This is a genomic window from Nocardia pseudovaccinii, from assembly GCF_050942345.1.
In the GTDB taxonomy this organism is placed as follows: domain Bacteria; phylum Actinomycetota; class Actinomycetes; order Mycobacteriales; family Mycobacteriaceae; genus Nocardia; species Nocardia pseudovaccinii.
This window is the reverse complement of record NZ_CP192074.1, coordinates 8,701,127-8,756,012: the sequence shown is the minus strand read 5'-3', so window position 1 is coordinate 8,756,012 and position 54,886 is coordinate 8,701,127. Positions and strand designations below refer to the sequence as shown.

The 54,886-nt window shown below is 65.4% G+C and carries 57 protein-coding genes and 1 riboswitch (2 of these 58 cut by a window edge); of the genes, 28 read left to right on the top strand and 29 right to left on the bottom strand.

Going from position 1 to position 54,886, the window contains the following annotated elements; genetic code table 11:
• Positions 1-54, top strand: the 3' portion of a protein-coding gene (locus ACQPZ2_RS39580; RefSeq protein WP_433523067.1) for a hypothetical protein. The gene continues 144 nt to the left of window position 1, outside the view; only the last 54 of its 198 coding nucleotides appear in the window; its start codon lies beyond the left edge, outside the window; its stop codon occupies positions 52-54.
• Positions 51-962 (top strand): sucrase ferredoxin, encoded by a 912-nt coding sequence (locus tag ACQPZ2_RS39575; RefSeq protein ID WP_433523066.1) that lies wholly within the window; start codon positions 51-53, stop codon positions 960-962. The genes ACQPZ2_RS39580 and ACQPZ2_RS39575 overlap by 4 nt, the downstream gene beginning before the upstream one ends.
• A 115-nt stretch (positions 963-1,077) precedes the next feature.
• Here ACQPZ2_RS39575 and ACQPZ2_RS39570 read toward each other — a convergent pair whose 3' ends face one another.
• Positions 1,078-2,061: an SDR family NAD(P)-dependent oxidoreductase gene (locus ACQPZ2_RS39570; protein WP_433523065.1), complete on the bottom strand. Its 984-nt coding sequence runs from the start codon at positions 2,059-2,061 to the stop codon at positions 1,078-1,080.
• A 153-nt stretch (positions 2,062-2,214) separates the two neighbouring features.
• Here ACQPZ2_RS39570 and ACQPZ2_RS39565 point away from each other — a divergent pair, with 153 nt between their 5' ends.
• A complete protein-coding gene (locus tag ACQPZ2_RS39565) occupies positions 2,215-2,670 on the top strand; it encodes a hypothetical protein (RefSeq protein WP_433523064.1) in 456 nt (151 codons plus the stop codon).
• Positions 2,671-2,738: 68 nt separating this feature from the next.
• The gene (locus tag ACQPZ2_RS39560; RefSeq protein ID WP_433523063.1) at positions 2,739-6,137 is read left to right on the top strand and encodes an error-prone DNA polymerase; all 3,399 of its coding nucleotides are present in this window, start codon (positions 2,739-2,741) and stop codon (positions 6,135-6,137) included.
• Between the two features lie 3 nt (positions 6,138-6,140).
• Here the strand turns inward: ACQPZ2_RS39560 and ACQPZ2_RS39555 are convergent, their stop codons facing one another.
• Entirely contained in the window at positions 6,141-6,539 is a 399-nt protein-coding gene (locus ACQPZ2_RS39555) for a nuclear transport factor 2 family protein (protein WP_433523062.1), read from the bottom strand.
• A 107-nt stretch (positions 6,540-6,646) separates the two neighbouring features.
• Here ACQPZ2_RS39555 and ACQPZ2_RS39550 point away from each other — a divergent pair, with 107 nt between their 5' ends.
• The 3 genes from ACQPZ2_RS39550 to ACQPZ2_RS39540 all read left to right on the top strand — a co-directional run bounded on the left by ACQPZ2_RS39550 (position 6,647) and on the right by ACQPZ2_RS39540 (position 9,477).
• The gene (locus ACQPZ2_RS39550; RefSeq protein ID WP_433523061.1) at positions 6,647-7,285 is read left to right on the top strand and encodes a TetR/AcrR family transcriptional regulator; all 639 of its coding nucleotides are present in this window, start codon (positions 6,647-6,649) and stop codon (positions 7,283-7,285) included.
• Positions 7,286-7,316: 31 nt separating this feature from the next.
• Positions 7,317-8,348: a DUF4349 domain-containing protein gene (locus ACQPZ2_RS39545; RefSeq protein ID WP_433523060.1), complete on the top strand. Its 1,032-nt coding sequence runs from the start codon at positions 7,317-7,319 to the stop codon at positions 8,346-8,348.
• An 898-nt stretch (positions 8,349-9,246) separates the two neighbouring features.
• Positions 9,247-9,477: a DUF167 domain-containing protein gene (locus tag ACQPZ2_RS39540; RefSeq protein ID WP_433527643.1), complete on the top strand. Its 231-nt coding sequence runs from the start codon at positions 9,247-9,249 to the stop codon at positions 9,475-9,477.
• 38 nt (positions 9,478-9,515) lie between these two features.
• On the opposite strand, the gene ACQPZ2_RS39535 is transcribed toward ACQPZ2_RS39540, so the two are convergent.
• On the bottom strand, positions 9,516-9,980 hold the full coding sequence (locus ACQPZ2_RS39535; RefSeq protein WP_433527642.1) for a tRNA (cytidine(34)-2'-O)-methyltransferase: 465 nt from the start codon (positions 9,978-9,980) through the stop codon (positions 9,516-9,518).
• Positions 9,981-10,006: 26 nt separating this feature from the next.
• On the bottom strand, positions 10,007-10,594 hold the full coding sequence (locus tag ACQPZ2_RS39530) for a TetR/AcrR family transcriptional regulator (RefSeq protein WP_433523059.1): 588 nt from the start codon (positions 10,592-10,594) through the stop codon (positions 10,007-10,009).
• Between the two features lie 112 nt (positions 10,595-10,706).
• Here ACQPZ2_RS39530 and ACQPZ2_RS39525 point away from each other — a divergent pair, with 112 nt between their 5' ends.
• Positions 10,707-11,615, top strand: a complete 909-nt coding sequence (locus ACQPZ2_RS39525) for an SDR family oxidoreductase (protein ID WP_433523058.1) — start codon at positions 10,707-10,709, stop codon at positions 11,613-11,615.
• Here the strand turns inward: ACQPZ2_RS39525 and ACQPZ2_RS39520 are convergent.
• Positions 11,602-12,153, bottom strand: coding sequence for a carboxymuconolactone decarboxylase family protein (locus tag ACQPZ2_RS39520; protein ID WP_433523057.1), 552 nt, complete (start codon positions 12,151-12,153; stop codon positions 11,602-11,604). The genes ACQPZ2_RS39525 and ACQPZ2_RS39520 overlap by 14 nt on opposite strands.
• Before the next feature lie 284 nt (positions 12,154-12,437).
• On the opposite strand from ACQPZ2_RS39520, the gene ACQPZ2_RS39515 reads away from it, so the two are divergent.
• Positions 12,438-12,683: a DUF3017 domain-containing protein gene (locus ACQPZ2_RS39515; RefSeq protein ID WP_084508289.1), complete on the top strand. Its 246-nt coding sequence runs from the start codon at positions 12,438-12,440 to the stop codon at positions 12,681-12,683.
• A 12-nt stretch (positions 12,684-12,695) separates the two neighbouring features.
• On the opposite strand, the gene ACQPZ2_RS39510 is transcribed toward ACQPZ2_RS39515, so the two are convergent.
• Entirely contained in the window at positions 12,696-13,259 is a 564-nt protein-coding gene (locus tag ACQPZ2_RS39510; RefSeq protein WP_433523056.1) for a hypothetical protein, read from the bottom strand.
• 247 nt (positions 13,260-13,506) lie between these two features.
• A complete protein-coding gene (locus ACQPZ2_RS39505; protein WP_433523055.1) occupies positions 13,507-14,151 on the bottom strand; it encodes a nitroreductase family protein in 645 nt (214 codons plus the stop codon).
• 69 nt (positions 14,152-14,220) lie between these two features.
• On the opposite strand from ACQPZ2_RS39505, the gene ACQPZ2_RS39500 reads away from it, so the two are divergent.
• Entirely contained in the window at positions 14,221-14,595 is a 375-nt protein-coding gene (locus tag ACQPZ2_RS39500; protein ID WP_433523054.1) for a winged helix-turn-helix transcriptional regulator, read from the top strand.
• Here the strand turns inward: ACQPZ2_RS39500 and ACQPZ2_RS39495 are convergent.
• Positions 14,592-15,539 carry an oxygenase MpaB family protein gene (locus tag ACQPZ2_RS39495; protein ID WP_433523053.1) on the bottom strand — a complete coding sequence of 316 codons (948 nt, stop codon included), beginning with the start codon at positions 15,537-15,539 and terminating at the stop codon, positions 14,592-14,594. The two genes, ACQPZ2_RS39500 and ACQPZ2_RS39495, sit on opposite strands and share 4 nt — an antisense overlap.
• A gap of 136 nt (positions 15,540-15,675) precedes the next feature.
• On the opposite strand from ACQPZ2_RS39495, the gene ACQPZ2_RS39490 reads away from it, so the two are divergent.
• Positions 15,676-16,365 carry a TetR/AcrR family transcriptional regulator gene (locus tag ACQPZ2_RS39490; protein WP_433523052.1) on the top strand — a complete coding sequence of 230 codons (690 nt, stop codon included), beginning with the start codon at positions 15,676-15,678 and terminating at the stop codon, positions 16,363-16,365.
• Positions 16,366-16,380: 15 nt separating this feature from the next.
• Here the strand turns inward: ACQPZ2_RS39490 and metX are convergent, their stop codons facing one another.
• Together metX and ACQPZ2_RS39480 are read right to left on the bottom strand one after the other, a co-directional pair.
• On the bottom strand, positions 16,381-17,493 hold the full coding sequence (metX, locus tag ACQPZ2_RS39485) for a homoserine O-acetyltransferase MetX (RefSeq protein ID WP_433527641.1): 1,113 nt from the start codon (positions 17,491-17,493) through the stop codon (positions 16,381-16,383).
• A gap of 424 nt (positions 17,494-17,917) precedes the next feature.
• Positions 17,918-18,028, bottom strand: a riboswitch (SAM riboswitch).
• Positions 18,029-18,071: 43 nt separating this feature from the next.
• Complete coding sequence (locus tag ACQPZ2_RS39480; protein ID WP_433523051.1) at positions 18,072-18,815, bottom strand: TetR family transcriptional regulator; 744 nt, start codon at positions 18,813-18,815, stop codon at positions 18,072-18,074.
• 132 nt (positions 18,816-18,947) lie between these two features.
• Here ACQPZ2_RS39480 and ACQPZ2_RS39475 point away from each other — a divergent pair, with 132 nt between their 5' ends.
• The 3 genes from ACQPZ2_RS39475 (at position 18,948) to ACQPZ2_RS39465 (ending at position 23,488) form a co-directional block, all read left to right on the top strand.
• Complete coding sequence (locus ACQPZ2_RS39475) at positions 18,948-20,441, top strand: MFS transporter (RefSeq protein ID WP_433523050.1); 1,494 nt, start codon at positions 18,948-18,950, stop codon at positions 20,439-20,441.
• 279 nt (positions 20,442-20,720) lie between these two features.
• A complete protein-coding gene (locus ACQPZ2_RS39470; protein WP_433523049.1) occupies positions 20,721-21,938 on the top strand; it encodes an NADP-dependent isocitrate dehydrogenase in 1,218 nt (405 codons plus the stop codon).
• Between the two features lie 410 nt (positions 21,939-22,348).
• Positions 22,349-23,488 (top strand): MFS transporter, encoded by a 1,140-nt coding sequence (locus ACQPZ2_RS39465; protein WP_433527640.1) that lies wholly within the window; start codon positions 22,349-22,351, stop codon positions 23,486-23,488.
• Here the strand turns inward: ACQPZ2_RS39465 and ACQPZ2_RS39460 are convergent.
• The 3 genes from ACQPZ2_RS39460 to ACQPZ2_RS39450 are packed head-to-tail and all read right to left on the bottom strand — an operon-like array spanning position 23,485 to position 25,763.
• Positions 23,485-23,898, bottom strand: a complete 414-nt coding sequence (locus ACQPZ2_RS39460) for a nitroreductase family deazaflavin-dependent oxidoreductase (RefSeq protein ID WP_433523048.1) — start codon at positions 23,896-23,898, stop codon at positions 23,485-23,487. The two genes, ACQPZ2_RS39465 and ACQPZ2_RS39460, sit on opposite strands and share 4 nt — an antisense overlap.
• A gap of 58 nt (positions 23,899-23,956) precedes the next feature.
• Complete coding sequence (locus ACQPZ2_RS39455; protein WP_433523047.1) at positions 23,957-25,108, bottom strand: epoxide hydrolase family protein; 1,152 nt, start codon at positions 25,106-25,108, stop codon at positions 23,957-23,959.
• Positions 25,109-25,166: 58 nt separating this feature from the next.
• Complete coding sequence (locus ACQPZ2_RS39450) at positions 25,167-25,763, bottom strand: TetR/AcrR family transcriptional regulator (RefSeq protein WP_433523046.1); 597 nt, start codon at positions 25,761-25,763, stop codon at positions 25,167-25,169.
• Positions 25,764-25,857: 94 nt separating this feature from the next.
• Between ACQPZ2_RS39450 and ACQPZ2_RS39445 the strand changes: the two genes are divergently transcribed.
• A complete protein-coding gene (locus ACQPZ2_RS39445; protein WP_433523045.1) occupies positions 25,858-27,063 on the top strand; it encodes an alpha/beta hydrolase family protein in 1,206 nt (401 codons plus the stop codon).
• A gap of 34 nt (positions 27,064-27,097) precedes the next feature.
• The gene (locus ACQPZ2_RS39440; RefSeq protein WP_433523044.1) at positions 27,098-27,652 is read left to right on the top strand and encodes a TIGR03086 family metal-binding protein; all 555 of its coding nucleotides are present in this window, start codon (positions 27,098-27,100) and stop codon (positions 27,650-27,652) included.
• Positions 27,653-27,752: 100 nt separating this feature from the next.
• Here the strand turns inward: ACQPZ2_RS39440 and ACQPZ2_RS39435 are convergent, their stop codons facing one another.
• Entirely contained in the window at positions 27,753-28,649 is an 897-nt protein-coding gene (locus ACQPZ2_RS39435; protein WP_433523043.1) for a LysR substrate-binding domain-containing protein, read from the bottom strand.
• Positions 28,650-28,828: 179 nt separating this feature from the next.
• On the opposite strand from ACQPZ2_RS39435, the gene ACQPZ2_RS39430 reads away from it, so the two are divergent.
• The 6 genes from ACQPZ2_RS39430 (at position 28,829) to ACQPZ2_RS39405 (ending at position 34,875) form a co-directional block, all read left to right on the top strand.
• Positions 28,829-29,482, top strand: coding sequence for a TetR/AcrR family transcriptional regulator (locus ACQPZ2_RS39430; protein ID WP_433523042.1), 654 nt, complete (start codon positions 28,829-28,831; stop codon positions 29,480-29,482).
• Between the two features lie 612 nt (positions 29,483-30,094).
• Positions 30,095-31,300 (top strand): lipid-transfer protein, encoded by a 1,206-nt coding sequence (locus tag ACQPZ2_RS39425; RefSeq protein WP_433523041.1) that lies wholly within the window; start codon positions 30,095-30,097, stop codon positions 31,298-31,300.
• Positions 31,301-31,353: 53 nt separating this feature from the next.
• Complete coding sequence (locus ACQPZ2_RS39420) at positions 31,354-31,791, top strand: type II toxin-antitoxin system Rv0910 family toxin (protein WP_433523040.1); 438 nt, start codon at positions 31,354-31,356, stop codon at positions 31,789-31,791.
• 12 nt (positions 31,792-31,803) lie between these two features.
• Positions 31,804-32,694 (top strand): MaoC/PaaZ C-terminal domain-containing protein, encoded by an 891-nt coding sequence (locus ACQPZ2_RS39415; protein ID WP_433523039.1) that lies wholly within the window; start codon positions 31,804-31,806, stop codon positions 32,692-32,694.
• A 12-nt stretch (positions 32,695-32,706) separates the two neighbouring features.
• Positions 32,707-33,585 carry an SDR family oxidoreductase gene (locus tag ACQPZ2_RS39410; RefSeq protein WP_433523038.1) on the top strand — a complete coding sequence of 293 codons (879 nt, stop codon included), beginning with the start codon at positions 32,707-32,709 and terminating at the stop codon, positions 33,583-33,585.
• A 27-nt stretch (positions 33,586-33,612) separates the two neighbouring features.
• Positions 33,613-34,875 (top strand): acyl-CoA dehydrogenase family protein, encoded by a 1,263-nt coding sequence (locus tag ACQPZ2_RS39405; RefSeq protein WP_433523037.1) that lies wholly within the window; start codon positions 33,613-33,615, stop codon positions 34,873-34,875.
• Positions 34,876-34,943: 68 nt separating this feature from the next.
• Here the strand turns inward: ACQPZ2_RS39405 and ACQPZ2_RS39400 are convergent, their stop codons facing one another.
• Positions 34,944-35,789 (bottom strand): alpha/beta fold hydrolase, encoded by an 846-nt coding sequence (locus tag ACQPZ2_RS39400; RefSeq protein WP_063038926.1) that lies wholly within the window; start codon positions 35,787-35,789, stop codon positions 34,944-34,946.
• Positions 35,790-35,859: 70 nt separating this feature from the next.
• Between ACQPZ2_RS39400 and ACQPZ2_RS39395 the strand changes: the two genes are divergently transcribed.
• From ACQPZ2_RS39395 to ACQPZ2_RS39385, 3 genes are read left to right on the top strand one after another with little or no spacing between them, the layout of a single operon-like run.
• The gene (locus tag ACQPZ2_RS39395) at positions 35,860-36,675 is read left to right on the top strand and encodes an exodeoxyribonuclease III (RefSeq protein WP_433523036.1); all 816 of its coding nucleotides are present in this window, start codon (positions 35,860-35,862) and stop codon (positions 36,673-36,675) included.
• A 52-nt stretch (positions 36,676-36,727) separates the two neighbouring features.
• Positions 36,728-37,213: a ribonuclease domain-containing protein gene (locus tag ACQPZ2_RS39390; protein ID WP_433523035.1), complete on the top strand. Its 486-nt coding sequence runs from the start codon at positions 36,728-36,730 to the stop codon at positions 37,211-37,213.
• Positions 37,213-37,695, top strand: coding sequence for a barstar family protein (locus ACQPZ2_RS39385; protein ID WP_433523034.1), 483 nt, complete (start codon positions 37,213-37,215; stop codon positions 37,693-37,695). The genes ACQPZ2_RS39390 and ACQPZ2_RS39385 overlap by 1 nt, the downstream gene beginning before the upstream one ends.
• Before the next feature lie 69 nt (positions 37,696-37,764).
• Here the strand turns inward: ACQPZ2_RS39385 and ACQPZ2_RS39380 are convergent, their stop codons facing one another.
• Positions 37,765-38,523: a TetR/AcrR family transcriptional regulator gene (locus ACQPZ2_RS39380; RefSeq protein ID WP_433523033.1), complete on the bottom strand. Its 759-nt coding sequence runs from the start codon at positions 38,521-38,523 to the stop codon at positions 37,765-37,767.
• A gap of 225 nt (positions 38,524-38,748) precedes the next feature.
• Between ACQPZ2_RS39380 and ACQPZ2_RS39375 the strand changes: the two genes are divergently transcribed.
• From ACQPZ2_RS39375 to yhjD, 3 genes are all read left to right on the top strand, one after another.
• Positions 38,749-39,681, top strand: a complete 933-nt coding sequence (locus tag ACQPZ2_RS39375; protein WP_433523032.1) for an oxygenase MpaB family protein — start codon at positions 38,749-38,751, stop codon at positions 39,679-39,681.
• A gap of 98 nt (positions 39,682-39,779) precedes the next feature.
• Complete coding sequence (gene trpS, locus ACQPZ2_RS39370; RefSeq protein WP_063038920.1) at positions 39,780-40,814, top strand: tryptophan--tRNA ligase; 1,035 nt, start codon at positions 39,780-39,782, stop codon at positions 40,812-40,814.
• A gap of 68 nt (positions 40,815-40,882) precedes the next feature.
• A complete protein-coding gene (gene yhjD, locus ACQPZ2_RS39365) occupies positions 40,883-41,902 on the top strand; it encodes an inner membrane protein YhjD (RefSeq protein ID WP_433523031.1) in 1,020 nt (339 codons plus the stop codon).
• A gap of 129 nt (positions 41,903-42,031) precedes the next feature.
• Here yhjD and ACQPZ2_RS39360 read toward each other — a convergent pair whose 3' ends face one another.
• From ACQPZ2_RS39360 to ACQPZ2_RS39300, 13 genes are all read right to left on the bottom strand, one after another.
• Positions 42,032-43,507, bottom strand: coding sequence for a zeta toxin family protein (locus ACQPZ2_RS39360; protein ID WP_433523030.1), 1,476 nt, complete (start codon positions 43,505-43,507; stop codon positions 42,032-42,034).
• 16 nt (positions 43,508-43,523) lie between these two features.
• Positions 43,524-44,033 carry a hypothetical protein gene (locus ACQPZ2_RS39355; protein WP_433523029.1) on the bottom strand — a complete coding sequence of 170 codons (510 nt, stop codon included), beginning with the start codon at positions 44,031-44,033 and terminating at the stop codon, positions 43,524-43,526.
• Positions 44,034-44,036: 3 nt separating this feature from the next.
• Positions 44,037-48,950: a zeta toxin family protein gene (locus ACQPZ2_RS39350; RefSeq protein WP_433523028.1), complete on the bottom strand. Its 4,914-nt coding sequence runs from the start codon at positions 48,948-48,950 to the stop codon at positions 44,037-44,039.
• A gap of 27 nt (positions 48,951-48,977) precedes the next feature.
• Positions 48,978-49,511 (bottom strand): YbaB/EbfC family nucleoid-associated protein, encoded by a 534-nt coding sequence (locus ACQPZ2_RS39345; protein ID WP_433523027.1) that lies wholly within the window; start codon positions 49,509-49,511, stop codon positions 48,978-48,980.
• Positions 49,512-49,583: 72 nt separating this feature from the next.
• On the bottom strand, positions 49,584-49,901 hold the full coding sequence (locus ACQPZ2_RS39340; protein WP_433523026.1) for a hypothetical protein: 318 nt from the start codon (positions 49,899-49,901) through the stop codon (positions 49,584-49,586).
• 294 nt (positions 49,902-50,195) lie between these two features.
• On the bottom strand, positions 50,196-51,125 hold the full coding sequence (locus tag ACQPZ2_RS39335) for a hypothetical protein (RefSeq protein ID WP_433523025.1): 930 nt from the start codon (positions 51,123-51,125) through the stop codon (positions 50,196-50,198).
• A gap of 363 nt (positions 51,126-51,488) precedes the next feature.
• Positions 51,489-52,157: a pentapeptide repeat-containing protein gene (locus ACQPZ2_RS39330; RefSeq protein ID WP_433523024.1), complete on the bottom strand. Its 669-nt coding sequence runs from the start codon at positions 52,155-52,157 to the stop codon at positions 51,489-51,491.
• A gap of 3 nt (positions 52,158-52,160) precedes the next feature.
• The gene (locus ACQPZ2_RS39325) at positions 52,161-53,030 is read right to left on the bottom strand and encodes a hypothetical protein (RefSeq protein WP_433523023.1); all 870 of its coding nucleotides are present in this window, start codon (positions 53,028-53,030) and stop codon (positions 52,161-52,163) included.
• A gap of 47 nt (positions 53,031-53,077) precedes the next feature.
• Positions 53,078-53,671, bottom strand: a complete 594-nt coding sequence (locus tag ACQPZ2_RS39320) for a hypothetical protein (RefSeq protein WP_433523022.1) — start codon at positions 53,669-53,671, stop codon at positions 53,078-53,080.
• Between the two features lie 4 nt (positions 53,672-53,675).
• A complete protein-coding gene (locus tag ACQPZ2_RS39315) occupies positions 53,676-53,975 on the bottom strand; it encodes a WXG100 family type VII secretion target (protein ID WP_433523021.1) in 300 nt (99 codons plus the stop codon).
• The gene (locus tag ACQPZ2_RS39310) at positions 53,972-54,283 is read right to left on the bottom strand and encodes a WXG100 family type VII secretion target (protein ID WP_433523020.1); all 312 of its coding nucleotides are present in this window, start codon (positions 54,281-54,283) and stop codon (positions 53,972-53,974) included. Before ACQPZ2_RS39310 ends, ACQPZ2_RS39315 begins: the two co-directional genes overlap by 4 nt.
• Before the next feature lie 20 nt (positions 54,284-54,303).
• On the bottom strand, positions 54,304-54,672 hold the full coding sequence (locus ACQPZ2_RS39305) for a DUF397 domain-containing protein (protein ID WP_433523019.1): 369 nt from the start codon (positions 54,670-54,672) through the stop codon (positions 54,304-54,306).
• Between the two features lie 17 nt (positions 54,673-54,689).
• Positions 54,690-54,886, bottom strand: the 3' portion of a protein-coding gene (locus tag ACQPZ2_RS39300; RefSeq protein WP_433523018.1) for a DUF397 domain-containing protein. Its footprint extends 7 nt past the window's final position; the window shows 197 of its 204 coding nt (coding positions 8-204); its start codon lies off the right edge, out of view; it ends in the stop codon at positions 54,690-54,692.

Below are 54,886 nucleotides of genomic sequence, written 5' to 3'. Positions count from 1 at the left end.
GCCGATGGTCGCTGGGACGTGGCGTTTACCGACGGACAGATGTTGGGCGGATGACCGGATTCGAAGGGATGCTCTGCTCGGCGGCGGCCGCGGTCGATGTGCCCTTGCCCGGCACGGCAACCCGGGTGACAGGGTGGTTGTGCGTCGAGCAGCCGGGCGCGTGGGGTCGGGATGTGATCGGTGATGAGGTGCTCGGTCAGGAGATCACCGCCGAACTCGCCGCCCGCGCCGCCGCCGCGAAGGTTCGTCCGACGCTGATCCGGCGGCCGGGCCGCAACGAATTCACCGGTGTCCGAACGGTTTTGATCGCCAGCTCGCGTCCGCGGGACTCCTGGTGCGAACGCTTCGAGATCACCGACCTGAAACAGCTGCTCGACCTGGACCTGAACCTGCTGAACGGTCCACCGCCGGGAATCGGCGCGCCCGTGCGCGATCCGCTGATCCTGGTGTGCGCGCACGGGAAGCGCGATCAGTGCTGCGCCCTGTTCGGTCGTCCGATCGCCGCGAATATGGCCGCCGACTATCCGGACCGGGTCTGGGAGTGCTCGCACACCGGCGGTCATCGCTTCGCACCCGCCATGGTGCTGCTGCCCTCCGGACTGACCTATGGTCGCGTCGATACCGCGGCCGCCATCGCGGCGGTCGAAGCCGTGCGGCGCGGTACGGTTTCGTTGGACGGACTGCGTGGTCGCAGCGGTCATCATCCTGTTGAGCAGGTCGCGGAAATCGCAGTCCGCGAACAGGTTTCGGCAGGTCTCGACGATCTCGCCGCCCACATCGAAACCGATTCCACCGCAACCGATTCCGTACGCGCCGTGGTAACCCACCGCGACGGCCGCCGCTGGCGTGTGACGACTCGCACCGTCGGATTCCCACCGCGCCAAGCCAGTTGCGGTGCCGCCCCGAAACCGGTCACCGCGATTGTGGCCGACCGGATCCAGCCGTTGACCACAGGGGAGTAGCCCCGCCTCGTCCTCCACCGAAAACGACGAACGGGAATGGTTGCGGCAAATTCGCCACAGCCATATCCCGTTCGCGGCGACCTTTATCGCCCCCTGCGGGATGAAGGTCGCGGGCTTACCAGTGGGTGCCCGGTACCCAACGGGCGGCGCGGCGCAGGGCGGTGCCGGTGACCCGGCGGGCCGTCGACTGATGACGCGGTTCACGTTGCGGCACAGGGGATTCCGCCGGTTCCTCGGTATCCGCCTGCTCGCCCTTGGCGGCGGGGGAGTCGGGGATGGCTCGGTAGTAGCGGTGCAGGATGCGGTCGCGCAGCTTCGGGGTGAGCAGTGCGCCGTATTCGGCAAAGGTGCCGAGTGGGACATCGATGCGCTTGGGTCGCTCGCTCAGCGCGCGCACGATGGTGGCGGCCGCCCATTCAGGAGACTCCGACGGACCCTGATCGCCGCTCGGGGTGATCATCGGGGTGCGCACCAGCGGCATGTGGATGGTGGTGAAGGTGACGCCGTCGGCCATGGTTTCGACCGACGCGACCTCGGCGAACTTGTCCAGCGCCGCCTTGCTCGCGAGGTAGGCGGCGAAACGCGGCGTGGCCACCTGCACGCCCGCACTGCTGATATTGACGATGTGGCCGAACTTGCGCTCGCGCATCTGCGGCAGCAGCGCCAGCGTCAATCGCACGGCGCCGAAGTAGTTGACCGCCATGGTGCGTTCGAAATCGTGCAGCCGGTCGGTGGAGCGGTGGATGGCGCGACGGATCGAGCGGCCCGCATTGTTCACCAGCATGTCGACGTGGCCGTGCTCGTCCAGGATGGTCTTGACGGCGTGGTCGACGGAGTCGGAATCGGTTACGTCGCACTGATATCCGTAGGCGCTGCCGCCCTCGGCCCGGATCTCTTCGACCACCGCCGTGAGTTCGTCGGCGCGCCGGGCGAGCAGGAAGACGATGGCGCCCTTATCCGCGACGGCCAGCGCGGCGGCCCGGCCGATGCCGGAGGACGCGCCGGTAATGAGCACATGCCGCCCCGTCAGGTCGCGGTTGCGGCGATTGCGCCGGACCTGCCCGCGCAGGTCGGCGTCGTCAGCGGAAGCTCGGGTCATCGCTGCTCCTTTGCAGGTCGAGTTGGCATGAACTTACTCTGAAGTAAGTTTACCTGCCAAGTGCGCTTCGTCACGTCGAGCGTTCGAATCGAGCCACGCCGAGGTGTTCGAACCGGCCTCGAATCTATCGAACATATGTGCGATACTCTGCGCATGGCGGACGATCGGATGGCGGAAATCTTTGCCGCGGTGCGGCTCTCCGGCAGTGATCCGGAGGCGGCGCGGCGGATGCTGGCGGAACTGTGGGACGAGCTCGGCGACGGTGGAGATCCGTTGCAGCGCTGCGTGATTGCGCATCACCTCGCCGATCTGCAGGGCACGGCAGAAGGTGCGCTGCACTGGGATCAGCGCGCGCTGGCCGCGGTGTTCGGCCCGGGTGTGCCGCTCGATGAGGGGCTACGCGGATTCCTGCCCTCGCTCTACCTCAATCTCGCCGACAGTCACCGCCGCGTCGGCGACTTCGATGTGGCCTACATGCAGCTGACCATTGCTCGCGGCCACCTGGATGTCCTCGCCAACGACGCCTATGGCGCCGTGATCCGCTCCAGCCTGGACAAGGTCGAGGCCGCGCTGGGCGAGAAGTCGATGGATCCGCTCCCGGCGGCCTGATTCGGCGGGTGCCCACACCTTTTCCATGATTCGAATGTATGTTCGACTATGTGAGGAGGTGATGTGTCATGGGTTGGAGCAACGGCCCGCCTACCTGGGCGGAGTTGGAGCGGGTGCTATCCGGTCGGCCGGGGCCGACGAATCCGGACGCGATGTACCCGGGCGACGGCGGCGACAGTCCGGCGTGGTCGCGCAAGCGCGGGGATTACCGGCCCGAACCGGTCGAACCGCGCGGTGTTGTTTCGAGCGACCTGCAAGCAGTCGCTAGCGGTGGTCCGGTGGTGCCGTATGCGGAGTTGCACGCGCATTCGGCCTACAGCTTCCTCGACGGTGCGAGTCAGCCGGAGGAGTTGGTGGAGGAGGCGGTGCGGCTCGGGTTGGCGGCGATCGCGCTCACCGACCACGACGGCTTCTACGGAACCGTGCGCTTCTTCGAGGCGGCGAGGGAATGGGGTATCCCGACGGTCTACGGGGCCGAATTGTCGCTTGGCACCGCGGAAGACGCACCGCGCCTCGGGAATTCGCTCGGCCATGTCGGCGCACCCGATTCGGCGCCGCGCACCGGCTCGCCGGACCCGGCCGGTCCGCATCTGCTGGTGCTCGCCCGCGGTCAAGAGGGCTATCGCCGACTCTCCGGTGAGATCGCGGCCGCACACATGGCCGCGGGGGAGAAAGGCATCCTCCGCTACGACCTGGACGCGCTCACCGCGGCGGCGGCCGGGCACTGGCACATCCTGACCGGATGCCGCAAAGGTCATGTGCGCCAAGCTCTCGAGCGCGATCTGCAGGCGGGAGACGCCCGTCTCGGGCGAGCCGAGGCCGCCATGCGCGACCTGACGGAGCGCTTCGGCGCCGACCGGGTGAGCGTGGAACTCACCCATCACGGCATTCCGGAGGACGACGAACGCAACGCCCACCTCATCGCCCTGGCCGATCGTCTCGGTCTGCCGGTGGTGGCCACCACCGGAGCGCATTTCGCCGCACCCGCCCAGCGCCGTCGTGCCATGGCGCTCGCGGCGATCCGGGCGCGCCGGAGCCTGGACGATATCGCGGGCTGGTTGGCGCCGACCGGTGGTGCGCACCTGCGCTCCGGCGCGGAGATGGCGCAGTTGTTCGCCGCCTGTCCGGAGGCGGTGGCGAATGCGGTGACGCTCGCCCGCGAATGCGCCTTCGATCTGAAATTGATCGCGCCGAGCCTGCCGCCGTTCGACGTGCCCGACGGCCACGACGAGGCGTCCTGGCTGCGTGAACTCACCCTTGCGGGCGCGGCTCGGCGTTACGGTCCGCCGTCGGGAAATCCCGAGGCGTATCGGCAGATCGAGCACGAACTCGCGATCATCGACGAGATGAAGTTTCCCGGTTACTTCCTGGTGGTGCACGATATCGTCAGCTTCTGCAAGGAAAACGACATCCTCTGCCAGGGCCGGGGTTCGGCGGCCAATTCGGCCGTCTGCTACGCGATCGGCATCACCAATGTCGACCCGGTCGCCGCCGAGCTGCTGTTCGAACGCTTCCTCGCACCGGAGCGCGACGGCCCGCCCGATATCGACATCGATATCGAATCCGATCGCCGCGAGGAGGCGATCCAGCACGTCTACGCCAAATACGGTCGCGAATACGCCGCTCAGGTGGCGAATGTGATCACCTATCGCGGTAAGTCAGCGGTTCGCGATGCCGCACGCGCACTGGGCTTTTCACCTGGACAGCAGGATGCCTGGAGTAAACAGGTGAGTCGCTGGACGGGGGTCGGCGCCGAAACCGGCACCGATATTCCCGCGGAAGTGCTGGAGCTGGCCACCGAAATCGAGGGTCTGCCAAGACATCTCGGCATCCATTCCGGCGGCATGGTGATCTGTGATCGGCCCATCGCCGATGTCTGTCCGGTCGAATGGGCGCGCATGCCCGGCCGCAGCGTACTGCAGTGGGATAAAGACGATTGCGCCGCGATAGATCTGGTGAAGTTCGACCTGCTCGGTCTCGGCATGCTCTCCGCGCTGCACTACATGATCGATATGGTGCGCGAGCACAAGGGCGAAACCGTCGAACTGCACAAGCTGGACCTGAAGGAAACCGCTGTCTACGAAATGCTTTCGCGCGCCGACTCGGTGGGGGTGTTCCAGGTGGAGTCGCGGGCGCAGATGGCCACGCTGCCCCGGCTGAAGCCGCGGGAATTCTACGACCTGGTGGTGGAGGTGGCGCTGATCCGACCCGGTCCGATCCAGGGTGGTTCGGTGCATCCCTACATCCGTCGCCGCAACAAGGACGAGGAAGTGACCTATGACCATGACGCGCTGAAGAATTCGCTGAAACGCACCCTCGGCGTGCCACTGTTCCAGGAACAGCTCATGCAGATGGCCATCGACGTTGCCGGTTTCACCGCCGCCGAGGCCGATCAGTTGCGTCGCGCCATGGGTTCCAAACGCTCACCCGAACGCATGGAGCGCCTCAAGGACAGGCTGTATCAGGGCATGCGCGACCTGCACGGCATCACCGGCGAAGTCGCCGACCGCATCTACGAGAAGTTGTATGCGTTCGCGAATTTCGGCTTCCCGGAGAGTCATTCGCAGAGTTTCGCCTCGATCGTCTTCTACTCGGCCTGGTTCAAACTGCACTATCCGGCGGCCTTCTGCGCTGGATTGCTGCGTGCTCAGCCCATGGGGTTCTACTCACCGCAGTCGCTGGTCGCCGACGCCCGCAGGCACGGCGTCCTGGTGCGCGGACCCGATATCAATGCCAGCCGCGCCGAACCCACCGTCGAAAACCATGGCGACGAGGTGCGACTCGGCCTGGCGACCGTCCGGCACATCGGCACCGACCTCGCCGAACGCATTGTCGCCGCCCGATCGTCCGGCCCGTACACCTCCTTCCTCGACCTGACCGGTCGCGTGGAACTCACCGTCGCCCAAGCCGAATCCCTCGCCACCGCAGGCGCTTTGGGTTGTCTGGGCATCACTCGACGCGAGGCGCTGTGGGCGGCGGGCGCCGCAGCGAGTGAACGCCCAGACCGCCTCCCCGGCACCGGCGCCGCCACCACCGCCCCCGCCCTGCCTGGCATGAGCGAACTCGAACTGGCCGCCGCCGACGTCTGGGCCACCGGCATTTCCCCGGGCAGCTATCCCACCGAATTCCTACGTCCGCAACTGGATGCGCTCGGCGTCATCCCCGCCGCGGGCTTGCTCGACGTGCCCGACGGCTCCCGTGTTCTGGTCGGCGGCGCCGTCACGCATCGGCAACGCCCCGCCACCGCCGCCGGTGTCACCTTCCTCAACCTGGAAGACGAAACCGGCATGGTGAACGTCGTCTGCTCGGTGGGTCTGTGGACCCGCTATCGCCGCCTGGCCCAGAGCGCGCCCGCCCTGCTCATCCGCGGCCGGGTCCAGAATGCCGAGGGCGCGGTCAGTGTCGTCGCCGAATATCTGCAGCGAATGGACCTGCGCGTCGATTCCAGATCCCGCGACTTCCGTTGAGGCTCAAAACATTCCGTTCGCGTTGGCGGTCTGTTCCGGAACCGGCTGGATGACATCCCAGTGTTCGACCAGCTTTCCGTCGGCGAGGCGGAAGATATCCATGATCGCCAGCCCGCGGTCGCCGGGTTCGCGCACGCCGTGCACATGGGCGACCACGTAATCACCCTCTGCCACAACGCGTTTCACTTCGACGTGGAGTTTCGGAGCGCCCTCCTTCAGGCCGGTGAGGCGTGCGAGTAGTCCGTCGAAATCATCGGCGATCTCCGGATTGTGCTGGATGTAGCGCGCACCGAAGAACTCGGCGGTGGCTTCGAAGTCCTTGGCATTGAACGCGGCTTCGTAGAACGCGAGGACGGTCTGCTTATTCGATTCGAGCTTCGGATCGACGAAAGTGCTGGTCATGAGCACACTCCGATCTTTTCGAGCGACCGGCAAGCAGTCGCTAGCAGTAACTGAACAGCTGTAGCGCTACAACTGTAGCGCTACGTGTGTCCGGCTACAATCCTCTGATGCCCTCCGATGCGACGACCCGGCGCGGTCGCAATCCGCGCGGCCACGGCGGCCGACTGCGTACGGAGATCGTCGATGCCGCGATCCGGCTGCTGGATGAACTCGGCGATGATCAGGCCCTGTCCATGCGCGCGGTCGCGCGCGAAATCGGCAGTGCCGCAACGTCGGTCTATCTGCATTTCGCCGATCGAGACGCACTGGTGTCGGCCGCGCTGGAGCGCTATCACGGCGATCTGGTCCGCGCGATCGATGACGCGGAGGCCGCCGTCGACGATCCCGTCGACAAATTGCGCGCTCGCATCCGCGTCCTCGGTGACTGGGCCTATCGACATCCGGGCATGTACAAGGTGCTGCACGAGAGCACCCTCAACCAGCGCGTGGACATGCCGTTCAAACGGGAGCTGACCGAACGCACCGCCGCCGCGATCCGGCGCTGCATGGATGCCGGTCTGGTGCCCGTCGACGACCCGGTCTCGGTCATGCTCGACCTGCGCGCGGCGGTGCACGGCGCGGTGTCGATGCGACTCAACGAACCCGGGCAGACCTGGCCGCCGCTCGCCGATCAGATCGAACGATTTCTCGTGAAACTGGTCGGCGTCCCTTCGGCATTCGGAAATGGCCCGCATCGAGTTTCGTGACCGAATTCGCCGCAGCGGCTAACCTGCGTCCATGCGAAAGCTTGCTGTGCTGGTGATCGGCCTGCTGGGTTTGACGTTGCTGGTCGGCTGTGGTGATGACAACGACGACCATGCCGGTCCGGGCCGGTCCAGCATGGCGACCGTCGCGCCGATGGCGCCGCCGCCGAGTCTGCGCGAGGGCTCCCCTGCGAAGGGGGATACCGGCGGGACCACCGTCGAGGCGCGCAAGGAGGTCATCACCGGCAGCGTCGATATCACTGCGGATGATCCGATCAAGGCGGGCGGCAAAGTGACCGATCAGGTGCGCGAGGTCGGCGGCCGGGTCGACAGCCGCACCGAACAGCCGGGCACCGATGACACCGATCCGCAGGCCACGCTCACCGTGCGGGTGCCCGCGGACAAGACGGACAAATTCATCGACGGCCTCGGCGGGGTCGGCCGGGTCACCCGGATGAGTACCAACCGCGACGACGTCACCATGCAGTGGGAGGACCTCGACGCCAGGATCAAGGCGCTGCAGGCCTCGGTCGACCGGTTGCGCGCGCTCATCTCCGGTGCGACCAATACCGCGGATCTCATTGCCGCCGAACAGGCGCTGTCGAGTCGGCAGGGTGAGCTCGACAGCCTCACCGCGCAGAAGCGGCACCTCGACGATCAGGTCGCGCTGTCCACGCTCACCATCGACATCACCACCGAGGACAAGGATTCCGACGAGGGGCCGACCAATTTCTGGGACGGCATCGTCTCCGGCTGGCATTCACTGGTCGATTGGCTGAAGGACGCGGTGGTGTTCACCGGCAAGGCGATTCCATGGCTCGGATTCGTCGTGGTGATCGGCGCGGTGGTATGGGGTGTCGTGCGGGTGGTGCGGGGCCGGAAGCATTCGTCGGGATCGGGAGAATCCGAGCAGGGCAAGGCCGCTGCGGTCGGTACGGCCGCCGGGGCGAGCGAGACGGCAGCAGAAGGTGCCGGTGCTGACGCAGGTGCAGCGGCCGGTGCTGAGACTGGCACGAGTGCAGGAACCGGTGCAGGCACTGGAACTGGTGCAGACGCTGGGGATTAGCGCGGGCGCTGGGATTGGCGCGGGCGCGGGAACCCGTGCGTGTAGGGACCCGGGCCGATGCTGCTGGTGCTACAGGTGCTGAGACTGGCGCAGGCGCGGGAACTGGTGCAGGGACTGGGGGCTGGCGCGGGCGCGGGAACCGGTGCGTTAGGGATCCGGACTTGGAACCGGGCCGGTGCTGAGACTGTGCGGGTGCTGGAACTGGCGCGGGTCCAGGAACTGGTGCAGGGACTGGGGACTGGTGCGGGCGCGGGAACCGGTGCGTTAGGGATCCGGACTTGGAACCGGGCCGGTGCTGAGACTGTGCGGGTGCTGGAACTGGCGCGGGTCCAGGAACTGGTGCAGGGACTGGGGACTGGTGCGGGCGCGGGAACCGGTGCAAGTGGAGGGACCGGGCAGATTGCGGGTGCGGGACTGGCGTGGGCGCTGGGGGCTAGCGCGGGTGCTGGGACTGGTGCGGGCGCGGGAACCGGTGCAAGTGGAGGGACCGGGCAGATTGCGGGTGCGGGACTGGCGTGGGCGCTGGGGGCTAGCGCGGGTGCTGGGATTGGCGCGGGCGCGGGAACCGGTGCGTGTAGGGACCCGGGCCGATGCTGCTGGTGCTACAGGTGCTGAGACTGGCGCAGGCGCGGGAACCGGTGCGTTAGGGATCCGGACCTGGAACCGGGCCGGTGCTGAGACTGTGCGGGTGCTGGAACTGGCGCAGGCGCGGGAACTGGTGCAGGGACTGGGGACTGGCGCGGGCGCGGGAACCGGTGCAGGTAGAGGGACCGGGCAGACTGCAGGTGCTGGGACTGGCGCTGGTGCGGGACTGGCGCTGGTGCGGGAATTGGTTCAGGCATTGAGACCGGAAAAGGTGCTGGTACAGCGAAAGGCGCTGGGACGATGGGAGATACAGGTGCCGACGGTTGTAAGGGCGACGATCAAACCGAACAGCCGTAAGGGCCCACTCGTCGAAACCCTCGATGACGGCACCCTGCAGCTGTACGTCCGCGCCCCCGCCGTGGAGGGGAAGGCAAACAAGGCCGCCATCGAACTCCTCGCCGACTACTACGGCGTACCCAAATCCGCCGTCCGCCTCGCGGCAGGCGCAACCTCTCGCTTCAAACGCTTCGAGCTGGACCTCTGACCCCCGCCGTCATCGCCGAATCGGGTTGAGCGACAAGGTCACACGGCGCCGGGAAATCCGAACTGGCGCCAGGCCTCGTAGACGGTGACGGCGGCGGCATTGGAGAGGTTCATCGAGCGGCGGCCGGGCAGCATCGGGATGCGCAGTCGATCGGTAATGTGCGGATCGTCGAGCACCTCCGGCGGCAGTCCCGTCGGTTCGGTGCCGAATAGCAGAACATCACCCTCGCGGTAGGTCACATCGGTGTACCGCGTGCTCGCCTGGGTCGTGAATGCGAACACGCGCTCGGGCCGCATCGCTTCCCAAGCCGCCGTGAGGTTCTTGTGCACCGTCACCGAGGCCAGATCGTGGTAATCCAATCCGGCCCGCCGCAACTTCGCCTCCGAGAGCTCGAACCCCAATGGCTCGACCAGATGCAGCTCACACCCGGTCCCCGCGACAAGTCGAATCGCATTGCCGGTATTTCCGGGAATCGCGGGCTCGTGAAACATCAAACGGAACACCCGTGCAGTCAACCAGGTCGCTCCAGCTAGCCCGGAACGACATCGGGCAGGTCCTGCGCGCCGGTCACGAGTTTCAGTTCGTCGACGGATTCTCGGATGAGTTGCGACAGGGTGCGCTCGCCGTCGACCCAGCTCTCGAAGGCGATCTTGAATACGGCGATCCCAGCCTCGGCGGCCAGACTCGCGGCCGGATCGGTCACGCCGCGCCCGCGTAGCGCCTCGGCCAGCGCGGCGGCGAGCGTTGCGAACTTGATCAGCTCGCGCTCTCGAAGTTCGGCATTGGCCGCGATAACGGCTTGCCGTTGCCAGGCGAACTCGCGGCGCTGCTCGAATACGGTTTCGGCGACCTCGGTGAGCGCCGCGGCGATCGCCTCGATCGGCGGCATGGCAGCGGGCGCGTCGTGCACCCCGCGCACGAGCGCCTCTTGGAGCGCGCTCGCCCCCGCGAACAGGACCTCGCGCTTATCCGCGAAATGCCGGAAGAACGTTCGCTCGGTGAGCCCCGCACGCTTGGTGATCTCGGCGACGGTCGTGCTCTCGAATCCGTTCTCGCGGTACAGCTCCAGAGCCGATTTTTCGAGGCGACCGCGCGTATCAGGCTCCCATCGACCCATGTGCAGGATCTTATCTGATGACAGCGACTGTCATCGCGTGTACGTTTGATGACAGTCACTGACATCACTGTCTTCGCGCAGGCGAGGGCATCAAGAGACTTGGAGTACTTCCGTGCGGATTTTCATTACCGGAGCCTCGGGACATATCGGCTCCGCGGTCATCCCGGAACTTCTCGACGCCGGACACGAGGTCGTCGGCCTGGCTCGCTCGGATGAAGCTGCCGCCGTTGTGGCAAAAGCTGGTGCAGACGTGCACCGCGGAGATCTCGACGATCTCGACAACCTGCGCGCGGCCGCCGCAGCGGCCGACGGCGTCATCCACCTGGCCTTCAAACATGAAGCCATGCAGACCGGCGACTACGCCGGAGCGATCGCGGCCGATCTGCGCGCCATCGAGACGATCGGCGATGCGCTCGCGGGCACAGGCAAACCCTTCGTCGGCACATCGGGCACGCTCACGCTCGCGTCAGCCGGGCTGACCCGGGCGGGCATCGAAGCCGACGCACTCGATGCGGGGCCGCGGGTCGACGCTGAGAATGCGGTAGTCGCGCTCGCGGATCGCGGTGTTCGATCGGCTGTCGTCCGGCTGCCACCCACCGTGCACAGTTCGCTCGACCATTACGGCTTCGTCCCGATCTTGATCGCCACCGCCCGCGATAAGGGCGTCGCCGCCTACGTCGGTGACGGGAGCAACCGCTGGCCCGCCGGACACACACTCGATGCCGCGCACCTGTACCGCTTGGCGCTGGAAACCGCACCCGCTGGGTCGCGGTTACATGCCGTCGACGACGAAGGCGTGCCCTTCCGTGAGATCGCCGAAGCGATCGGTCGCCATCTGGATCTGCCGGTGATCAGCATCCTGCCGGAGCAGGCGGACGCTTACTTCGGTTTCCTCGGTCCCCTTGTCGCGCTGGACAATCCGACCTCGAGCGCGTGGACCCGGGAACTCCTCACCTGGAAGCCGACGCACCCCGGCCTCATCGAGGATCTCGACCAGGGCCATTACTTCAACGCTCGTTAGCGGCCCGCTCCGGGATGGCGCATGCCATGCCCTCGGCCATCCCGGTGGGGCGCACACCAAGGCCCTGGTTGTGACGGGCGCGCTGGTTCTCCCAGGCGATGCTGGCCGTCAGTTCGGCGAACTGACCTTTGGACAGGTGCGTCAGCAATTCGGTGCGCAGGTCCGCGAGGTCGATGGCCGGGGTGGCGGTCATCGCCTCGGCGAAGGAGATGACGAGTTTTTCCAGGTCGCTGTAGGCGTCACTGGTGCGATAGCGCGGCAGGTCGCGCAGTTGTTGTTCGGTGAGTCCGCTGGAGTGCGCCAGCGCCGAGCCGATATCCAGGCAGAATTCGCAATTCACGAGTCCGGCCGTCTTCAGTTCGGCCAGTTCCTTGAGCTTGGGATCCAGTCTGTTGCTGAACAGCAGCGCTGTTTCGTATCCGATCGTGCCGAGAAGGATCTGCGGTCGGCGGGCGAGCCAGCCGAACAGGTCGGATCGGTTCCGCTTCGCCTGCTGAACCGCTTGCAGGTAGTGCCGAATCCGGGTAAGCGCTCGCATTGTCCGTACCCCCTTGTGCCGGATGAATCTTTCTCCTGAAACTACGCCGCGTAGTAGTTGGAGGCAATGCCTGATCGGGTGTGCCGCCGAGCGGTGAAATCTGTTGCCGAGCAGTAGCCCTGCCTCGAGGCTCGCCGTGTGAGTGCGCGGCCGCGTCGCACTGGTGTGAGCGGGCGCATGTCGTCTGCAAGAATCGGGGCGTGACCGACGTTGACTCGTCTGCCGCCGAACGGCAGTCCGACCGGACCAGCCCGGGTGCGCAGTTCCTGCGCTGCCACCTGCCCATGCTGGTCGTGACGGCGGTCATTCTGCTCGCGGTCGTCTTCGTGGCCTGGGATCGCTGGCGCCGCGGCGCGCTGTTCTTCGGCGGTGCGGCCCTGCTCGCGGCCACCTTCCGGCTCTGCCTGCCGACCGCCCGGGTCGGACTGCTCGCTGTGCGCAGCAAGCCGTTCGATGTCGCCGCACTGAGCCTGCTCGGCACCGCCATCGTCTTCATTGCCGCCACGATCAATACGCTCGGCGTCGGCTGAGGCCGCGCCGCGTCAGTTGTGGCAGGTGTCCCGGTCGTTGTAGAGCATGATCTGGGTGACCTTCGCATCGGCGGGCATATTCCGGTAGATGCCGAGGAAGCCGTAGTGCGCCGATCGGTCGGGGACCGCGGCGGAACTCCAGTTGTAGCCGATCTCGAGCGTGGGATAAGCCGCGCGCACTTCGTCGACGGTGGAACCGACGGCGATGCCTTCGGACGTGCGGACCGGAAGTTTGCCGGGCATGATCGCCACTATTTCGCCCTTGTTGGTGAAACCCTGCCAACCCGCTCGTGCGGTATAGCGGCCGCAGCCGGGCGGATCGTTGGTGTCGTCGAAGGTCGCGATTTCACCGGTGGCCTCGGCCTCGCTCCGGCTCATCCCGAGCCGCAGTTTGCCGAAGCCGAGCGGGCCGAGGACGGTCGGCGCCGGTGGCAGGGTGGTCGTCGACGCCGCGGGCCGGGCGGTCTCGGTCGGCTCGTCCGAGCATCCCGTTACACCGGTGAACACCGCGCCCAGCAGCGCGGAGGTCAGTACGGCACGATGAATACGCATGGTCTTACCCCCGATGTCGTCCATGAACCGGAATGCCCGCCGAGCTGAGGCGGTGCGATATCGGCCCAGTCTGCACATCGGCGACTCCCCGAGTCAAGACAACATCCATCGGCCCACGTACACCTTATGCGTCAGCGTCCGGACGCGGTGTCGACTGAGGCGCAACAACTTTCGTACGCATCCATCCCGGCGCCGCGGCTTCCGATCGAGCGCATCGAAATGGCGGCTCCCGTGATCTTGCGGAGCCGCCATTTCGCCGGTGCCGACGATATCAGCTCGACGGGTATCGCTCGGTGAACACAGTGCGTTCGCGGGGACGGCGACCCGGGTGCGGCGCAGCGGCGTCGCTGTAGCCGATCGCGACCATGACCGCGATAGCGAGGTCAGCCCGGTTCTCGATGCCGATGGCCTTCTTGACCAGGTCCGGATCCCAGCCGTTCATCGGGGCCGACGACAGGCCCAGGCTGGTGGCGGCGAGCATGACATAGGTCGCGGCGATCATCGCATTCTTCACGGCGTTCTCGCGGGTGAGTCCGTGCTGTTGCAGCGAGTGGAATTCGCTGCGCGAGTTGAACATCGCGGTGAACTCCGCATTCCACGCGCCGTTGCGTCCCGCCAGTTCGGCGATATCGGCATTCTCGGCCCGCCACGCCGCCGTTTCGGCGACGAAGACCAGCATGACCGGGGCCTCCAGCGGTTGCGGCTGGCCGAAGGCGGCGTTCGACAGGTCGCGGCGTCCGGACGCACTGGTCACCACCACGATCGACCGGTCCTGCATATTCCACGCGGTGGGCGCCTCGACGGCCAGATCCAGCAATTCGTCGAGCAGTTCGCGGGGCACCGGATCTGGCCGGTAGTGGCGGGTGGTGCGGCGGGCGCGGATCGCGACGGGAACCGAAAGTGTCTGTGCGTTCATGATTCTTACTATCAGAGAGTGACGCACTATTAGGAAGACAGCACTAAATAGTGCGCTACACTCCGAAAGGTGCGTACGGTAATCGAGGCCAGCGGGCTACCTGCCGATGTCTTCTCGGCGAAATGCCCCACCCGGCAGGTGCTCGACCACGTCGCGGGCAAATGGACCGTGCTCATCGTGGACGCGCTCGCCGAGGGCACCATGCGCTACACCGATCTGCACCGCCGCATCGAGGGCATCTCACAGAAAATGCTCACGCAAACCCTGCGTCAGCTGGAGACCGACGGATTCGTCACGCGCACAGTGCATCCCACCGTGCCGCCGCGTGTCGACTACGACCTCACCGACCTCGGCCACAGCCTGCGCACCCCGATCGCGGCGCTGCGCGACTGGATCGAGGTCAATATCAACCGGATCGAAGCCGCGCGTCGCGCCGCGCGCTAGCCGACCTCGGCTATCGCGCGCCGACCGCGCCCGCCGTACAACCGTCGCGCCTCGCTCGGCGTAATCGTCTCCAGTCGCGTCGGCGGCTCGCCCTTCAGGTGCTGCTCCAGGATCTGACCCGCCATCGGTGCGATGAACGGCGCGGCGGTGATCAGGCCGAACGAATTGAATGCGGCGCTGCCCCACACGATGGTCTTGGCGGCCGGTCGGACCAGTAGATCGACGATTCCCCAGCGATCGAAGCGGCCGAGCCTGCGCATCCATTTCGGCAGTGTGGCAACCGAAGCCAGGGACAGTAGCCGACTGCCGAGGGCATAGCTGATGCCCGCGCCGTTGCGTGGCGAGGTCCACAGCAGGTGGTGCATGCCCGCCTCGGCACGCTCGGAGGTGCACAGGTTCGGGCGGACCTTCGCGAAGTACGCGCGCACCTCGTCGCGGGAGCGCGGCACATCCTCCGGCTTGCAGGTCTGTAGTTCGGCGGCGATCGCGCACTCGCGCCAGTAGCGCGACTCTTCCTCCGGGCTGAGCGGGCCGGGACCGAAGACCTCGTATGCCTCGAGCACCGAATGCCAGCCGGTGATGTGGATCCACAGCTGGGTTTCCGGACTGTTCGCGCTGTAGCGCTGGCCGCTGATCGGTTCGATGCCGGTCATCGGCGCGTGCACCTGCATCAGATGTTCCGAGGCCTGGATGGCTGTGCGGCCGTCGGCGATCGCGACGAGCAGGAAGTAGGCGAAGGTGTGGTCCAGTCGGCTGCGCGGGTCGGTGTAGATGCCCTGCGAATCGGCGACGGCCGCGGTCAGGAACGGGTCGAAGTGCTCGAGGACCACCGCGCGCTGGAAGCCGATCACGGCGGTCGGCGCGGTCCAGATCTTCCAGCTGGGCGAATCCGGGCCGAAGAACCCGTAGTCGTCCCGGCGAAGAGTGGTCGGATCGAAGGACATCTGCTGCTCCTTTGCCTGCTCGCCCTCCTGAATCGGCGAATACAACGCAACCGTAGCAATTGCTGCCATGCAATACAACGGCCCCGTAGCATTTGTTCTCGGACGGATTCCGTAACCGGAGGCCGATGCTGACAGGATGGACGCGAATGGAGGTGAATCGACAGTGACGGAATCGCGCACCGCGCCGGACCGGCCGCGACGGCGATACGCGCCACGCCTGCCTCCCGAGGAGCGCCGTGTCCAACTGCTCGACGCCGCCTACGCGGTGCTGAGCCGGGTGGAGTTGCACCAGCTGAGCATGGAGGCGGTCGCACAGGAGGCGGGCGTCGGGAAACCGGTGCTGTACACCGTGTTCAAGACTCGCGCGGAACTCGTTGCGGCACTGCTGGAACGCGAACGCGAACGCGGTCTCGAGCAGGTCGCCGCGACCCTGCCCACCGATCTGCTCGGTGCCGATCCGGTGACTGCGGCCTCGGCCACGGTCGAAGCGTTCGTCGGTGTCGCACTGGAGAATCCGACGCGCTGGCGCCTGATCCTCGCCACTCCCGGCAGCGCCCCCGACGAATACCGTGCGGCACTCGCCGATTCCCGCACCGGCGTCTTCACCCAAGCCGAATCCCTGGTCCGCGCGGGCATCGCACTCGATCCACGTTGGGCGGGAATGGATTCCGCACTACTTACCAATGCGGTACTGAGCGTCGCCGAGATGCTCGGCAGGCTCGCTGTCAGCGCGCCGGACGAGTACCCGCGCGAGCGATTGGAAGACTTCGTCCACTCCATCGTCCAACTGCTCGTCGGCGCCCCCGCCGCACAGTCGACCGAATGATGGGACGCCGAACTTTCAGCTGTTGCGACCGACTCGCGCCAGTCGCATTGTTTCGGTGAGCAATTTGGATACGGCGGCGGCTTCGGTGAGGAAGCCATCGTGGCCGTCGCGGGAGTGCACGATCTCCAAGCCCTCGCAGCCCGGTAGTCCGTCGGCCAGTTCCTGTTGAGTTCGCAACGGGTACAAGCGATCCGAGTCGACGCCGCCGACCACGCACGGCACCGGGATGGCGGCGAGGGCAGCTGCGATGCCGCCGCGCCCGCGGCCGATGTCGTGTCGGTTCATCGCCTCGGTCAGCAGCACGTAGGTGGCGGGATCGAAACGACTGCAAAGCTTTTCGGCCTGGTGGTCCAGATAGCTCTGTACCGCATAGCGGCCGCCGTTGCGCGGATCCTCGTCGCCCTGCGCGTTGTTCTCGAAGCGGTGATCGAGTTCGCCCTCGGTGCGGTAGGTCAGGTGTGCGATGCGGCGGGCGATGCCCATGCCGGTCGTCGGGGCGCGATCGGTGTCGTGGTAGTCGCCGCCCTGCCAGTCCGGATCGGCCTTGATGGCGGCGATTTGCGTTGTCTGCGTGCCGATCTGGTCGGCGGTGGCGCGTGCGCCGACGGCGAGTACCAGCGCGGAACCGACCCGTTCCGGCGCGCCGGCCATCCACTCCAGCACCCGCATGCCGCCCATCGAACCGCCGACGACGGCGGCCAGCCGTTCGATGCCGAGCAGATCGAGCAGCGCCGCTTCCGCGGTCACCTGATCCCGGATCGAGATCTCCGGAAACCTTGCGCCCCAAGGCTTTCCGTCCGGCGCCAGCGTCGAGGGGCCGGTGCTGCCCTTGCAGCCGCCGAGCACATTCGTCGCGATGACGCACCATTCGTCGGTATCCACCGGTGCGCCCGGCCCGACCATGCCGTCCCACCAGCCGGGCAGCGGATGGATATCGTCGGGCACCCCGACGACATGCGAATCGCCGGTCAGCGCGTGCTCGACGAGCACCACATTGTCCAGTGCGGGGGAGAGCTCACCCCAGCGCTGCACGGCCAGATGAACGTCCGGGATGACCGCGCCGGTCTCCAGCCGCACGTCCCCGATGGCAATGATGCCGAGCCTCCCGTCCGGCGGTGGCAGTGCCACCGCGGACGAACGCGCGGTACGAGGGTCGGTCACGGTCACGACTCCGCCTCGCTGGCGCTCGGCTCCGTCGCGACCGAGGGTGCTGTGTCGATGGTTCGCTCGCTGCGCTCGCTCACGACTCCGCCTCGCTGGCGCTCGGCTCCGTCGCGACCGAGGGTGCTGTGTCGATGGTTCGCTCGCTCACGTCGTCGCCGCCGTGAAACCAGCCCGCTGAGGACAGTGCGTCGCCGATGCCGGGGGAATCACGAGGGAACGCACATCCTCGATGTTAGCTACCCGACTGAACCGGGCCGCGGTCCGGTAGACCGGGAGTGTGGCCGCGGACGCGATGGGGTCACTCATGTCGTGCTCCAAAGGGTTGTTCGCCAGCAGGTCTTATCGGGATCTGGGTAACGGACAACAACTCATCGGAAATACCTCCTGAAGTGCGCGCTTGCTCTCGACCATCGAAAGCCCGGTCATCACCCGGAGCACCCCACCGCTGCTGGAGGGTTGCCGTCCAGCAAGCCGGGGCTTCGCGCTGGCACTCATGACCTGACGGACATGGTAACCGCCGCGCCGTCGGCGACTGAAATCCGTTACCGGTTGTCCACCGGTTCGGTCGCGGGCTGCCCGGTGCACACGCGCATGAACTCGTCGAACGACGTGGTGAATCCGGTGCGGGCCTCCGCGGCGGCCGCAGCGGTGTCCTCCGCGTCGAAGATCGAGTTCTGGCACTCCATGCTGAGGTGGCCGATCAACTGCCAGGCGCCGACGACCAGTCGCACCGGCAGCGCGTCGGGCTGGGTGCCGAGCCGCTCGGCGATCGCGTCGGCGATCGCGGCGTTCTTGTCGTCGGCCAGTTCCATGCTCTGCGCACTGACCGTCGGACTGCTGCGCAGGATCCGCTGCATCTGCTGGAAGCGCCGGAACGACAGCGGTCCCTCGGTATTCACCGCGGCCTGGTCGACGACCAGCAGGAAGGCCTCGCGCAGCGATCGCAGCTCATTGCCGGTGACCGGGAGTCCACGCAGGCATTCGGCGATCGCGAGTCCGAAGTCCTTGACCGGCCCGAGGACGATGGCTTCTTTGCTGTCGAAATACCGGTTGATCGTGCGCGGGGACACATCCGCGCGGTCCGCGATCTGTTCGACCGTCGTCGCGTCGAATCCCTGTGCGTCGCACAGGTCGAGCGCCACCTCGATGATGCGCAACCGGGTCTGCTGCTTCTTGCGCTCGCGCAGCCCCGGGCTGCCGGGCGCACTGGGCCCTGGGTTCGCTGGGGCGCGCACAGCGTCCTCGGCTGTGGCGCTCGCGCCGATCGGCGTCGATGACTCGAGCATGCCCTCATGTTAGCGCAATCGGGACGGTTTGTGTCTTTAACAGCCAAATGTCGTAGTGCGACATTTTTCTCTTGACGACAAATGTCTGCCCATGACAGGATGGCTGCACGAACTTCGGACGAGGAGACCAAGGTGAGCGAGACTGCGACAGCGGTGGAAGTTCTGGAGAAGCAAACGAGTTCGGCACGCTGGTGGGCCCTGGGGGTGATCGCATTGGCCCAGCTCATGGTGGTTCTCGATGCCACCATCGTGACCATCTCGCTGCCGTTCGCCCAGCAGGATCTCGACATCAGCGACGGCAATCGGCAGTGGATGCTGACCGCCTACACGCTGATCTTCGGCGGGCTGCTGCTGCTCGGTGGACGGATGGCCGACTACCTCGGGCGGCGTCGGATTTTCATCGTCGGCCTGGTCGGCTTCGCGGGTGCGTCCGCGGTGGCGGGCCTGGCGCAGAACGGTGCTGAGCTGTTCGCCGGACGGGCACTGCAGGGTGCGTTCGCGGCGCTGCTCGCGCCCGCGGCACTGTCACTGCTCTCGGTGACCTTCACCGAGGCCAAGGAGCGTGCGACCGCGTTCGGCGTCTTCGCCGGTATCTCCGCGGGTGGTGCGGCACTCGGCCTGATCGCGGGTGGTGCGCTGACCGAATACGCCTCCTGGCGCTGGTGCCTGCTGGTGAACACCCCGATCGCGCTGCTCGCGCTGCTCGGCGCGCTGGCCTTCGTGGTCAAGGATGTGCCGACACCGCGCACCGGCGGCTATGACGTGCCCGGCGCCGTCACCGTGACGCTCGGTCTGATCGCCATCGTGTACGGATTCAGCCGCGCCGCCGAGGACGGCTGGCTGGCCGGCAGCACCCTCGGGCTGCTCGTCATCGGCGTCGCCCTGCTGATCGCCTTCGTCGCAATCGAGCGTCGTTCGTCGAATCCGCTGCTGCCGCTGCATATTCCGGGTGAGATCAACCGCGGTGGCGCCTTCCTGGCCGCGCTGCTGATCCCGATCGCGATGTTCGCGATGTTCCTGTTCCTGAGCTACTACTTCCAGATCACCCTCGGCTACTCGTCGCTGAAGGCCGGTTTCGCCTTCCTGCCGTTCCCGGCGGGCATCGCGATCTCCGCCGGTGTCACCAGCGCGCTGCTGCCGAAGCTGGGCCCGCGCCCGCTGATGGTGGCCGGGGCCGTGCTCGGTGTGCTGGGTCTGGTGTGGCTGGCACAGCTGAGCTACGGCGACAGCTACGCCGCCAGCGTGCTGCCCGCGCAGGTGCTGATCGCGCTGGGTATGGGCCCGCTGTTCGTCGGGATGCAGACCGTCGCGCTGCATCAGGTCGAGGAGGAGGACTCGGGTGTGGCAAGTGCGCTGTTGAACGCGGCACAGCAGGTCGGCGGCGCGGTGGGCACCGCACTGCTCACCACCATCTCGGTGCAGACGGCCAAGGCCTTCGCGCAGAACAATCCGGCGATGGACAACCTGATGGCCCGCGCTTCGATCCACAGCTACGACGTGGCGTTCTATGTCGGCGCCGGATTCTTCCTCGCGGCAATTCCGGTGATCGCGTTGATGATTCGGGACAAGCCGGAAAACCTGATCGAGGGATCCGAGGAAGACGTGCGGATTCCGGTCGCGGTCTGACCCTGAAATAGCGATGTCCGGGTGTCCGATGGGATGCCCGGACATCGCTATTTCGGCAGGGTCCGACCTACTTGTCGGTAACAATTTCGGGCGGCTTCACATGGGGGGCTGCCCGCGCGGTGAGAACAATGGCAGCAGTACGCTTGTCTTGTTTGCACCACTCGTCTCGCGGACAACGCGGGACATATACGTTGTCTGTTGGAACAGCTGGGGTCCGCTCACAAGCGTGTTCGCCTGGCCGTGCAATAAGGGCACCATCCTAGGAGGACACGAAGATCCATGTCCAAGATCAAGGTTGAAGGCACCGTCGTCGAACTCGACGGCGACGAGATGACCCGGATCATCTGGCAGTTCATCAAGGACAAGCTGATCCACCCGTATCTCGATGTGAACCTCGAGTATTACGACCTCGGCATCGAATATCGGGACAAGACAGACGACCAGGTCACGATCGACGCCGCGAACGCGATCAAGGAGCACGGTGTCGGCGTCAAGTGCGCCACGATCACTCCGGATGAGGCCCGGGTCGAGGAATTCGGCCTGAAGAAGATGTGGCGCTCGCCCAACGGCACCATCCGCAACATCCTCGGCGGAACCATCTTCCGGGCGCCGATCATCATCTCGAATGTGCCGCGTCTGGTCCCCGGCTGGACCAAGCCGATCATCATCGGCCGTCACGCGTTCGGCGACCAGTACCGCGCCACCGACTTCAAGGTGTTCCAGGGCGGCACCGTCACCCTCACCTTCACCCCCGAGGACGGCAGCGAGCCGATCGTGCACGAGGTCGTGCAGATGCCCGAGGACGGCGGCGTCGTGATGGGTATGTACAACTTCAAGAAGTCCATCGAGGACTTCGCGCGGGCCTCGTTCAACTACGGCCTGCAGCAGAACTACCCGGTCTACATGTCGACCAAGAACACCATCCTCAAGGCCTACGACGGCATGTTCAAGGACACCTTCCAGGAGGTGTTCGACGCCGAGTTCAAGACCCAGTTCGACGCGGCCGGGCTCACCTACGAGCACCGCCTGATCGACGACATGGTCGCCTCCTCCATGAAGTGGGAGGGCGGCTACGTCTGGGCCTGCAAGAACTACGACGGCGACGTGCAGTCCGACACCGTGGCCCAGGGCTTCGGCTCGCTCGGCCTGATGACCTCGGTGCTGCTCACCCCGGACGGCCGGACCTGTGAGGCCGAGGCCGCGCACGGCACCGTCACCCGGCACTACCGCCAGCACCAGCAGGGCAAGCCGACCTCGACCAACCCGATCGCGTCGATCTTCGCCTGGACCCGCGGCCTCGAGCACCGCGGCAAGCTGGACAACACCCCCGAGGTGATCGGCTTCGCGCAGACACTCGAGGATGTCGTCATCAAGACCGTCGAGGGCGGTCAGATGACCAAGGACCTTGCGCTGCTCGTCGGCGGCGATCAGGGCTACCTGACCACCGAGGAGTTCCTCGGTGCGCTCGACGCCAACCTGGCCCGCGCCCTGCGCTGACCGGTTGGCCACGAGCCGGTCGCGTGCCCCTGCGCTGACCGGTTCGCCGAATACCCGGCGCTGGGTACGAGAGCCAGCGCCGGGCGCGACATACGGGCACCCGCACCACATCGGTGGTACGGGTGCCCGCACTGTTTCACGACTCGTGTCACTGTCGTCGTCGTTCCGATGCGAAGCAGTCGGATCGCAATATCTGGTGCGGGAATCGACGCGTGTTTGCCGTGCGGCGCCCGGAATGTGCGGTATGCGGGTGAGGCTTTCGATTTCTCGACGCTGACGTGGGGGAACTCACGTCAGCCCGGGAAGCGTAGGCCGTCGCCGGACGGTTACATGAATACGTGACCAGTACCGTTGCCACGCAGACCCCAGCACCCGCCGAGGCCGAGCGGACGGACTGGCATATTCCGGCGATGCTGGCGCTGGCCCTCGGTGGATTCGGAATCGGTACAACCGAATTCGTCACGATGGGTTTGCTGCCCGATATCGCGAGCGCCATGCACGTCTCCGAGCCGACGGCAGGGCATGCGGTATCGGCTTATGCGCTCGGTGTCGTCGTCGGCGCTCCGCTGATCGCCGCACTTGCCGCGCGGGTGCCACGCAAACGTCTGCTGGTCGCTCTGATGGTGGCGTTCACCGTCGGAAATGCCGCGACGGTTATCGCGCCCACATTCGAGACTCTGGTCATCGCGCGGTTCGTTTCGGGCCTGCCGCACGGCGCGTACTTCGGTGTCGCCTCGCTGGCCGCCGCGACTCTGGCACCGATCGGGCAGCGCGCAAAGGCGGTTGCCGCGGTTATGCTGGGACTGAGCGCCGCCAACGTTGTCGGCGTTCCCAGTGCGACCTGGCTCGGCCAGCATCTCGGCTGGCGCGATGCCTTCGTGGTGGTCGCGGTGATCGGTGTCGCCACCGTCGCGGCGCTGATCCGATTCGTTCCGGAGCTGCACGGTATCCGGATCACCAATCCGATGACCGAACTCGGTGCACTGCGTCGCCCGCAGGTGCTGCTGACCCTGCTGGTCGGCGCGATCGGCTTCGGCGGCATGTTCGCCGTCTACACCTACATCACCACCACGCTGACCGATGTGGCCGGTCTGCGGCTCGGCCTGGTGCCGTTCGTGCTCATGCTCTTCGGGCTCGGGATGGTCGCGGGCAATATCGTCGGTGGCATTCTGGCCGATCGCGGCGTCGACCGGGCGATCTACGTCGCGATGATCGCGATGGTCGTCATCCTGGCGGGATTCGTTGCCGCCGCGCACAATCCGTACACGGCGGCCATCGGCGCGTTCTTCATCGGAGCATCTGGTGCGGCGCTCGCGCCCGGTCTGCAGACCCGGCTGATGGATGTCGCCGCCGACGCCCAGACCCTCGCCGCGGCGCTCAATCACGCGGCCCTCAATATCGCCAATGCGGCGGGCGCGTGGCTGGGTGGACTCGTCATCGCGGCGGGTCTCGGCTACACCGCGCCCGCGACCGTCGGGGCGGGGCTGGCCGTGCTCGGCGTTCTGCTGTTCACGGTGACCGTCTGGACCGGTCGTCGCTCCGCGGTTTAGGTGCTGGGTTCCAGCGCGACGACCGGAATCACCCGATCCGTCTTGGTCTCGTATTCGGCGAAGCCCGGCATGACCGCCACCATCGCCGCATAGAGCCGATCGCGTTCCGGACCTCCGGTGATCGGGGTGGCCGTAGCCTCGATGGTGTCGGTGCCGATCTCCAGCGTGACCTTCGGATTCGCCCGCAGATTGTGATACCAGTCCGGGTTATCGGGTGCGCCCGCCTTGGACGCGATGATCACCAAACGATTGCCGTCGCGGATATAGGCCGCCGGATTCGTGCGCGGCAGCCCGGTCTTCGCGCCGGTCGTGGTGAGCAGCAACAGATCCTTGCCCTCGAACGGGCCGCCGACCTTGCCCGCGTTCGCACGGAACTCCGCGATGATGTTCTGGTTCCAATCGTTGGCCATCTGCACTCCTCGGATCGAGAGATCGGGTCGAGGTAATCGTCGCCGATGGGCGGACCGATCAGATCACCTTTTTGAAGAATCCGCGCAAGTCGGCGAGCAACAGGTCGGGGGCCTCGTGGGCGGCCCAGTGCCCGCCGCGGTCGTATTCGTGCCATTGCACGAGATTGCGATGGTCGCGTTCGGCGAATTTGCGCGGCGGTTTGAAGTCGAATCCGAACGAGGCCAAACCGATCGGCACCGTGGTCGGCTCGATCGCCATGCGTGCGCGATGGTGCTCGAAGTGGAACCGGGCCGAGGACGCCGAGGTGTTGGTGAACCAGTAGATCGCCACATTGGTGAGCAATTCGTCGGTGCTCAGCGCATTCGCCAGCGCCTGGCCGCTCCAGGCGAGCTGGCCGACCGGGGAATCCGACAGTGCATGGCCGAGGGTTTGCGGCTGCGCTTGCTGGGCGGCGTTGTGAATGGCATGCCGACGGAATTTCTCTCCGAAGTACACCAGGATCAGCTCGTATTCGCTGAGTCCATCCAGCTCGCCAGGCTCGCGCCTCGGGAAGGAATAGACCTGGGTGACGTGCACGCCGACGACCCGGTCCGGGGCGATCCGGCCCAGCTCCGGGGCGACGATGGCGCCGCAGTCGTTGCCGTGCACGCCGTAGCGGTCGTAGCCGAGGCGGTTCATCAGTTTGTCGAATGCCGCGGCCATGCGCGCCGGGCGCCACCCGGCGGTGTGCGTCGGTCCTGAGAAGGCGAAGCCTGGATAGGACGGGATCACCACATGGAAGGCGTCGCTCGGATCGCCGCCGTGTGCGCGCGGATCGGTCAATTCGCCTATCAGGCCGAGGAATTCGGTGAACGAGCTCGGCCAGCCATGGGCCAGCAGCAGTGGCATCGCATCGGGTTCAGGAGAGGTGACGTGGACGAAATGGATGGTTTGCCCATCGATTTCGGTCATGTATTGCGGAAATGTGTTGAGCCGCTGCTCTTGTGCGCGCCAGTCGAACGTGTCGCGCCAATATTCGTGCAACGGCCGGACGAACGACAGCGGAACGCCGTACTCCCAGCCGGGCCGAACCGGCACTCCTGGGTACACCCGGCCCGCGACCTCCCGAGCGGGCAATTCCGCGACGTACCGGGTGTGCGTCAGGCGGTATTCGAGGTCGTCCAGGTCGGCCTGCGGGATCGCGATTCGGAAGGGCTTGATCTCGGACACCGCCTCAGCCTGCGAGAGCGGGGCGGCGGGAACAACGCCGAATTCGACTGTCTTTCGATCACTTTCGCTTATCGGCCGCCGCTGCCGTGTGCAACAGCCGGTCGACGAGGGTATCGACGTAGTCGTCGGTGAGTGGGCCGGTGCCGAACAGGGTGCGGGTGTACAGCGGGGCCAGGATGATGTCGACCACCTCCAGCACCTCTGGGGCCTGTTCGCCGCGGGCGGTGGCTCGATCGAGCATGGCTTGGACCTGGTCCACTCGTTCGGCGAGGAATCGGTCGCGCGTCTGTTCACCCGCCGCGCCGGTGTCGAGCAGCGCGAGAATTGTGCGCAGCAGTGCCAAGCCGTCCGGTCCGCTGACATCGCGCGCTGCCTTCGCGGCATAGGCGCGCAGATCGCCCTCGAGCGAACCGGTGTTCGGCATCGCCGACTCGGTGCTGAGCCGATCGACGGTCACCTCCATGGCCAGCGCCTCCAGATTGCCCCAGCGCCGGTAGATGCTGGTATCGGCGACACCGGCGCGCGTCGCGACATCGGCGATCGTGAAGTTGCCGTAGCCGCGTTCGGCGACCAGTTCGGTGACCGCCTGGTGTACCGCCGCGCGCACTCGGGCGCTGCGACCTCCGGGGCGGCGGGAGCGGGCTTGTTCCTCCATGGCTCTATCTTAACGCAGTGGGGACTTGCGTTTGTGGGCCGCGGCCCGCTACGGTGGCCTTAACGCCGATAGAAACTGCGTTTAGGAGCTGACTGTGGAGCCGATCTTCTTTCCCGACAACCACTCGTTCTGGTACGAGACCCTGCGCACCTTCGGTCACATCGCTTATGGCGGAGCCGATTTCGGTGAGGTCGTGGTGACGGTCCAGCGGATCGTCCCCGGCGACTACGACAGCTGGCACGACGAGTGGCTGGCCACGGCCGATCGGGTGGCGGATGCGGCGCGCACGGCGCATCGGGTCGGCGCCCGCGACGGCTTCCTGCGCGCGTCGAACTACTACCGCGCCGCCGAATTCTTCCTGCACGGCAATGCCACCGACCCGCGCATCCGGCACGCATACGACGCCTCGGTCGAATGTTTTCGCGCCGCGGCCGAACTCGCGGACCAGGTGATCGAGCCGGTGTCGATTCCCTACGAGGACACCATGCTGCCCGGCTACTTCTATCGCGCCGACGACTCGGGCGAGCCACGTCCAACGGTGGTGATGCACAACGGATTCGACGGCACAGTCGAGGAAATGCACTTCTTCGGTGCGGCCGCGGCCGTCGAGCGCGGCTACCACGTGCTCAGCTTCGATGGTCCCGGTCAGCCGGGCACCAGGCACCATCAGGGCCTGGCCTTCCGTCCGGACTGGGAGAACGTCGTCGGACCGGTGCTCGACTACGTCGCCGCCCGGCCCGAGGTGGATGTCGACCGGATCGCCCTGTTGGGTGTCAGCATGGGCGGTGTCCTCGCACCCCGCGCCGCTGCCTACGACCAGCGCGTCACCGCCCTGATCGCTGTCGACGGCATCTACGATCTCGGCGATATCGCCACTGCGGGTCTGCCCGGCGAGCGGGCGGAACTGGAGCGCAGGCTGCCCGCCGCGGCGGATCCGGAACTCGATGCCGCGCTCGATGCGGCGATGGCCGCGAATCCCGTGATGCGCTGGGCGATTTCGCACGGCATGTACGCCATGGGTGTGCACACACCGCGGGCCTTCGCCGCGAGTTACCTGGACTACCACCTCCGCGACGGCATCGCCGAGAAGATCGCCTGCCCGGCATTGGTGTGCGCGGGTGCCGACGACGGTTTCTTCAAGGGCCAGCCCGAACGCCTCTTCGCGCACCTGACCTGCCCGAAGACACTGCTCGAATTCACCGAAGAACAGGGTGCTGCGGCCCATTGCCAGTCCGGCGCACAGCGTTTCGCATTCGCTCGCATCTACGACTGGCTCGACGACACTTTCGACCGGGCCTGATTTACCCCTGCTCGATACTTTCCAGGAGACCGACATGAACATGATCAACCGCATCGACCGGGCCATCGATATGTCCGGCGGCATCGTCGAAGGCATTGCCGCAGAACACATGAGCGCGCCGACGCCGTGCCCGGAATGGGATCTGCGCGAGCTGCTCAACCACCTGGTGGGCGGCATGAATATCTTTGCCGCCCAACTGCTGGGCCTGACGCCGGATCGTGACCACCACGACGACTGGCTCGGCACCGACCCGCAGGGCGCCTACGTCGAGGCGGCCGAGCTCGACCGCGCGGCCTGGCATCGCCCCGACGCACTCGAACAGACGGTGCGTCTCGGCTTCGGCGCGGTGCCAGGGCCGATGGCGGCAGTGATCCACCTGACCGAACTTGTCGTGCACGGTGTCGATCTGGCGGTCGCGACCGGACAGGAGCGCCTGGTCGACGAGCAGTTGTGTGCGGAGATGCTGGCGATCATGCGTGAGATGGGCCTCGAAAACTTCCGCGTACCAGGGATGTTCGGTCCCGAGGTCGAGGTGCCCGCCGACGCTCCAACGTACCGTCGGCTGCTCGCCTACGTCGGACGAGCCTGATCCGTCCCCGCTGGCCCGTCGCATTGCCCCGGCGGGCCTTTCCATGCCGTCTGCCGCGGTGCCGACGGTCTTCGGCTGCGTGACGGGCCGATCGCCGTGGTCAGTTCTGCTCCAGCGGCCCCAACTCGCGAACAACGCTTGCCAGCTCGCGAATCTGCTGGGTTTCGCTGTCGCTGCGCCAGACCAGCGCCCAGCGGACCAGGTGTGAATCGCTGATCGGCACGTAGCGGATGCCGGGGCGGTTGTAATAGCGGGCGACGTGGCTCATGCCCATGGTGAAGGCGCCGCGGGTGCTGGCGACCGTCAGGATGTCCTCCACCGTCGAGACGGTGGAAATGCGTTCGATGGGGCGGCCACGGGGTGTGTAGAAGGGGCTGATGGCGTCTTCCCAGTAGTCGGGCATCGGTTTGCTCGGCGCCAGCACTCCGCGATCGCCGAAAGCCTCCAGGGATAGCTGCTTTTCGCCTGCCAGTTCGTGGTCGTCGCCCATCATGGCCACCATGGGTTCGATCGAGATGATCGGCCCGACGGTCAAATCGGGTTCCTCGACCGGTAACCATGCGATGACGATGTCGGCCTCGCCGCGGCGCAACGGGTCGAACTGTTCGATGAATTCGATATTGCGAATCTGTAGTTCCCACTGTGGATGACGGGTTCGGAAGAGCTCCCAAAACGGCCGGTAGTCATACGAATTGAAGCCGATCATCGCGATGCGGAGCACCCGGGCCGCCCCCTGAGCGGTGGAGCGCGCGTTCTCGATCGCCTGGGTCAGATCGTGGTAGGCGGGGCGCAGGTCGGTGAGCAGCTGTTTGCCGAGTGCCGTGAGCTGGATATTGCGTGGGTTGCTGCGGTCGATGAGACGTCCCCCGATACGACGTTCCTGATTCTTGATCGACTGGCTGATCCGAGCCTGCGAAAGATACATCCGTTCCGCGGTCCGCCCGAAGTGCAACTCCTCGGCCAGCGCCAGAAAGATTTCGATATCTCTCAGTTCCATTGTGGTGCTCCTGATTGGTTACGCCAGCCAATCAGAACATTTTTCGACGGAACGCGCTCATCCTGCAGGTGGATACCGAGGATCAGGAACGCCGAATTCGGCCACCCGTGATCACTTTTGCTTGTCGGTCGGTGCGGCGATGAACATACAGATCTGTATGTAAGTGTAGAATCGCCGGAATGACCAGGTTCGAAGCGCCCAAGCAGCAGCGCCGCACACAGGAGCAGCGCAGTAGTGAGATGCGCACGCGGCTGCTCGATGCCACCATCGACTGCCTGGTCGAATACGGGTATGCGGGGACGACCACGCCGCGGGTCGCCGAGCGGGCCGGGGTCACCCGCGGGGCCCAGGTGCATCACTTCGGGTCCAAGACCGATCTCGTGGTCGCGGCGATCAGCCATCTGGCGCAGCTGCGCGCGGAGACCGCGATGCGCGAGATGTCCAGGGTTCAGGGCGGCGGCGATCCGGTCGGGGCGGCCCTGGACTTTCTCTGGGAGCTACACCAAGGGCCGCTGTTCATCGCCACCGCCGAGCTGTGGGTGGCGGGCCGGACCGATCCGGTACTCGCCTCGGCCATGGAGAAGGTCGAGCCGTTCGTCAATAACGCGGTGCTGATGGCGGTCGCCCGATTCGTACCGGATGAGATGCGGCGCAAGGAAGCCCGCGATTTCGTCTACACCGCGATGGACGCACTGCGCGGAATCCTGGTCTCCAACTTCATCGATCCGGATTCCGAACGGGCGCACCGGCGTTGGCGACGGGCCTCGGTGCATCTGCGGGAGATCGCCACCACCGCGCTGGTTGCGCGACCGCTGCTGCGTCCCGCTGAATAGCTGACGGCATAGGGCTTTTCGGGCCCGCCGCCTGCCGACGTTTCAGTCGTGTGCGCGCCGAAACTTGGACGCTTCGGCGAGGTCGTCAGCAGATGCTGACCGCGATATCCGTTGCGACGGTAATGATTCACGCGATGCCGACGTTGGCATAGAAGCTCACGATATCGTTCAGCAATGCCCCTGTGCGCCGGCCAGATTCGCGATCAGGTATCCCGTGCGAAGCAGGCTGACGACCTGCTCGGTCGAACCGAAGAGTGCGCGGCCGGGCTGGCGAACAGCGCCTGGCGTTGATCATCTTCCTGCTGGTTCCAGCGTCCGCATGTCCGGCGCGCTGCTGGCTGCGGCGTCTGCACGTCGGTCATCGCGTCGATCGCCGAGCGCGTCGACTTGTCCCTTGGTGGATGGCGCAATGTTCGCTACCCGAGGCATGTTGCTCCTGGTCGCGCTGAGCTGGGAGTTCTCTTATCTATCGGGCCGGATCGCCTGGAACTCTTGCAGCCTTACATACAGCTCTGTATGTTTGTTTCTGTTCGATCCGGTCGGGATCGGCCACTGCGGGCTGCCGATTTGGGCGCATGGTCGCACCGGGTCAGGTACTACGTGAGGAGTTCGATGGCGAACAAGGTCTACGTCGTTGGTGTCGGCATGACGAAGTTCGAGAAGCCGGGCCGCCGTAAGAACGAGGACGGCAGCGCTTGGGACTACCCGGATATGGCGCGGGAATCGGGTACGAAGGCGCTCGCCGATGCCGGGATCGACTATCGCGAAGTCGAGCAGGCCTATGTCGGTTATGTCTACGGCGAATCCACCTCCGGACAGCGCGCGGTTTACGAACTGGGTATGACCGGCATTCCGGTGGTCAATGTCAATAACAACTGCTCGACCGGATCCACCGCGCTTTTCCTTGCGGCACAGGCGATTCGGGGAGGTCTGGCCGATTGCACGCTGGCACTGGGCTTCGAGAAGATGCAGCCGGGCTCGCTCGGATCCACCTGGGACGATCGCGAACAGCCGATGGCCAAGCATGTCATGGCGCTCGCGGAGATCTCCGAGGTGCTTTTCCCGGTGGCGCCGTGGATGTTCGGCGCGGCGGGGCGCGAGCATATGAAGCAGTACGGCACCACCGCGGAGCATTTCGCGAAGATCGGCTACAAGAACCACAAGCATTCGGTGAACAACCCGTATTCGCAATTCCAGGATGCGTATTCGCTCGATGACATCCTGGCCTCGCGAATAATCTACGACCCGCTCACCAAGCTGCAGTGTTCGCCGACCTCGGACGGTTCGGGTGCGGTCGTGCTGGCCAGCGAGGAATTCGTGAATTCGCACGACCTCGCCGCGCAGGCGGTGGAGATCGTCGGCCAGGCGATGACCACCGACTTCGCCTCCACCTTCGACAACACCGCCAAGAACCTCATCGGCTACGACATGAATGTTCAAGCCGCACGGCAGGTCTACCGGCAGGCGGACCTCGGGCCGGAGGACTTCCAGGTCATCGAGCTGCACGATTGCTTCTCCGCCAACGAACTGCTGCTCTACGAGGCGCTCGGGCTCTGCGGCGAGGGTGAGGCCGGAAAGCTGATCGACGACAATCAGACCACCTATGGCGGCAAGTGGGTCGTGAATCCCTCCGGCGGGTTGATCTCGAAGGGACATCCTTTGGGCGCAACGGGTTTGGCGCAGTGCTCCGAACTCACCTGGCAGCTGCGGGGTACCGCGGACAAGCGTCAGGTCGGCAACGTCACCGCCGCGCTGCAGCACAATATCGGCCTCGGCGGCGCGGCGGTCGTCACGGCGTACCAGCGGGCGGACCGCTGATCCCCGCGAAAGCGGTCATGCAGCAACGACATTCACTCGACGAGGAGTAACTCATGGGCCATATCGAAGCCACCAAGGACGTCAACGCCACCCCCGACGCGCTCTGGGCGGTCGTCTCCGACCCGCAGACCTGGGACAAGTGGTTCACCATCCACGAGCGCTTCATGGAAGAGCCGCCCGCTACCTTGGCCGAGGGGGCCAAGCTGGTCGCGAAGATCGTCATGCTCGGCATGGCGAACAAGCTGGAATGGACCGTCGTCGCGGTCGAGCGGCCGAGCAAGCTCACCCTCGGCGGCACCGGAATGGCAGGGGTGAAGACCGAATTCACCTTCGATATCCAGCCCAAGGGCGATGGTGGCAGCACCATCCTGGTCTCGGGTGACTTCGAGGGCGCGCTGATCAAGGGCGCACTCGGCAAGGCGGTCGAGAAGGACGGTCTTAAGCAACTGGACCGGTCGCTCGAACAGCTCGACGCCCTGGCCTCGGCCTGATAGGGGCGGGTGATGACAGCGGAGGCCGCCGCGGCGCGGCCGGTAGAATTCGACGACAGCGGACTCGAAACCTGGTGTGAAGACGAACGTTTCGAGGTCACCGCCGAGCGGATCGCTGAATATGCCGCCGCGACCAATGATCCGATCGAGGCGCATCTGGCGGGCAAGGTGGCCTCGCCGATCTTCGGCATCGTCCCGGTGTTCGAGGCCATGATGATGCCGGTGATCGATGTCGCGCCGATGGACATCTTCGGCCGAGTCGTACACGGGGAGCAAGATTTCCACTTCTACCGCGCGATCCTGCCGGGTGACCGGCTGGTCTCGCGGGCCAAGGCGATCGGCTATGCCAGCCGTTCGAACGGCAGCACCATCACCATCCTCGTCGAATGCCGCACCGAGGCAGGGGAATTGGTGAACGAGCAGTATCTGACCGCCTTCTTCCGCAATATCGACGCGGGCAAGACGGTCGGCATCGCCGCTCCCGCACACAAGTTCGACGAGAACCTGCGGGCGCGGGAGCCGGTCGCGGTGGTGCCGCAACATGTCGATCTCGATCAGACTTACCGCTATTCGCCCGCTTCCGGTGATCCGGTGCCGCTGCATCTCGACGAGCAGGTCGCCAAGGACGCGGGTCTGCCCGGGATCATCGCGCACGGTCTGTGCACCATGGCCTTCGCATCGTGGGCCGTGCTCACCGAGGTCGCGGGCTCGGATGTCAACCGGCTGAAGCGCTTCGCGGTGCGCTTCGCCAAGATGGTCTTCCCCGGTGACGACCTGGAGACCCGAATCTGGCGGGTGGGCTCCGAAAACGGCGTCACCACCTACGCCTTCGAGACCGTCCGCGGCGAAGACGTCGTCCTGAGCGACGGTCTGGCCGAAGTCGCCGACCAACTACCGAACTGAGGAGCCACGTAGATGGGTGCATTGGAAGGACGGGTCGCCGTCATCACCGGCGCGGGGCGCGGCATCGGGCGTGAGCACGCGCTGCTGTTCGCCCGCGAAGGCGCCGCAGTCGTCGTGAACGACCTCGGCGGCAGCAATGCCGGTGAGGGTTCCGATGTCGGTCCGGCCCAGGAGGTCGTGAACGAGATCATCGCCGCGGGCGGGAAGGCGGTGGCCAACACCGATGACATCGCCACCTGGGATGGTGCGGGGAGTGTTGTCGCCCAGGCGATTTCGGAGCTAGGTGGCATCGATGTCGTGGTCAACAACGCGGGCATCCTGCGGGACGCCTTCATCGCGGGTATGGACGAGGCGCAGTGGGATGCGGTGATCGCCGTACATCTCAAGGGCCACGCCGCGGTGCTGCATCACGCGGCCGCGTACTGGAAGGCGCAGAGCAAGGCGGGCAACCAGCCGAATGCCGCGGTGATCAATACCGCGTCGGCCTCCGGAACGACCATCCCGAATGCGGGTCAGGCCAACTACGGCGCGGCCAAGGCCGCGATCGCCGCGTTGACCCTGGTCGCGGCCGATGAGCTCGCGCGCTACGGCGTCCGGGTCAATGCCATCGCGCCGATCGCGCGCACCCGGCTCACCCTGGCCACGCCCGGTATGGGCGAGATGATGGCCGCCGAGGCCGCGGCGATCGAGGACGGCGATTTCGACGCGTTCAGCCCGGCCAATATTTCTCCGCTGGTCGCCTACCTGGCGTCGGAAAAGTGCCCGATCACCGGCAAGGTTTTCGCGGTCCAGGGCGGCGCCATCTCCGAGCTGGCAGGCTGGCATGACGTGAAGACCATCGAGACCGACGGCCCCTGGCTCATCGACGATATCGCCGCTCGGCTGCCTTGATCTCGCGGGAACGTTAGGAGAACGACGATGTTCGAATGGTCCGAAACCGACGAGATGATTCGCGAGGCGGTGCGCACCTTCATCGATAAGGAGGTCCGTCCGCACCTCGACGCGCTGGAGAGCGGTGAGCTGACTCCCTACCCGATCATCCGGAAGTTGTTCAGCGACTTCGGAATCGATGCGATGGGTGGCGAGGCGGTCCAGCGGTTGCTCGCCAAGGAACGCAAGAAGGCGGCGGCGCTGGCGGCGGGCGAGCCGCTGCCCGAGAAGTCCGAAAAGTCTTCCGGCGGTAGCCCGTTCGCCGGTCAGGAATCGCTGATGGCGGTGCTGATCGGGGAGTTGTCCGGCGTCTGCATGGGGCTGGTCACCGCGATGGGGGTCAGCATCGGTCTCGGCGCGACCACCATCCTCTCGCGCGGCACGCTCGCGCAGAAGGAGCGGTGGCTGCCCGATATCGTCACCATGAAAAAGGTCGCGTCATGGGCGATTACCGAGCCCGACTCGGGTTCGGACGCATTCGGCGGCATGAAGACCTACGTCAAGCGCGACGGCGAGGACTACATCCTCAACGGTCAGAAGACCTTCATCACGAATGGTCCGTTCGCCGATGTGATGATCGTCTACGCGAAGCTCGACGAGGGCGACGGCGGCGATAAGCGGGAGCGCAAGGTGCTCACCTTCGTGCTCGACACGGGCATGGACGGCCTCACCCAGGGCAAGCCGTTCAAGAAGATGGGCCTGCATGCCTCGCCGACCGGTGAATTGTTCTTCGACAATGTGCGCCTGGGTCGGGATCGGCTGCTCGGCGAGACCGAGGAGCACAAGGGCGGCGACGGCCGGGAAAGTGCCCGCTCCAGCTTCACCGCCGAACGCATCGGTGTCGGTTTCATGGCGCTCGGCATCATCAACGAATGTCACCGGCTGTGCCTGGACTACGCCAAGAGCCGCAAGCTGTGGGGCCAGGAGATCGGCCGGTTCCAGCTGGTGCAGCTCAAGCTGGCCAAGATGGAGATCGCCCGGATCAATGTGCAGAACATGGTCTTCAACACCCTCGAGCGCGGCAAGGCGGGCAAGCCGCCGACCCTCGCCGAGGCTTCGGCCATGAAGCTCTACGCCTCCGAGGCCGCCACCGAGGTAGCCATGGACGCGGTCCAGCTCTTCGGCGGCAACGGTTACATGACCGAGTACCGGGTGGAGCAACTCGCCCGTGACGCGAAGTCCCTGATGATCTACGCGGGCAGCAATGAAATCCAGGTCACCCACATAGCCAAGGGCCTGCTCGCCCAGTAGTGCCAACGGCACATGCCCGTGGCCGTCGGCACCGCACGTGTGCGGCGGTGAACGGCATGTGCCGTGTTTCAGACCGCGCGCAAATGTGTGCGGCTGGCGTAGATATGTTCGGCTATCAGGGTCGCGATGCGGTCCGGAGCTTCGAGCATGGGGACGTGCCCGACGCCGTTGACGAGGATACGGTCGGCGGAGTCGGGCAGTTCCTGCAGGAAGCGGCGGGCGTACACGCGGTTGGGGATGATCCGGTCGTATTCGGCCATCAGCAGGCGCACCGGAGTCGGGAGGTTGGACAGGTCTTCCAGCGCGGGAGAGCGCACGGTGCCCAGGATCAACGGGATCATGGCATCGCAGTGCAGTGCGGCGGTGATCACGGCGGCGATATCGCGGCGCGCGACCGCGGCCGCGTTCTTGCTCAGCAGCAGGAGTGCGAAGCGTTGCGCGATCGGATTGTTGATCGCGAATCCGCCGAGCCGCTTACCCACCTCGACGATCGGCACCAATGACAGGAATTTCGCGCCGACGCGGAACTGGATGAGCGACGGCGACTGCCAACCGCCTGCCGGTGCGATCGCGGTCAGGGTGCGGGCCCGGCCGCGTCGGGCCAGTTCGAAGCCGACCCAGGCGCCGAGCGAATTGCCCGCGATATGGCAGGTGCGCCAGCCGAGTTCGTCGAGTTGATCCTCGATCCGGTCGGCGAGGGCATGGACATCGGTGGACCAGCCGTCGATCGGTTCGCCACCCCAGTGGCCCGCGAAGGCGGGGGCGAACACCTCGCAATGCGCGGAAAGTCGCAGCGCAACCTGTTCCCAACAGTGCGGCGAAAGCATGAACCCGTGCAGCAGCAGGACCGGATCACCGGATCCGATATGCAGCGCTTTGATCGGGGCGGGGGAGTTGGTGGTGCCTGACTTCATCGTCAATCACCCCTTCCTGGACTTCGATGTCCCGGGGGAGTTCTTCTGACCAGCATTGTACGGTCGTCAGGTGCCTTATATCATCTCGTCGATCAATGTGAACGGGGTCCGGGCGGCGACGGGCAAGACGGGCAAGGGGATGCTCGAGTGGCTGGCGGTCACCGAAGCCGACATCATCTGCCTGCAGGAGACCCGGGCAACCGATGAGCAGACCCGCGCCGCGCTCGCGCCCGCACTGGACGCGGGCTGGTATCTGACGCATGCCGAGCCGGGAGCGAAGGGGCGGGCCGGGGTCGGCATTCTGTCCCGTCGCGAACCCCGGGCCGTGCGCATCGGGCTGGGGCGCTGGCACGACGGAACCTGGCATCCCAGCGCCGAATTCGCCGGTACCGGACGCTATGTCGAGGCCGAATTCGATGAATTGACCGTGGCCAGCGTGTATGTGCACACCGGTGAGGCGGATACGCCGATGCAGGACGAGAAGTACCGCTTCCTCGACGAGATCGGCGCTCATATGCGGGCGCAGACCAGCGATTTCGTGATCTGTGGCGACTGGAATGTCGCGCACACCGAACTCGATATCAAGAACTGGAAGGGCAACCTGAAGAACTCCGGGTTCCTGCCGCAGGAGCGGGCCTGGATCGACGGCATGCTCGCCGCCGGATACGTGGACGTGGTGCGCAACCTGCATCCCGGTGTCGCGGGCCCGTACAGCTGGTGGTCCTACCGCGGCCGCGCCTACGACAACGACGCGGGCTGGCGCATCGACTACCACCTGGCCCGCGGCGAGGTGGCAGGCCGGGCGAAGGAGGCCGTGGTCGAACGCGCCGCCACCTATGCCGAGCGTTGGTCCGACCACGCGCCGGTCACGGTGCAATACCGATAAAGTTCCCGATAAAGATGATTCGCGACATGGCAGTGCTGGAGATCGGGATCGCATGAATATTTCCTCGAAGCGGGTTCGCGCCTTCGCCGCGCTCGGTGTGGCTCTACTTGCCTTGGTGATCGCACTGCTCGCCTCGCGTGGCGGCGGGGACAGCAAGCCGACCGCGGCCTCGATCACCTCCACCACACGCAGCGCGAGCGTGGCGGTTCCGGCGCGCGGCCCGGATGTGACCACCACATCCACCGTTCGAGCCCCCGGCGTACCGGACCGCGCCTACGCGACTCTTGTCGAGATCGACGCGGGCCGCTGGCCGGATTCGGCGAACGCGTCCGGCACCAAGGGCGGTGAGCGCTGGATGAACCGCGGGGGCACCCTGCCCGCCAAGGATTCGGCGGGCAAAGCCATCACCTACCAGGAATGGGATGTGAACCCGAAGCAGCCCAACCGTTCCCGCGACGCCGAACGCATTGTCACCGGCAGCGACGGTTCCGCCTGGTACACCGGTGACCACTACGAAACCTTCACGAGGATGCGCTGATGACAGTTCCGTTATCGCAGTTCCTTGCCCGTCCCGAGGCCCGGCGGCCCACCGACGCGCCTTCGGCACCGACCGCCGTGGTGGGTGCCCTCCCTGTGGACGCCCCGACACTGAGCGGCGTGCGCTACGACGCACCCGTCGACTACGCGGTGCGTGAACTGCGCGGGCTCAAGATGCGCACCACCGCACGCGTTTTCGACGAATTCGCGGCCGCGTTCCAATTTCCGTACTACTTCGGCGCGAACAAGGACGCCTTCGACGAATGCCTGCGTGATCTCGATGATTTCGTCGGCCCCGCCGCCGGATATGTTGCCGTGATCCGCGATTCGGCCGATCTGCTGATCGACGAACTGGAAGAACGCACATGGTTCACCGAAGCCATGCGCGAGGCCGCCGACTACTGGTCCACAAAGGGCCTGGCCTTCCGAGTCGTCCTCCAAGGCGAACCACCCGACCCAGCCATCGTCCGCCTGAGCCCATAGCGCCGAGGACAGTCGAATGGTGGCTGTCAGGCTCGGGAAACAACCATTCGACTACCGTCGATGCGGTGTTCAGGTGAGGCGGCGGGCGAGGTCCTCGCCGAGGAGGACGAAGACGTCGGTGGTGTGGTCGATCAGTTCGTCGCGGGTGAGGGGGAGGTCGTTCTGTAGCCAGGCGGTGAGGGTTTGGACCAGGCCGCCGACCAGGTAGGTGGCGCGGAAGTCGATGGTGGGCTCCGGATTCGGGTCGGTGATGCCGTAGAAGTCGATGCCCTCGGCGGCGACGATGCGGGCGAAAACCCGCACGGTCTGATTCGTGCGGGCGCGCAGTTCCGGCGTCGCCATGCCCGCGACCAGCGCGACATGCGCCTTGCGCGGATCATCGGTGAGCAGATGAATGCCCGCCGAGATCGCGGCATGCGCCTTGGCGCGAGTGTCGGAAGGTGCGGTTTGCAGCGCACCGATGATCGCCCCGGCCAGTTCCTCCGCGATCCGATCGATGAGCGCGGCCAGTACCGCGTCGCGGCTGTCGAAGCTTTCGTAGTAGTAGCGCTCGTTGAGTCCGGCCTGCGCGCACAGCCCGGAGACGGTGAGCTTGGTGATGCCCTGGGTGCCGATGATCTCCAGTGCGGCATCGAGCAGCGCCGCGCGCCGCTGGGCACGGCGCTCGTCGGCTGAGACGCCGCCGTAGGACCGTTTTGCTGGCCCGCTCGTCGTCCGGCCGCCGCCCGCTGTGGGGTCGCTGGGCGATGCCGACTTACTCGGCGTCCGGCCACCAACGCCCGTCGCTCGACCACCACCCCGCACGGAACCGCTTCGCGATGCAGTCATATCGCGATTCTGGCACGGGTGTGGTTGCGGCCGACCGGATCGCGATCCGGTTCGGTCGCGGTCAGATCCGGGACGGGCACAATCTGGTGGAGACTATTGCCAGATTATGAATTCTGGGGGATTCTATTGCCAGATGCTGTGGATCCCGGCCCGCGCCGGGATGACGGGTGATCCGGATCGCCGAAGCCCGATGCGTCCGACGGTGCGCTCAACGAGGAGGCAGCGATGTCCCAGACCGGCTACTTCGCCGATAATTCGATGGCCCGACGAGTCATGAGCAAGCGCGCGGTGGGGCTCACCTATGGCCAGCGCGCCCTGGTGATCGGCGCGGTCAATCCGCTGCTGTATGTCGGAACCGCCGAGAACACCGAGCATCGGATGACCCCGTACTCGCGACTCGCGTTGACCGGCAAGCTCTTCGAGGCCGTCTTCCTCGGCAGCAAGGACGAGGCGGACCGCGCGCTCGCCTTCACCACGAAGAAGCACGCGAAGGTTGTCGGCGCACTGCCCGAGGAGGCGGGCCCGCACCATCCGGCGGGCACCGGCTACTCCGCGCTCGACCCGCATCTGATGTACATGACCATGGCCTTCGCCTTCGACTCGGCTGAGGTGATGCACGATCTGCTGGTCCGCTCGCTGACCGGGGGCGAACGCGAGGGCCTGTACCAGGACTACGTCCGCTGGGGCGAGCTGTTCGGCATGCCGCGCGAGGCTGCGCCCGGCAGTTACCCGCTGTTCCGCGAATCTTTCGACGACTACCTCGCCTCGGACGAGCTGTTCCTCACCGATGAGGCCCGGCTGGTCGGTTCGTATCTGGCCGGTCAGCGCGTGCCCTATCCGCAGCGCGGGCCGATACGCCCGGTCGTCGACGCGTTCTACCTGCTGGTGCAGGGCAGTCTGCCGCCGCGCATCCGCGATATGTACGGGATGCGCTGGGGGCTGCCCGAGCAAATCGCGTTCCGCGCGCTCGCCCAGGGCGTGCGCACCGCGCATATCGCCCCGCCGCTGGTTCCGCCGGTGCTGCGCGGAACGCTGGCCGGTCCGAGCGCACCGGTCTACAAGCTGTTGTCCAAGCGGGAACGCGAACTGCACAGCACCGGCCGCCCGAGCATGCCCGGTGTCGACCCACGCAACTGGGCGGCGCGAAATTCCGCGTGACCGCGGCGTGAGCGACGGGCCCGGAGGCGGTAGCGGAGCGTAACCACGGAGGGACCCGCGAACGCCGCCGATCGAACACCGCATGCGAAGATCGGGACATGTCCAGTCCTGCTCAGACGAACCCGGCCGCTGAACGCAAACAGCGGGTGCTGTCCGGGATCCAGCCCACCAGCGCGTCCTTCCATCTCGGCAACTACCTTGGCGCGCTGCAGTACTGGGTGACCATGCAGGACGACTACGACGCCCTCTATTTCATCCCGGATATGCACGCGATCACCGTGTCGCAGGATCCGAAGGAACTGCGCAGGCGCACCAAGGCGGCGGCCGCGCAGCTGCTCGCGCTCGGTATCGATCCCAAGCGCTCCACCCTCTTCGTGCAGAGCCAGGTGCCCGAGCATGCCGAGCTGACCTGGGTGCTCAGCTGCATCACCGGATTCGGCGAGGCCAGCCGGATGACCCAGTTCAAGGACAAGTCGGTCAAACAGGGCGCGGAGAACGCCAGCGTCGGACTGTTCACCTATCCGGTGCTGATGGCCGCGGACATCCTGCTCTACCGTGCGCATCAGGTGCCGGTCGGCGAGGATCAGCGCCAGCATCTCGAGCTGACCCGAAATCTGGCCCAGCGCTTCAATACTCGGTTCAAGAAGACCTTCGTGGTGCCGGAGGCGCATATCGTCAAGGGCACCGCGAAGATCTACGACCTGCAGGATCCGACGTCGAAGATGAGCAAGTCGGCCTCCACCGACGCCGGTCTGATCAACCTGCTCGACGATCCGAAGATCACCGCCAAGAAGATTCGCTCCGCGGTCACCGATACCGAGCGCGAAATCCGCTACGACCCGGAAAACAAGGCGGGTGTCAGCAATCTGCTGGTGATCCTCAGTTCGCTGAGCGGCACTCCGATCGTCACGCTGGAACGCGACTATGCCGGTAAGGGTTACGGCGATCTGAAGTCCGACGTCGCCGACGCGCTGGTCGAATTTGTCACCCCGCTGCGGGCGAAGGTGGAAGAGTATTTGGCAGATCAGGGCGAACTCGACCGCATCCTCGACGCAGGTGCCGAGCGGGCGCGTGAGATTGCTGGCAACACTCTGGCGCAGGTTTACGACCGGGTGGGGTTTTTGGCTCGCTAACGGGGGAATACCGCTAGCGACCGCTTGTCGACCGTCACCGCGCGGTCTCTGTTCAAGGGGCGTGACAGATGCAGGTGATCGACAACATCAAGGCGGCGCTCGAACGGCGGATCCAGTCGCGGCCGTGGCTGGATCACCTCATCCGCGCGGGCGGCAATTATCAGCGGCAACGCGGTGATTACTACGCGGCCGGGATCACGTATTTCACTGTGCTGTCGCTGTTTCCGCTGTTGATGGTCGCTTTCTCGATCGCGGGCTCCGTGCTGTCGGGTGACCCGGAAATGCTCACCGAACTGCGGAACAAGATCATCGAGAACATTCCGGGGTCGCTCGGCGGCCAGCTCAATGATCTGATCGATCAGGCGGTTCGATCGCGCGGCACGGTCGGCGTGCTCGGCCTGCTCGTCGGCGTCTACACCGGACTCGGCTGGATGGCCAACCTGCGGGCGGCACTGACCGAACAGTGGGAACAGAAGACCCCGGAAGGCAATTGGTTCCTCAGCAAGCTCTCCGACCTGGGGGCGCTGATCGGTCTCGGTCTGGCCTTCGTGGTCTCGATCGGCCTGTCCACGCTGGCGTCGAGCACCCTCGGCGCGCGGCTGCTGATCACGTTCCGCCTGTCGGAGTTGCCGGGCGCGCGACTGATGCTGGTGCTCATCTCGATACTGCTCGGCTTCCTCGCGTCGTGGGCGGTGTTCGTCTGGATGATCGCGCGCCTGCCCCGCGAGCCGGTCACCTTGCGCAGCGCCGCACGGGCGGCGGCGATTGCCGCGGTGGTCTTCGAGCTCTTCAAATACGTCGCGTCGTTCTACTTGCAGATGGTGCTGCACAGCCCCGCTGGCGCGGTATTCGGATCGATCATCGGTCTGATGGTGTTCAGCTACACCACCTATCGCATTCTCTTGTTCGCAACCGCTTGGGCCGCAACGGCATCGGAGAACGAGCCGGAAGCCGAAATCCCCCCACCAGCCCCCGCCGTGATCAAACCCCGCGTGAGCGCGCCAGGTCTTTCGATGGGTACCGGAGCAGCCTACTTCGGCGCGGGTGCCCTTGCGGCGCTTGTACTTTCGGGTCTGCGTCGCCGCTGAGCCGGATGCTGCCAGCGCCCGGATACCGCCTCTTCGAAGGGCGCATCCTCGCCGCCACCTCGGGTCCAGATCTTCGCGACTTCGGCTCGATCCCTCACCTCAGCGGCGGTAAGACGCGCGCCGTGCGGCTCAAGCACCCTCGCGATTGGAATGAGGATCCGGAAGAGTCAGGACTTGCCAGTTTCCGCGTTTGCAGTGAAAGCGCACCGTCGAATGCAGCCTGCTGATCGATTCGGGAATCGCCATGATGTCCATCTCGACTCGGTACCCCGACTCGCGGAAAGCGGCAGCGAAATTGTGTGCATCGTCGGGAAGGTTGATACCGATCTCGAGTAAGACGTCGGCACGTTGCCCGATCGCGTACTCGACGGCCAGAGCCGTCCAGCCCATCGCATCCCACATGACGAGGTCGGCGGCGCGGCGGTCGTCCGCCAGCACGAGATCCCAGCTCCTGGGATGGTAGGCAGACAACAGTTCTGGATCGATGACCGCTGCGCCATTGCGATCGGCTCGGCCTTCCCACAGCTTTCGGATCGCTGTGGTCTTTCCCGAACCAGGCGGTCCGGCGACAATGATCGCGGTCGGCCGATTACGCGATTGCAGGCTGCTGAAAAGCTCCGGAGCTATCTTTCTCTCGAAGACCCAACGATGCTCTCCGCGAGAAAGTCGATAGTTGTCGGGATCGGGTCGCCTGCGCGATCCGAGTCCTGCGCTCAAATCCGCCAAACGGCCTCCGCAGGTTCGAATCGTGCTGGCTATCAACGCATGATCCGCCGTTGCGAGACCGCCGAGGTGAGCCAAATATGTTCGTCGCGATCCGTGCGTATCACCGGATGTGACGAGGTCGGCCGGGCCGCCGTGCTCGGACAGCCATTCGTTTGCCGAACAAGCGGCAATCAGGCTGCTGATAATGTCCACGGCTGCTTCGTAATACAGTGCGTCGTCCCAATCCGCGCCAGAGGCATCAGTCCCGGCGTGGATCAGTTTCTTTCCGATAAGGGTGTCGGCGGCTCGGTTGAAGTCCGCGATCGACTCGGCCGCACCCTCAGGTGTGCTGTTCCGCAGGTAGAAGTGCCGTCGTAATTCAACCGCCCGGGCTGAGGTTTCCGACCGTGCGCCGATCAGTTCCGCTATCCGATCTGCCCAGAGGTCGAGTGCTACCGGGCCGCCCGGATCTTGATCCACCAAACTGGGCTCCGCGAGGTCGGACGGGAAGAATGCCGGATTGCCGAGATAATGCCCGATCCCACTCGCACGGGGAACCAGCAATGGCACGCCCGAGCTCAGCGCGTCCAAGCCGACGAGGCCGAAATGCTTGACGCCGGACGGCATGATGACCAAATCGGCACTGCGGATGTCGGCGAGTATTTCACCGCGATCGACGGTGAACGGTTTCACATCGACATGACGTTCAGCGACGCTGGAGAGTAATTGTCTTGCGGACCACACACATTCGGGCGGAGCGCCGCGCACGGTCAATCCGACGTCGAGCCCCTTCGCGTTCAGTAGCCGGACAATCCGTGCCGCCTCGATCGGGCCCTTCCGTGAATCCTCGATACGGTCGAACAGCACCACAGTGAACGGTGCGGCCTGAGGTCGGGTCATTGTGGCCACTTCTCCACTATTGGCGGCCGACGAAGGTCTGATCGAGCACTTCCCATGACAGGTCGGTGGCAACCTGGGCGAGTTCTTCACCGGCCCTGCTCGGTCCGAATGCCGATCCGCGCGACAGTCGTGCCGCCAGCTCACGAAGCAGGCCGCCGATGATCATGCCGCGCAGTTCTGTCAGGCGAACCTCGCGATCCGGCTCGCCGGGTGGACGATCGTCGATTACCCGATCACCGGCAAGCTCGCGGCGAATGTTCGCGGCTTCTTCGTCGAGGGTGACAGGTGTCTTGGTCCCCTGGGTGTAGTCGAACCGGGTCAGCAGATGTAGAGCGGGGTCCCGAATCGGATCGCCGGTATCCGGCGTTCCGGGCGGACCGTCGCCGCGGACGGCGTGGTGCATGGCTTCGAGCGCGCTTCTCAACATCTGCGGGTTGCCTTCGGCATCATCGAGAACATCGAGAAGCCTGATGGCGACGTTGCGCAACTCCTCGTATCGCTGTGCGAGCGGGGCAGGTTCGGTCATCGGCTACGTTTCCTCCTGTTCCTCATTGCGGGCCCGCGGGACCTCGGCGGGTCCCGCTAGAGCTTCCAGCAGCGACTCCGCGGCGGCGAGCCAGGTACGGTTCTGTTCCCGAAGGTAATCCTGAATTCGCCGGGCGCGCTCCCATGAGCCGGGTTGATCGCGAAGCGCGTGCTCCAGGCGGTCTGCCCATCGCTCGATGGGGATCTCATCTTCGAATCCCTGCTCGACCAAGCTGTGGCGAGTGAGGTTGCCGGGGAACAGGTTCGGGTCGCCGAGGAACCTACCGACACCGCTCGTGCTCGGCAGCAGGACAGGAACACCGGCGCCCATCGCTTCTGTTCCAACCAGACCGAAGTGCTCCCCGCGCGAAGGCATGATCATGATGTTCGAGTCTCGAAGATCGGACAGGATGTCGGCGGGGTCTGTCGTGTATGGACGAATGTCGACCAGCCTACCCACGGCTTCGGAGAGCATGTGCTGGGTACGCGCCACCTGCTCGGGCGGAACTCCCCGGACGATCAGATCGACATCGAGCCCCCTCTCGTTGAGGAGCCGGATCATCTCTGCTCCCTCGAGGACTCCCTTTCGCGGAGAGTCGGCCCGGCCCACGAGTAGCACTTTGAGCGGTCCTTCTGCTTCCCGCGGCGGTATCTGTTCCGCGAACGGAACACCCGGGATCAGCTCGTGAACGATCGGGTCGCTCTCCGACATGTTCGCCAGCCTGTGCACGTCCTCCGCAATCGCGGGCCCGACCCCTACCGCGACATCGGACGTCGACACCAGGTCCATTTCCATCTGCTGAAGGCGCAGCCCCTCGGCTGGTCGGCCCTTCACTCGACCGTCGGACTCGTTGATCATGTGCACGATGTGTACGAGTTTGGCGTCCGGATAGAGTTCGTCGCGCACTTCCCGGGCCGCGAACCCGGAGAACCGGCTGTGCCCGATCACTACGTCGACGTCCGGCGGCAGCGCCGCGCGGTCCGAGGTCGCAGGGGCATCCTCGATGCGGGGCTGGCCGACGATCCTCAGGCGACTACCGCCCTCGTTGCCGGTGACGTCATGATCGACGCGGACGGTCACATCGTTGCCCGCCTCCGCGAGCGCGGTGCTGAAATCTGTATTGAAGGATACGATCCCGCCCTTGGCCCGTCCCCACTCGTCGATCATCACCAGAATTCGCAAGCCCGCCTTGTCGGCTGCCTGCCTTATCGCCAGGTCCTCGGTTGCCTTTTCGTACTCGCGGTCATGCTCCGGCGGAGGTGATAGGTCGTCCGGCGGCAGGGGAGTGGGCTCGCCGGACGGTGGGCGTGCGGGGTCGTCCGGCCCCTCGAGCCAAGGGCGCGCCGCAGTCTCGGCCGCATCGGTTTCGCGCGCCAGTTGCTCCCAGGTATGCGCATTGTCCGGATGGTCGAGGGCCTGCTGGGCCAGCCGATCGCGCACCGAACGCAGTTGCCTGCGAAAGTTGTTCTTCTCGTCCTCGGTCCATGGACGGTTGCGCTCCCGGTCCAGCGTCTCCGCCGCTCGATGCGGGTGGGTCCACTCGCCATCCGGCGATCGGGAGTTTTCGTGCAGCACGCCGTCACGGTCGCGGATTTTCAAATCGTCGAGCCGGACCGGAGGTTCGGGCGACTCGAGCTGCCGGACCATCTCCTCGGAACCGGCGTACGACGCATCATGAAGGAACGGCGGGGTGTAGCGATGGACACCGTCCTCGCGTTCGTCCAGATATCGGGAAATGGTGGACAGACGGCTCTGGTGCTCCGAGACCGCCAGTATCTCAGCCTTCGCGGTGTAGCCATGACTCACGAAATTCCGCATGACCTCGGCTTCGGCAGCCGGCTTGGCGAGCGCGAATTCGAGAACGACGTGGTATCGATTCGCGATCGCGTGGTCCATCGACATGCGGAACCAGCGGCCGATTTCCGGCGTGATGTGCCGGACCCCATCGTGATCCGTGCCCGCCATCAACTCCGCGTACTTCGGGTGGAACCTGAAGAAGTCGTCCGCCGTGAGATGGACCGCGCCACCGCGCCCCTCGAAGGAATCCAGGAGTTGCCGTATCGCGGTGGACTTCCCGGCCCCCATCTGACCGCCGACGACAACCAGCTCCGGCCTGTCGGATTCGGGGACGCGCTCTGCACCGGTGAGCATTTCGGGAATGATCTGCTCGTGGAAGATCTGCTGGATCTGGTCGTCGGTGAGTACGTATTCGGCGGGGCGCGTTTTCCGAGTGGGGGCCGGTGGATCGTCGCCCGGAGTGTTCTGCTCCGGAGTGCGGCGCTCCTCCGGTACCGGTCCTTCCGTATTCCGGCCGACGGGATCGAGCGCAGCGGGCCCGGCCCGGTGGGTTTCCGATCGCTGCGCGTCGCCTGCTAGGACTGGATGATTCCGCCCTTCGGCCAGCTGCCTTCCGTCCGAACCCGGTGCAGTATCCGGCCTGCCGTCGCCCGCAGCAGGCCGTCGGCCCGGCTGTTTGTCGTGCGAAATTCCCGGGTCTGCTTGTCGATCAGCAGATTTCGATCCAGGTTGCCCTCTGTCGTCCCGAACCGGTACTCGACCTGAGTCGTGTCCTCCCGTACCCGGTCGTAGAACACCAGCAGCGCCATTGTCGTCCTTCCACAGCGTGTCGTATCGTTCACCGGTTCGATCCGGAATATCGGTCTCCCAGTTGTACCGCTGGTTGGCGAACGCATGTGCCTCGGGATAGGTCGCCTCGGGATGCTCGCGCAGGTAGTTCGACTCGGCGAGTTCATGCTCGAGCATGATGAGGTCCTGTTCGAGCGGGCGGCCCGCGCGCAGCCGAATCCACGCCTCGGCCTGATCCGCGGACGGGTCGAACCGGGCCCTGGTGAATCCGCCGCTGTCGTAGTCGCGCAGCAGATGCTCGTCACGCATCAGGTGGTTCTTGATCTGCGCGATTTCGCTGCGGGAGAAGCCGGTTGACCCGTCGGCGCGCGGTACGCGGGCGAGGTTCGAGCTGATCTCCGCCACATCGGCGTCGTCGCGGCGGAACCGGTCGTAGGCTTCGGCCGCCCATGCGTCGTCGAAACCGGGATCGCGTGGACGAAGCGCTCCACCGGACTGCATCCAGTCGCCTTCGAGGCCATGGGTGTCCCCGGTGCCGGGATCAGCCGGTGCACGATCATGGGCCTCGTCCGAGGCAACGGCGGTGTCGGTCGGCGGGCGCGAGTGCGAGGGCTCGCCGGAGCCGATGGCCGGTTCGCTCTCGCGCACCGGTGACTCGATCGGGGCAGCTCGGGACTCGGGCACTTCCGATGCGGCGACCGGCTTCGATTCCACGCCCGAGACGCTGGGGGCTGCGGGCTTGTCCTGTTGTGCCGCAGCTATGTTGGCGTTGCGATCGGAAGTCCCCGAATCGCCGAGACCCGCGCGCGCGACAGCTCCGTCGGCAGTGCTGTGTTGAGCGTTCGCCGTCGTATCCCGGGGCCCGCCAGCGCGTTCGGCTGCGACCGGGCTTGTGGTGCGCGCCGACGGCATCGCTCTGCCGCCGCTGTCGGTAGTCGCGGCCGGTGCTCGATCCACCGGCGTGGCTCTTGTGCTCGAATCCGCTGATCCGGCACGGGATTCCGTGCTCGTTGCGCTGGTTGTTTCTCCGGCCGAGTGCGCCGCAGTGCTCGGGTGGGCGGTACTGCCGTCATACGGCGCCGCCTGGTTCCATTCCTTGCGCAACGACTCGAGCCGAGCGACATGCTGGTCGCTGTAGCCGCCGTTGTTTGTCGCCTCGGTCCGAACCGCGTCGACTTTCGAATAGTACGCCGCGGCATGGTCCTGTTCGGACCGAGAAAGGTGATCGAACTTGTCCGGATGGGTATCTCTGCTCAGGGAACGGGCCAGTAACCTGCCTTCGGCATTGGATTCCGCGCTGACGACACCGGGTTTCTCGGAGGCGGCAAGGGGAGATTCGCCGCCGGTTGACGCGGTACCTCGGGCGCCGCGCGGCGCCTGGGCGTGTAATCCGCCCATAGCTCCCATGGCCGCGCCCATGGTGAGCAGGCGTGGATCGAATGAGGTGTCGATCTTGCTCCAGTCCAGACCGCCGTGGGCCAACTGGCCACCGACCTGCCAGGCGATTCCGGCGCCGTACATCCCCAACCCGCCCGCCGCACCTCCGAGAGTGTGGCTGAAAAGCCGACTCAATGTGGGCGACAAGGCCGTTCGCCCTAGCAGATTGCCCAAGCCCATCGACACCGGCGCACCGACGAGTCCTGCTGCCCCGAACTCGAGGCCCGTTTTCAGGGTTTGTGACAGATCGAATCCGTCGTCGCGGTGCCCCGCTGCCAATTGGTAGCCCTGGATGCCGACATCCAGACCGATCCCGAACCCGCCGGCCTTCAGCCCCGCGATGGCGATCTGTTTGAGGTAGGGCTTCAGCAGATTCCGCAGGCCGACCGCACCGGCTTCCAGGGCGAGTTGCCTGGCGCCCTGTTCACCGGCGATGGTGACGGCCTCGCGACCGGCGGCGAGTGCCAGCGGGACCGCGGCCTCGCCCCAGGGCCAGCTCGCGATCAGCGTGTAGACGGTATACGCGGTGATCCCGGCGAATACGGCTTCCTGGATCTTCGTGTATTCCAGTGTGGTGCCAGCGTTTCGGGTGGCGTGGCCGAGCTCGGTGAGCCCGTCGGCAAGTTTCTGGATCGAGTTCGGACCGTTGTCGAACAGCGTGGCGAATTCGCGGGCCGCCGCGGTGGCGCCATCACCGGTATAGAACTTCTGGGTGGCGTCGGTGACGCTTTTCAGGTCCGGCTCGATCTGTTCCAGTTCCGCGGCAGCCTGTTTCCAAGCGTCACCGAGATCGAACAGGTCGTCTTCGCTGCCTTCGGGGTATGCCTGCCCGAAGTTGAGCCCTTGCAGTATCCAGTCGGGGATCCACTCCCAGAGTGCGGTGATCGATGACATAGGAACCTAGGCGCCGCGATGCCGAACTCACCAGGAACGTTCGACAATGGAAGGTTCATCCTGCGAAGACTTTTCGTGGTTCCACTGCTCGACGTTGCTGAACTCCATCGGAGTGTCCGCGTCCTCTTGGGCCGGTCCTGTGCTCATGCGGTCGTGCGATTCCGGGGGTGCGGTCGAGACCTCTGGCGGCGTCGGCACCATATCGGGAACATCAGGCAGACCGGGAACCAACTCCGACAGCTTCGGGATGCGCGCCTGACCTTGTTTCAGTGAGCTCAAGAGTTCTCGAGTCCTGCGCTGCACTTCAGCCGCCGCATTCTGGGCGGCCGTCGTGACCGCACGCGCGATCTCGGCGTAGCTCAGTTCGTCGACGTTGTCGGCGAACTTGATCTCGATCACCACACTGTTGGCGTTGACGACCACGCTGACCCGTCCGGCGGCCGCGGAGGCTGTCGCGGTCAGCCGCGCCTGCTCTTCCTGCGCGCGCGCAATCGATTCCATGCCGCTGCGCACAGAATCCATCAGCTCGGCCAGCCTGGCCTTGGCCATCTCGTTCGACATCCGGCTTCCCCTTGCCTGCCCACCCCCGAACGGCTCGAAGGTACTTCGTCTCTTCGCGTATCTCCTGGTGACTCAGTGCTGGAAGCCGTCGGTGTTGGCGGCCTCCATCGCTTCCAGCTCTGTCGCGGCGTCTGTCAGACCCGTCGAATACGACCGCAACAGTGCGGATTTGGATTCGAGGACGGCTTGGAGGTTGCGATCGGAGTTCACGTAGCCGTTGTCGCCCTTGGCGAATCCGTCCCCGAACTCGTCGTTACCCCACTTCCCCCAGTGCGCCGCAGACGCCGCCTTGACCTTCGACAGCACGGCGTCGATCCGCGCCGCGACACCATCGAGATCGCCCCCGACCGCGCGCAACTGTTGCGTCTCGACGTGCACTCTGTCTGCCATAAGACCCCCCGGTCTCGGTTGAAGCGGCTACTGAAGTTTCACACGCAGGCGCTTGCGATAAGCCATGTGCGTCACCGTGTCCGAGCGATCCGCTGCCTTCAGTGTAGAGCTTCCGGGTCGAAGCCGCACCAGCCTGATCCTGTGCGTGATGACCCGTGGCGATTCCCGCCCTCCGACGGATATGGCCTGGCAAGGGCACGCCGGAACGTATTCGGCCGAGATCAGCGCTATTCCCAGCATAGGATCACCTCGCTCAACTCAGGATATGCGGAGCCATGGCACATCTCAGCGAAGTCATGCCGCGTTGGGGAAGATGGTCATTACCGCAGCAGTGGCCTTCTCCAGTGTCGCCTGGCTGTGGCCGCTGACTGCGTTGATTGTCACGGCGGGCACATTCGCGAAGTCATATTCGTCGGCAGCCGGGTCGAATGTCGGGCCGACTCGGAGCATGTAGCTGGCGTTGTCGTCATTGGATGTCCGATACGCTTGCCGCCCACCGACTTTCACGGGCAAGTAATTCTCGAACTCGCGGTCCGTGGCATGTTTGTACTCGAGATAGATCGAGTGTCCGTCGAGCTCGAACCAGCAGCGGTCGACCCATTGGGTATCGCCCCGCACCGCGTTCGGCAGCTTCGTCAGGACCGCACACGGGTCCGCGCCAGTCACTGGCGTTTGTATCGTGTCTGGCGAATCGCCCAGTCGCGGAGCGCGTTTCCACTCGGCCAGCGCCACCGTGACCAGGGACTGTGTGCCAGCACACGGCTCAGCCCCGGGCGGAATCGTGAGCGTTAGCGACATCGAGCCTCCGGCGGGCAATTGCGCGAACGCGCTGCAGGTACGGAACCGCGCGCTGGCGATCTCCTCCGGCGGTCTGGTGTCCTTGTCGCTGATCATATTCACGGTCAGACCCTCGATCGTGACGGTGGTACCGGCATCCATAGCAACGTCGTCGAGGGCCCGGACAGACCAGTTCACTCGCGGGCCGGTCTTCTGGTCTTCGCCGAGTTTCGCCTCGCACTCGTATAGCTCATTGGTGCCGACCGCGGTGACCGGACCGAGTTTCGCCAGTTCGGGACGCGGCAGCAGCGCGCACACGTCAGTGTTGCGTAACCGCACCAACTTCTCGTACTGCGGCCCCGCCGCCACCGACTCGTCCGGCCCGCCATGCTGACAGGCCGCCACAACTACGATGAGCGCCGCGATCAGCGCCAGCCGCCGAAACATCGAAACTTCCCCCACTTCGCTGTCGATCTCAGGCCCTTCACCGTAGTTGCCGACAGATATGGGGCACAGTGGCAGCCCTGGGTGTCGAACATTGCAGTGCACGCGATCTGGAGATCGCCTGGAACGGGACCGGTCCGCAGATGCCGGACACCAGGACCCCGCTCGATCGGTTAGCTCGTCGTTGCAGGTGTCGGTGCTGTTGTAGCTAGCGTCGGTGACGCCCAGCTTTTCGGCGAACGAGGTCAGTGCTGCTATGAGTTGCGTTCCGCCGTCACGGGTTTCGGTTGCCGGTGGCGAATTCGTCGGCCGGGTCCGCTCGTGTTGGAGCGCACGGTGGTGATTCCCCCACGAGCGGAGACGTGTTCAAGTGGCCTGGCGTACCTCGACTTCATGTGCGCCTTGAGAAACGAACCACGCCTGCAAGTCTGGTCCGTCCAGTAATGCTGGTGAATCGACACCAACGTCTACTGGCCCGACCACGAGACCGCTGGCACCATCGACGAGGCAGCCGCCTATACGCGCGCCCGAAAGCCTTGTTCGTCCGAAGACACACTCTCGAAGGTCGGCGTCACGTAGATCTGCTCCCGAGAAGATTGCCCTTTGCAGCAATGCACCGCGAAGGTCCGCTTCCCGGAAATCCGAGTGAGCAAAGTCCGCTCGCTGCATGTCGGCCTGGCGCAGCCTCGCGTACCGAGCATCGCAGCCACGCCCCTGGACCTTTCGAAGATCGGCACTACTGAGGTCGGCTCCCTGGAGCCGAGCCCCGGCAAGCCACCCAGTGTACAAATCGGCATCAATGAGCGGTACTCGATTCATCGTCGACTCGCTCAGCTCCGCTCCGAGGAGGTCCAGTCCGGATAGATCTGAACCCGTGAAATCCAGGCCGCGACCATTGAGAAGCGACGAGGTTGTCTGCTCGGCAGCGGGATCAGCCGGGAGGCGCTCGAAGTAGTCCGACAGCGCCCGGTGCGCGGCCGGATCTTCAGGCCAACAACGAACGCTACTCGGAGAGCGACCGTGACCTATGGTCATCGTTTACCACAGCACCTTTCCTTGCCATTTAGGATTATTCGCGACGAGCTCCTGAAGGCGAGCTTTACGCTCAGCAGTCATGCCACTTTCGTCGATCATGACGCCCTCTCCGTCGTCGAGCGAGTCCTGAATCATGTCGATGAATTCCTGGTCGGTCTGCACGTTAGCTATCGGTTTTCCTGCAACTTCGGCTGGGCGATAATCCGGAATTACATCTGGCGAGCTCTTCACATCCCAATGGGCATTCGTATTCCTGTCTATGAACTCACCCTGATCTTCACCGTTGGGGCCAAGCGGAGCCCGCTCGAGCGGCCCAACCCTACCGGCGTTCTCGTTTGCGAGTCCGACCTCCGCCTCTCGCCTCGATTGCGGGCTCACCTTGCCGTTCTTCGCGGGGTCCTTTGCCAGTTCCTCAACCCGCGCCTGATACTCGGGAGTTCCGGGGGTATTACTCGAATTGGAGGGGCCGGATGGTGCGTGGTGGTCGTCCTCGACGACTTTGACTGTCATTGCCGCGATCGAGGCCAGGGCGGCGTTGATGCCGTTTTGGGTGAGGTCGGGGATGGCGGTGAAGACACCGGTCGCGGTTCCGGTGGCGACGACTGCGCCGAAGATGATCAGGACGCGGCTGATGGAGACGGTGTTGCGGATGATTCCGGCTGTGGTGGTGACGATTTCGGCGGTGACGGCGACACCGCCCGCGGCGGCAGGGGCGGCGGCGGTGCCTGCGGATGCGACTGCGAGGATTCCGACGATGGCGACGGTGATGAGGACCGCGCCCGCGAGTTCCTTCGCGGCGCTGGCGACTGCGGCCTGGACATCGTTGCGCATCGTGGCGAGAGCGTCGTGATGATCCTGCACCGGTCCGGCCAACGCTGTCGCCGCCTGCGACAGCAGTTCCGCGGCCTTGTGCAGGGTTGTCAGTCTTCTTCGATCTCGCGGATATTCGGGTCACTGCTGCCGCTGAACTTGGCGTCGATGCCCTTGATACGGTCTGCGGCTCCGGTGACGTTGGTGTTGTTGGCGAATGTTTTCCAGGCATCGGCCGCGATGCCGAGCTTGGTGACGTCGCCGTTGGGGATCTTTCGGACTTGTTCGAGCAGTCCTGTAATCGAGGTATCGATTCCGGCGCCGTTGACTCCCTTGGCGGTGGTCGGCAGTGCCATACCGGAGTCGTACAGCGGTTCGGACGGGGTCGGGCGGGTCGGCTCGGCACCGCTGGTGGTGGATCGGTTGGACTGCCACCAGTTGTAGCCGTTGGCGGCCAGCACATCTCCGAATCGTTGCAGCGCATTGCACAGGGTGGCGGCGAGAGTGACTATGTCGCAGGCGTTCCGGTCATATGCGGTCGTCCACGGCTCGGACTTCTCGTGATCCCCGGCCATACCGCCGCAATCGTGTACGAGAGCGCGTTGCAGCGGCCCCAACGTAAGCGAGATATCGCTGGCCAGCGACTGGCATTTCTTGGCAGCATCGAAGTACATGCCGGAGTCGATGACCCAGGTGTCACCCACGGGTTTACCCGCCCTGCAGCATCTGCTTGTTGACATCGGCCGCGGTGCTGTAGCGCGTGTGCGCCTTGCAGGCCGCGTCACTCACGGCGGCTACGCCTTCGGCGAATTCCCGTGCGGCCGCGAGCCATTGGCTGTGGGCTTCGGCGTAAGCGCTAGCTGCGGCGGATTCCCAGCTCCCGCTGTGCAGGGCTGCGACCTTGTGGTCGAGTTCGTCGAGGTGATCGTGCAAGGACCCGGCCAGGCCGTTGAGGCGCGACACGATCTGATCGAGTTGATCGAGGTCGACACTGAATTGAGAGCTCATGGCAGATCCAGGCTGGAGATACCGGACGCGTTGCCGGTGTCGGTGCTCTTGTAGTTGGCTGCGGTGACGCCCAGCTTCTCCGCGAGCGAAGTCAACGCTTGCATGAGTTGTGTTCCGCTGTCACGGGTTTCGGTCCACCCGGTGGAGAACTCGTCGGCCGCGTCGCCGGTCCAGTCGGAACCGAGTAGGGTCTCGACCTCGCGGGCAGCCGAATCAAGGGCCTGCTTCATGGTGTCGGCGATGTTGTACTGCACATCATCGGGCACGACTGCCAGATTCTGGTTGGAAAGCCCCCCGGTAGCGTTCATCACCCGACGATAACGGCGCTCTACCTCGGGCGTCCATACGGTTGGGTGCCAGGTCGGTTGCCTGGCAGCCGTCTTCCCATGTCGATCGGCCCTCGACCACGTCGACCCACTGGAAGGGAGTGGGTCCCGTCTGCTTGTGGCATCGCCAGCCAGTGGTAGGTGGCAGAGTAAAACCAGGCCGGGACTGCTAGCGGTCGAACTCGCCGTGGGTTGTCGCGGCAGTTGAGGCCGACCATTCCGCCGAGGTGAACATGAGCGCAGGGCCGGATGGGGTCCTTCGAATCGCGAACGCTGACAAGGGTGTTCGGACGGAACGCGATTTCGACGCAGTTCGAGTGGGCACCGCTATGACTGTTCTTGAACCGCTTCGCGTCCGAGCGGTTCGCCATGCGGTGCCCCTCTGGGGTCAGCGGTCGAACTCGCCGCGGGTTGTCGCGGCGGTGAAGGCTGACCATTCGGCTGGGGTGAATACCAGTGCGGCGCCGGATGGGTTCTTCGAATCGCGAACGCCGACAAGGGTGTTCGGGAGGAAAGCGACTTCGACGCAGTTCGCGTTGCCCCCACTGCGGCTGCTCTTGAACCAGTCGGCATCGGTCAGATCGA

Bases quoted from the DNA above. Each gene is read 5' to 3' on its own strand.
- ACQPZ2_RS39565 (WP_433523064.1), top strand. From the start codon at position 2,215: ATGGCGGACGATCGGATGGCGGAAATCTTTGCCGCGGTGCGGCTCTCC.
- ACQPZ2_RS39460 (WP_433523048.1), bottom strand. From the start codon at position 23,898: ATGGCCAACGATTGGAACCAGAACATCATCGCGGAGTTCCGTGCGAAC.
- ACQPZ2_RS39375 (WP_433523032.1), top strand. From the start codon at position 38,749: ATGTCCCAGACCGGCTACTTCGCCGATAATTCGATGGCCCGACGAGTC.
- ACQPZ2_RS39305 (WP_433523019.1), bottom strand. From the start codon at position 54,672: ATGGCGAACCGCTCGGACGCGAAGCGGTTCAAGAACAGTCATAGCGGT.
- ACQPZ2_RS39330 (WP_433523024.1), bottom strand. From the start codon at position 52,157: ATGACCATAGGTCACGGTCGCTCTCCGAGTAGCGTTCGTTGTTGGCCT.
- ACQPZ2_RS39550 (WP_433523061.1), top strand. From the start codon at position 6,647: ATGCCCTCCGATGCGACGACCCGGCGCGGTCGCAATCCGCGCGGCCAC.
- ACQPZ2_RS39450 (WP_433523046.1), bottom strand. From the start codon at position 25,763: ATGGAGGAACAAGCCCGCTCCCGCCGCCCCGGAGGTCGCAGCGCCCGA.
- ACQPZ2_RS39560 (WP_433523063.1), top strand. From the start codon at position 2,739: ATGGGTTGGAGCAACGGCCCGCCTACCTGGGCGGAGTTGGAGCGGGTG.
- ACQPZ2_RS39505 (WP_433523055.1), bottom strand. From the start codon at position 14,151: ATGAACGCACAGACACTTTCGGTTCCCGTCGCGATCCGCGCCCGCCGC.
- trpS (WP_063038920.1), top strand. From the start codon at position 39,780: ATGTCCAGTCCTGCTCAGACGAACCCGGCCGCTGAACGCAAACAGCGG.
- ACQPZ2_RS39420 (WP_433523040.1), top strand. From the start codon at position 31,354: ATGGGCCATATCGAAGCCACCAAGGACGTCAACGCCACCCCCGACGCG.
- ACQPZ2_RS39385 (WP_433523034.1), top strand. From the start codon at position 37,213: ATGACAGTTCCGTTATCGCAGTTCCTTGCCCGTCCCGAGGCCCGGCGG.
- ACQPZ2_RS39340 (WP_433523026.1), bottom strand. From the start codon at position 49,901: ATGGCAGACAGAGTGCACGTCGAGACGCAACAGTTGCGCGCGGTCGGG.
- ACQPZ2_RS39545 (WP_433523060.1), top strand. From the start codon at position 7,317: ATGCGAAAGCTTGCTGTGCTGGTGATCGGCCTGCTGGGTTTGACGTTG.
- ACQPZ2_RS39350 (WP_433523028.1), bottom strand. From the start codon at position 48,950: ATGTCATCGATCACCGCACTCTGGGAGTGGATCCCCGACTGGATACTG.
- yhjD (WP_433523031.1), top strand. From the start codon at position 40,883: ATGCAGGTGATCGACAACATCAAGGCGGCGCTCGAACGGCGGATCCAG.
- ACQPZ2_RS39510 (WP_433523056.1), bottom strand. From the start codon at position 13,259: ATGGACGACATCGGGGGTAAGACCATGCGTATTCATCGTGCCGTACTG.
- ACQPZ2_RS39315 (WP_433523021.1), bottom strand. From the start codon at position 53,975: ATGAGCTCTCAATTCAGTGTCGACCTCGATCAACTCGATCAGATCGTG.
- ACQPZ2_RS39345 (WP_433523027.1), bottom strand. From the start codon at position 49,511: ATGTCGAACGAGATGGCCAAGGCCAGGCTGGCCGAGCTGATGGATTCT.
- ACQPZ2_RS39480 (WP_433523051.1), bottom strand. From the start codon at position 18,815: ATGCTCGAGTCATCGACGCCGATCGGCGCGAGCGCCACAGCCGAGGAC.
- ACQPZ2_RS39555 (WP_433523062.1), bottom strand. From the start codon at position 6,539: ATGACCAGCACTTTCGTCGATCCGAAGCTCGAATCGAATAAGCAGACC.
- ACQPZ2_RS39310 (WP_433523020.1), bottom strand. From the start codon at position 54,283: ATGAACGCTACCGGGGGGCTTTCCAACCAGAATCTGGCAGTCGTGCCC.
- ACQPZ2_RS39425 (WP_433523041.1), top strand. From the start codon at position 30,095: ATGGCGAACAAGGTCTACGTCGTTGGTGTCGGCATGACGAAGTTCGAG.
- ACQPZ2_RS39465 (WP_433527640.1), top strand. From the start codon at position 22,349: ATGCTGGCGCTGGCCCTCGGTGGATTCGGAATCGGTACAACCGAATTC.
- ACQPZ2_RS39380 (WP_433523033.1), bottom strand. From the start codon at position 38,523: ATGACTGCATCGCGAAGCGGTTCCGTGCGGGGTGGTGGTCGAGCGACG.
- ACQPZ2_RS39430 (WP_433523042.1), top strand. From the start codon at position 28,829: ATGACCAGGTTCGAAGCGCCCAAGCAGCAGCGCCGCACACAGGAGCAG.
- ACQPZ2_RS39400 (WP_063038926.1), bottom strand. From the start codon at position 35,789: ATGAAGTCAGGCACCACCAACTCCCCCGCCCCGATCAAAGCGCTGCAT.
- ACQPZ2_RS39570 (WP_433523065.1), bottom strand. From the start codon at position 2,061: ATGACCCGAGCTTCCGCTGACGACGCCGACCTGCGCGGGCAGGTCCGG.
- ACQPZ2_RS39575 (WP_433523066.1), top strand. From the start codon at position 51: ATGACCGGATTCGAAGGGATGCTCTGCTCGGCGGCGGCCGCGGTCGAT.
- ACQPZ2_RS39390 (WP_433523035.1), top strand. From the start codon at position 36,728: ATGAATATTTCCTCGAAGCGGGTTCGCGCCTTCGCCGCGCTCGGTGTG.
- ACQPZ2_RS39530 (WP_433523059.1), bottom strand. From the start codon at position 10,594: ATGGGTCGATGGGAGCCTGATACGCGCGGTCGCCTCGAAAAATCGGCT.
- ACQPZ2_RS39490 (WP_433523052.1), top strand. From the start codon at position 15,676: ATGGACGCGAATGGAGGTGAATCGACAGTGACGGAATCGCGCACCGCG.
- ACQPZ2_RS39335 (WP_433523025.1), bottom strand. From the start codon at position 51,125: ATGTTTCGGCGGCTGGCGCTGATCGCGGCGCTCATCGTAGTTGTGGCG.
- ACQPZ2_RS39405 (WP_433523037.1), top strand. From the start codon at position 33,613: ATGTTCGAATGGTCCGAAACCGACGAGATGATTCGCGAGGCGGTGCGC.
- ACQPZ2_RS39355 (WP_433523029.1), bottom strand. From the start codon at position 44,033: ATGACCGAACCTGCCCCGCTCGCACAGCGATACGAGGAGTTGCGCAAC.
- ACQPZ2_RS39520 (WP_433523057.1), bottom strand. From the start codon at position 12,153: ATGCGAGCGCTTACCCGGATTCGGCACTACCTGCAAGCGGTTCAGCAG.
- ACQPZ2_RS39470 (WP_433523049.1), top strand. From the start codon at position 20,721: ATGTCCAAGATCAAGGTTGAAGGCACCGTCGTCGAACTCGACGGCGAC.
- ACQPZ2_RS39440 (WP_433523044.1), top strand. From the start codon at position 27,098: ATGAACATGATCAACCGCATCGACCGGGCCATCGATATGTCCGGCGGC.
- ACQPZ2_RS39435 (WP_433523043.1), bottom strand. From the start codon at position 28,649: ATGGAACTGAGAGATATCGAAATCTTTCTGGCGCTGGCCGAGGAGTTG.
- ACQPZ2_RS39495 (WP_433523053.1), bottom strand. From the start codon at position 15,539: ATGTCCTTCGATCCGACCACTCTTCGCCGGGACGACTACGGGTTCTTC.
- ACQPZ2_RS39415 (WP_433523039.1), top strand. From the start codon at position 31,804: ATGACAGCGGAGGCCGCCGCGGCGCGGCCGGTAGAATTCGACGACAGC.
- ACQPZ2_RS39410 (WP_433523038.1), top strand. From the start codon at position 32,707: ATGGGTGCATTGGAAGGACGGGTCGCCGTCATCACCGGCGCGGGGCGC.
- ACQPZ2_RS39360 (WP_433523030.1), bottom strand. From the start codon at position 43,507: ATGACCCGACCTCAGGCCGCACCGTTCACTGTGGTGCTGTTCGACCGT.
- ACQPZ2_RS39515 (WP_084508289.1), top strand. From the start codon at position 12,438: ATGCTGGTCGTGACGGCGGTCATTCTGCTCGCGGTCGTCTTCGTGGCC.